The organism is Pseudomonas sp. SAR267, assembly GCF_052077595.1.
GTDB classification, from domain to species: domain Bacteria; phylum Pseudomonadota; class Gammaproteobacteria; order Pseudomonadales; family Pseudomonadaceae; genus Aquipseudomonas; species Aquipseudomonas vlassakiae.
This window is the reverse complement of the sequence record NZ_JBQIHU010000001.1, coordinates 885,610-942,416: the sequence shown is the minus strand read 5'-3', so window position 1 is coordinate 942,416 and position 56,807 is coordinate 885,610. Positions and strand designations below refer to the sequence as shown.

General features: G+C 63.8%; 47 protein-coding genes (1 of these 47 running past the window's edge). 16 read left to right on the top strand and 31 right to left on the bottom strand.

All coding sequences use genetic code 11. The annotated features are described in order from the left end of the window. Window positions 1-38 precede the first annotated feature (38 nt). From ACTORR_RS04760 to ACTORR_RS04725, 8 genes are all read right to left on the bottom strand, one after another. On the bottom strand, window positions 39-833 hold the full coding sequence (locus ACTORR_RS04760; protein WP_054886288.1) for an endonuclease/exonuclease/phosphatase family protein: 795 nt from the start codon (window positions 831-833) through the stop codon (window positions 39-41). Between the two features lie 159 nt (window positions 834-992). Next, complete coding sequence (gene glgX / locus ACTORR_RS04755; RefSeq protein ID WP_313365018.1) at window positions 993-3,146, bottom strand: glycogen debranching protein GlgX; 2,154 nt, start codon at window positions 3,144-3,146, stop codon at window positions 993-995. Between the two features lie 91 nt (window positions 3,147-3,237). Beyond that, the gene (locus tag ACTORR_RS04750; RefSeq protein ID WP_371263256.1) at window positions 3,238-3,504 is read right to left on the bottom strand and encodes a DUF2934 domain-containing protein; all 267 of its coding nucleotides are present in this window, start codon (window positions 3,502-3,504) and stop codon (window positions 3,238-3,240) included. Between the two features lie 17 nt (window positions 3,505-3,521). After that, the gene (locus ACTORR_RS04745; protein ID WP_441343563.1) at window positions 3,522-6,296 is read right to left on the bottom strand and encodes a malto-oligosyltrehalose synthase; all 2,775 of its coding nucleotides are present in this window, start codon (window positions 6,294-6,296) and stop codon (window positions 3,522-3,524) included. Beyond that, window positions 6,293-8,362, bottom strand: coding sequence for a 4-alpha-glucanotransferase (gene malQ / locus ACTORR_RS04740; protein ID WP_441343562.1), 2,070 nt, complete (start codon window positions 8,360-8,362; stop codon window positions 6,293-6,295). The genes ACTORR_RS04745 and malQ overlap by 4 nt, the downstream gene beginning before the upstream one ends. Beyond that, window positions 8,359-10,101, bottom strand: a complete 1,743-nt coding sequence (gene treZ, locus ACTORR_RS04735) for a malto-oligosyltrehalose trehalohydrolase (protein WP_441343561.1) — start codon at window positions 10,099-10,101, stop codon at window positions 8,359-8,361. The genes malQ and treZ overlap by 4 nt, the downstream gene beginning before the upstream one ends. Window positions 10,102-10,114: 13 nt before the next feature. Further along, window positions 10,115-11,674 carry a glycogen synthase GlgA gene (glgA, locus tag ACTORR_RS04730; protein WP_176507503.1) on the bottom strand — a complete coding sequence of 520 codons (1,560 nt, stop codon included), beginning with the start codon at window positions 11,672-11,674 and terminating at the stop codon, window positions 10,115-10,117. A 521-nt stretch (window positions 11,675-12,195) separates the two neighbouring features. After that, entirely contained in the window at window positions 12,196-12,366 is a 171-nt protein-coding gene (locus ACTORR_RS04725) for a DUF6026 family protein (protein WP_219824750.1), read from the bottom strand. Between the two features lie 203 nt (window positions 12,367-12,569). Between ACTORR_RS04725 and gnd the strand changes: the two genes are divergently transcribed. The 5 genes from gnd (at window position 12,570) to ACTORR_RS04700 (ending at window position 18,029) form a co-directional block, all read left to right on the top strand. After that, a complete protein-coding gene (gnd, locus tag ACTORR_RS04720; protein ID WP_099815390.1) occupies window positions 12,570-13,550 on the top strand; it encodes a phosphogluconate dehydrogenase (NAD(+)-dependent, decarboxylating) in 981 nt (326 codons plus the stop codon). After that, a complete protein-coding gene (zwf, locus tag ACTORR_RS04715; RefSeq protein WP_099815391.1) occupies window positions 13,550-15,055 on the top strand; it encodes a glucose-6-phosphate dehydrogenase in 1,506 nt (501 codons plus the stop codon). Before gnd ends, zwf begins: the two co-directional genes overlap by 1 nt. A 144-nt stretch (window positions 15,056-15,199) precedes the next feature. Then, window positions 15,200-16,996, top strand: a complete 1,797-nt coding sequence (locus ACTORR_RS04710) for a glycoside hydrolase family 15 protein (protein WP_054886297.1) — start codon at window positions 15,200-15,202, stop codon at window positions 16,994-16,996. A gap of 56 nt (window positions 16,997-17,052) precedes the next feature. After that, on the top strand, window positions 17,053-17,409 hold the full coding sequence (locus ACTORR_RS04705) for a VOC family protein (protein WP_054886298.1): 357 nt from the start codon (window positions 17,053-17,055) through the stop codon (window positions 17,407-17,409). Then, on the top strand, window positions 17,409-18,029 hold the full coding sequence (locus ACTORR_RS04700) for a TetR/AcrR family transcriptional regulator (RefSeq protein WP_054886301.1): 621 nt from the start codon (window positions 17,409-17,411) through the stop codon (window positions 18,027-18,029). Before ACTORR_RS04705 ends, ACTORR_RS04700 begins: the two co-directional genes overlap by 1 nt. A 77-nt stretch (window positions 18,030-18,106) precedes the next feature. Here the strand turns inward: ACTORR_RS04700 and preA are convergent, their stop codons facing one another. The 3 genes from preA to hydA all read right to left on the bottom strand — a co-directional run bounded on the left by preA (window position 18,107) and on the right by hydA (window position 22,313). After that, on the bottom strand, window positions 18,107-19,381 hold the full coding sequence (preA, locus tag ACTORR_RS04695; protein ID WP_313365806.1) for an NAD-dependent dihydropyrimidine dehydrogenase subunit PreA: 1,275 nt from the start codon (window positions 19,379-19,381) through the stop codon (window positions 18,107-18,109). After that, entirely contained in the window at window positions 19,382-20,749 is a 1,368-nt protein-coding gene (locus ACTORR_RS04690) for an NAD(P)-dependent oxidoreductase (RefSeq protein WP_054887222.1), read from the bottom strand. A 124-nt stretch (window positions 20,750-20,873) separates the two neighbouring features. Then, window positions 20,874-22,313: a dihydropyrimidinase gene (gene hydA / locus ACTORR_RS04685; protein WP_054887221.1), complete on the bottom strand. Its 1,440-nt coding sequence runs from the start codon at window positions 22,311-22,313 to the stop codon at window positions 20,874-20,876. A gap of 618 nt (window positions 22,314-22,931) precedes the next feature. Between hydA and ACTORR_RS04680 the strand changes: the two genes are divergently transcribed. Both ACTORR_RS04680 and ACTORR_RS04675 read left to right on the top strand, forming a co-directional pair. Next, entirely contained in the window at window positions 22,932-24,431 is a 1,500-nt protein-coding gene (locus ACTORR_RS04680; RefSeq protein WP_054887220.1) for an NCS1 family nucleobase:cation symporter-1, read from the top strand. Window positions 24,432-24,442: 11 nt separating this feature from the next. Then, a complete protein-coding gene (locus tag ACTORR_RS04675; protein WP_054887219.1) occupies window positions 24,443-25,726 on the top strand; it encodes a Zn-dependent hydrolase in 1,284 nt (427 codons plus the stop codon). A gap of 39 nt (window positions 25,727-25,765) precedes the next feature. Here ACTORR_RS04675 and ACTORR_RS04670 read toward each other — a convergent pair whose 3' ends face one another. The 4 genes from ACTORR_RS04670 to ACTORR_RS04655 all read right to left on the bottom strand — a co-directional run bounded on the left by ACTORR_RS04670 (window position 25,766) and on the right by ACTORR_RS04655 (window position 29,572). After that, the gene (locus ACTORR_RS04670; RefSeq protein WP_054887218.1) at window positions 25,766-26,728 is read right to left on the bottom strand and encodes an MBL fold metallo-hydrolase; all 963 of its coding nucleotides are present in this window, start codon (window positions 26,726-26,728) and stop codon (window positions 25,766-25,768) included. A gap of 60 nt (window positions 26,729-26,788) precedes the next feature. Next, complete coding sequence (locus ACTORR_RS04665) at window positions 26,789-27,352, bottom strand: lipocalin family protein (RefSeq protein WP_099815396.1); 564 nt, start codon at window positions 27,350-27,352, stop codon at window positions 26,789-26,791. Window positions 27,353-27,695: 343 nt separating this feature from the next. Then, window positions 27,696-28,649 carry an IS110 family transposase gene (locus ACTORR_RS04660; RefSeq protein ID WP_212632438.1) on the bottom strand — a complete coding sequence of 318 codons (954 nt, stop codon included), beginning with the start codon at window positions 28,647-28,649 and terminating at the stop codon, window positions 27,696-27,698. 287 nt (window positions 28,650-28,936) lie between these two features. Further along, window positions 28,937-29,572 (bottom strand): dihydrofolate reductase family protein, encoded by a 636-nt coding sequence (locus ACTORR_RS04655; protein ID WP_313366067.1) that lies wholly within the window; start codon window positions 29,570-29,572, stop codon window positions 28,937-28,939. 161 nt (window positions 29,573-29,733) lie between these two features. Here ACTORR_RS04655 and ACTORR_RS04650 point away from each other — a divergent pair, with 161 nt between their 5' ends. The 3 genes from ACTORR_RS04650 to ACTORR_RS04640 all read left to right on the top strand — a co-directional run bounded on the left by ACTORR_RS04650 (window position 29,734) and on the right by ACTORR_RS04640 (window position 32,367). Beyond that, window positions 29,734-30,546, top strand: a complete 813-nt coding sequence (locus ACTORR_RS04650; RefSeq protein WP_054887235.1) for a crotonase/enoyl-CoA hydratase family protein — start codon at window positions 29,734-29,736, stop codon at window positions 30,544-30,546. 34 nt (window positions 30,547-30,580) lie between these two features. After that, window positions 30,581-31,411 carry an NAD(+) diphosphatase gene (gene nudC / locus ACTORR_RS04645; protein ID WP_099815398.1) on the top strand — a complete coding sequence of 277 codons (831 nt, stop codon included), beginning with the start codon at window positions 30,581-30,583 and terminating at the stop codon, window positions 31,409-31,411. A gap of 158 nt (window positions 31,412-31,569) precedes the next feature. Continuing rightward, complete coding sequence (locus ACTORR_RS04640) at window positions 31,570-32,367, top strand: RHS repeat-associated core domain-containing protein (RefSeq protein ID WP_313365508.1); 798 nt, start codon at window positions 31,570-31,572, stop codon at window positions 32,365-32,367. Window positions 32,368-32,373: 6 nt separating this feature from the next. Here the strand turns inward: ACTORR_RS04640 and ACTORR_RS04635 are convergent, their stop codons facing one another. The 5 genes from ACTORR_RS04635 to ACTORR_RS04615 all read right to left on the bottom strand — a co-directional run bounded on the left by ACTORR_RS04635 (window position 32,374) and on the right by ACTORR_RS04615 (window position 37,571). After that, window positions 32,374-33,153, bottom strand: a complete 780-nt coding sequence (locus ACTORR_RS04635; protein WP_313365507.1) for a TSUP family transporter — start codon at window positions 33,151-33,153, stop codon at window positions 32,374-32,376. A gap of 199 nt (window positions 33,154-33,352) precedes the next feature. Further along, complete coding sequence (locus ACTORR_RS04630) at window positions 33,353-34,183, bottom strand: alpha/beta fold hydrolase (protein ID WP_313365506.1); 831 nt, start codon at window positions 34,181-34,183, stop codon at window positions 33,353-33,355. Between the two features lie 192 nt (window positions 34,184-34,375). Then, on the bottom strand, window positions 34,376-35,728 hold the full coding sequence (locus ACTORR_RS04625) for a glutamine synthetase family protein (protein ID WP_313365505.1): 1,353 nt from the start codon (window positions 35,726-35,728) through the stop codon (window positions 34,376-34,378). A gap of 9 nt (window positions 35,729-35,737) precedes the next feature. Beyond that, window positions 35,738-36,289: a helix-turn-helix domain-containing protein gene (locus tag ACTORR_RS04620; protein ID WP_054887258.1), complete on the bottom strand. Its 552-nt coding sequence runs from the start codon at window positions 36,287-36,289 to the stop codon at window positions 35,738-35,740. Further along, window positions 36,282-37,571, bottom strand: coding sequence for an NAD(P)/FAD-dependent oxidoreductase (locus tag ACTORR_RS04615; RefSeq protein WP_313365504.1), 1,290 nt, complete (start codon window positions 37,569-37,571; stop codon window positions 36,282-36,284). Before ACTORR_RS04615 ends, ACTORR_RS04620 begins: the two co-directional genes overlap by 8 nt. A gap of 233 nt (window positions 37,572-37,804) precedes the next feature. Between ACTORR_RS04615 and ACTORR_RS04610 the strand changes: the two genes are divergently transcribed. From ACTORR_RS04610 to ACTORR_RS04600, 3 genes are all read left to right on the top strand, one after another. After that, window positions 37,805-38,692: a LysR substrate-binding domain-containing protein gene (locus ACTORR_RS04610; RefSeq protein WP_262110212.1), complete on the top strand. Its 888-nt coding sequence runs from the start codon at window positions 37,805-37,807 to the stop codon at window positions 38,690-38,692. A gap of 93 nt (window positions 38,693-38,785) precedes the next feature. Then, window positions 38,786-39,895: an agmatine deiminase gene (gene aguA, locus ACTORR_RS04605; RefSeq protein WP_313365503.1), complete on the top strand. Its 1,110-nt coding sequence runs from the start codon at window positions 38,786-38,788 to the stop codon at window positions 39,893-39,895. Beyond that, window positions 39,895-40,992 (top strand): extracellular solute-binding protein, encoded by a 1,098-nt coding sequence (locus ACTORR_RS04600; RefSeq protein ID WP_054886829.1) that lies wholly within the window; start codon window positions 39,895-39,897, stop codon window positions 40,990-40,992. The genes aguA and ACTORR_RS04600 overlap by 1 nt, the downstream gene beginning before the upstream one ends. A gap of 129 nt (window positions 40,993-41,121) precedes the next feature. On the opposite strand, the gene ACTORR_RS04595 is transcribed toward ACTORR_RS04600, so the two are convergent. The 8 genes from ACTORR_RS04595 to ACTORR_RS04560 form a co-directional block, all read right to left on the bottom strand. Then, complete coding sequence (locus ACTORR_RS04595; RefSeq protein WP_313365874.1) at window positions 41,122-43,080, bottom strand: DNA topoisomerase III; 1,959 nt, start codon at window positions 43,078-43,080, stop codon at window positions 41,122-41,124. Window positions 43,081-43,242: 162 nt separating this feature from the next. Beyond that, on the bottom strand, window positions 43,243-43,671 hold the full coding sequence (locus ACTORR_RS04590) for a GNAT family N-acetyltransferase (protein WP_054886827.1): 429 nt from the start codon (window positions 43,669-43,671) through the stop codon (window positions 43,243-43,245). Further along, complete coding sequence (locus tag ACTORR_RS04585; protein WP_054886826.1) at window positions 43,664-44,830, bottom strand: ribosomal protein uL16 3-hydroxylase; 1,167 nt, start codon at window positions 44,828-44,830, stop codon at window positions 43,664-43,666. Before ACTORR_RS04585 ends, ACTORR_RS04590 begins: the two co-directional genes overlap by 8 nt. Before the next feature lie 81 nt (window positions 44,831-44,911). Next, window positions 44,912-46,282 (bottom strand): adenylosuccinate lyase, encoded by a 1,371-nt coding sequence (gene purB, locus ACTORR_RS04580; protein ID WP_054886825.1) that lies wholly within the window; start codon window positions 46,280-46,282, stop codon window positions 44,912-44,914. A gap of 189 nt (window positions 46,283-46,471) precedes the next feature. Next, the gene (hflD, locus tag ACTORR_RS04575; RefSeq protein ID WP_313365973.1) at window positions 46,472-47,098 is read right to left on the bottom strand and encodes a high frequency lysogenization protein HflD; all 627 of its coding nucleotides are present in this window, start codon (window positions 47,096-47,098) and stop codon (window positions 46,472-46,474) included. Next, a complete protein-coding gene (gene mnmA, locus ACTORR_RS04570) occupies window positions 47,095-48,219 on the bottom strand; it encodes a tRNA 2-thiouridine(34) synthase MnmA (RefSeq protein WP_054886823.1) in 1,125 nt (374 codons plus the stop codon). Before mnmA ends, hflD begins: the two co-directional genes overlap by 4 nt. A gap of 59 nt (window positions 48,220-48,278) precedes the next feature. After that, on the bottom strand, window positions 48,279-48,719 hold the full coding sequence (locus ACTORR_RS04565) for an NUDIX hydrolase (RefSeq protein ID WP_313365972.1): 441 nt from the start codon (window positions 48,717-48,719) through the stop codon (window positions 48,279-48,281). 203 nt (window positions 48,720-48,922) lie between these two features. Next, window positions 48,923-51,148 (bottom strand): NADP-dependent isocitrate dehydrogenase, encoded by a 2,226-nt coding sequence (locus tag ACTORR_RS04560; RefSeq protein WP_054886821.1) that lies wholly within the window; start codon window positions 51,146-51,148, stop codon window positions 48,923-48,925. A 427-nt stretch (window positions 51,149-51,575) separates the two neighbouring features. On the opposite strand from ACTORR_RS04560, the gene icd reads away from it, so the two are divergent. After that, entirely contained in the window at window positions 51,576-52,832 is a 1,257-nt protein-coding gene (gene icd, locus ACTORR_RS04555) for an NADP-dependent isocitrate dehydrogenase (RefSeq protein WP_054886820.1), read from the top strand. Window positions 52,833-52,900: 68 nt separating this feature from the next. Here icd and cspD read toward each other — a convergent pair whose 3' ends face one another. Continuing rightward, window positions 52,901-53,155 carry a cold shock domain-containing protein CspD gene (gene cspD / locus ACTORR_RS04550; protein WP_054886819.1) on the bottom strand — a complete coding sequence of 85 codons (255 nt, stop codon included), beginning with the start codon at window positions 53,153-53,155 and terminating at the stop codon, window positions 52,901-52,903. Window positions 53,156-53,385: 230 nt separating this feature from the next. Here cspD and clpS point away from each other — a divergent pair, with 230 nt between their 5' ends. Continuing rightward, window positions 53,386-53,748, top strand: a complete 363-nt coding sequence (clpS, locus tag ACTORR_RS04545) for an ATP-dependent Clp protease adapter ClpS (protein ID WP_016488124.1) — start codon at window positions 53,386-53,388, stop codon at window positions 53,746-53,748. A gap of 30 nt (window positions 53,749-53,778) precedes the next feature. Beyond that, complete coding sequence (clpA, locus tag ACTORR_RS04540; protein ID WP_054886818.1) at window positions 53,779-56,049, top strand: ATP-dependent Clp protease ATP-binding subunit ClpA; 2,271 nt, start codon at window positions 53,779-53,781, stop codon at window positions 56,047-56,049. A gap of 182 nt (window positions 56,050-56,231) precedes the next feature. Here the strand turns inward: clpA and infA are convergent, their stop codons facing one another. Further along, on the bottom strand, window positions 56,232-56,450 hold the full coding sequence (gene infA, locus ACTORR_RS04535; protein WP_002553999.1) for a translation initiation factor IF-1: 219 nt from the start codon (window positions 56,448-56,450) through the stop codon (window positions 56,232-56,234). Window positions 56,451-56,550: 100 nt separating this feature from the next. Continuing rightward, a protein-coding gene (locus ACTORR_RS04530; RefSeq protein ID WP_054886817.1) for an arginyltransferase crosses the window boundary here: on the bottom strand, window positions 56,551-56,807 show its end. It continues 451 nt past the right edge of the window; 257 of the gene's 708 nt are visible here — the last part of the coding sequence; its start codon lies off the right edge, out of view; the stop codon is at window positions 56,551-56,553.

Here is a 56,807-nt window from a genome sequence, read left to right as displayed (position 1 = left end):
ATCGCTATTTCTGCTGCACTGGCTATGCCGAATCATTGTTACAGCCTGACCTCTACGGCCAGTGGCAAGTGGTCGGAGAGGTGCGTCCAAGGTTTGTGCCCCAGTATCTGCGGCGCATGGCTATCGGCATTGCGCAGGTAGATGCGATCCAGGCGCAGCAGGGGCAGGCGCGCCGGGTAGGTACGGGCGAGGTGGCCATGGTGGCGTTCGAAGGCCTCGTGCAGGTCGCGCTGCAGGCCAAGGGTGCGGTTGCCGTGGGACTTCCAGTCATTGAAATCACCGGCAATGATCACCGGTGCCTCGGCAGGCAAGGAATCAAGCAACTGACGCAGCAGCTTGAGCTGCTTCTGTCGATGGTTTTCCAGCAATGACAGGTGCACGCAGATGGCATGCACGTTGTGCTGGCCGGGGACGTCGAGGATGCAGTGCAGCAGGCCGCGCCGCTCGGGGCCGGTGATCGACACGTCGAGGTTGCGGTGCTCGATGATCGGGTACTTGGACAGCAGCGCATTGCCGTGGTGGCCGTCGGGGTAGACCGCGTTGCGGCCATAGGCGAAGTCGCTCCACATGCTGTCGGCAAGGAATTCGTACTGCGAGGTCTGCGGCCAGCCGGGGTAGCGCGCGGCATGGCGGTCGTGGCTGCCGAGCACTTCCTGGAGGAACACGACGTCGGCCTGGGTGCTGCGCACCGCCTCGCGCAGCTCAGGCAGGATGAAGCGCCGGTTGAAGGCGGTGAAGCCCTTGTGGGTGTTCACCGTCAGCACCCGCAGGCGTTTCACGGGAGGGGCCTGGCGGGTGCTGGCGAAACCTGGGTTGCCGGCTTCGAGGTTCACGGTGACTCCTTCATGCGGGTTGCGCACCTGTAGGAGCGGCCTTGTGTCGCGACAGGGCTGCGCAGCAGCCCCGGCAATTTCTGCTGCGCAGCTCAAATCCTGGGGCCGCTTCGCAGCCCTTTCGCGACACAAGGCCGCTCCTACAGCCGCCTGGTGGGTTCAGTCTTCCTCGCGCTGCAATGCCAACAGCAGCAACGACCGCCCCTTGACCTCAAAGGTACTGTCGAACTGCACATGCTGCGGCTTGCGCAGCTCCGGCCGGTCGGTGTCGATCAGGCAGCTCCAGTAGTCACCTTCCGGAACCGCCGGCAGCAAGAATGGCACCACATCGTGGTGCGCATTGACGATCAACAGCATGGTCGCCTCAGACCCAGGCCGGGCAATACCACTGACCTGCGCGCGACCATCGATCAGCATGCCCAGGCAACGGCCGTGCGGGTCTTCCCACTGCTCCACACTCATCTCGTTGCCATCGGGCGCCAGCCAGGTCACGTCCTTGACCCCGATCGCTTCGTTGTAATCGCCGACCAGGAAGCGCGAGCGGCGCAGCACCGGGTAGGCCAGGCGCAGGCGGGTCAGACGCTTGACGAAGGCCAGCAGTTGCTTGCCTTCGTCATCCAGGTCCCAGTTGACCCAGCCGATCTCGCTGTCCTGGCAATAGGCGTTGTTGTTGCCATGCTGGGTGCGGCTGAATTCATCACCGGCGACGATCATTGGCGTACCCTGGGCCAGTAGCAGCGTGGCGAAGAAGTTGCGCATCTGGCGCATGCGCAGAGCGTTGATTTCAGGGTCGTCGGTCGGGCCTTCGGCGCCACAGTTCCACGACAGGTTGTTGTCGGTGCCGTCCTGGTTGTTCTCGTCGTTGTCTTCGTTGTGCTTGCCGTTGTACGACACCAGGTCGCGCAGGGTGAAGCCATCGTGGGCGGTGATGAAGTTGACCGAGGAATACGGCCGCCGCCCGCGGTTGTTGAACAGGTCGCCTGAAGCGGTGATACGTGCGGCGAAATCGGCCAGCTGGCCTTCGTCGCCCTTCCAGAAGGCCCGTGCCGTGTCACGGAAGCGGTCGTTCCACTCGGCCCAGCCCGGCGCGAAATTGCCGACCTGATAGCCACCTGGGCCGCAGTCCCAGGGTTCGGCGATCAGCTTGACCTGGCTGAGCATCGGGTCCTGGCGGCAGGCGACAAGGAAGCCGTGACGCTCGCTGTAGCCGTCGTGATAGCGGCCAAGGATGGTCGCCAGGTCGAAGCGGAAGCCGTCTACATGCATTTCGCCCGCCCAGTAGCGCAGCGAGTCGGTGACCAGCTGCAGTACGCAGGGGTGGCTGAGGTCGAGGGTGTTGCCGGTGCCGGAATCGTTGATGTAGTAGCGCTTGTCGTCGGGCATCAGGCGGTAGTAAGAGGCGTTGTCGATGCCACGCATCGACAGGGTCGGGCCGCGTTCGTTGCCTTCGGCGGTGTGGTTGTAGACCACGTCGAGGATCACTTCCAGGCCTGCGTCATGCAGGTGCGCGACCATCTCCTTGAACTCGGCAATCTTGCCGCTGGCCAGGTAGCTCGGGTGCGGTGCGAAGAAGGCGATGCTGTTGTAGCCCCAGTAATTGTTCAGGCCCTTGTCCAGCAAATGCTGGTCGTTGACGAAGGCATGGATCGGCAGCAGCTCGATGCTCGACACGCCCAGGTCCTTGATGTGCTTGAGCAGTTCGTCGTTGGCAAGGCCGGCGAAGGTGCCACGCAGCTCTTCCGGCACGGCAGGGTGGCGCATGCTGATGCCGCGGGTGTGGGCTTCATAGATGATCGTGCGCTCCCAAGGGACCTGCACGCGCTGGTCGCGGCCCCAGGTGAAGGCCGGGTCGATGACCTTGCACTTGGGCACGAAAGGCGCACTGTCGCGTTCGTCGAACGACAGGTCGCCATCCGGGTGGCCAATGGTGTAACCGAACAGCGCCTCGGACCATTTCAGGCTGCCGACCAATTGCTTGGCATAGGGGTCGATCAGCAATTTGTTCGGGTTGAAGCGGTGGCCGTTTTCCGGCTCGTAGGGGCCGTATACGCGGTAACCGTAGATCAGTCCGGGATGCGCATCAGGCAAGTAGCCATGGTAGATCTCGTCGGTGTACTCGGGCAGCTCGATGCGCTCGAGCTCCTGCTCGCCGGTGGAGTCGAAGAGGCACAACTCGACCTTGGTGGCATTGGCCGAAAACAGGGCGAAATTGACCCCCAGGCCGTCCCAGGTCGCGCCGAGGGGGAAGGGCAGGCCTTCGCGGATGCGCGTTGGGGCGACGGAGCGGGTTTTCTTTGGGGTGCGCGGGCTCATGGCAATCCTCGATTGGCCGTTGTGGAGGGTATGTTGCGCAGTCCGGCAGTGGCCTCTTCGCGGCTTTAGCCGCGAAAGGGCCGGCACGGGCTTAACCAGCAGTAGGCTTTTTCACCGCGCGAGGCTTCTTGGCAGCCACCGGTTTGCTGGCCCCAGGCAACGCCGCAGCCTTGGGTTCAGCCGCTACCTTGGGCTTGGCCGGCGCCCGCTTGCGCGGTGTCGCCTTGGGGGCCAGCGCTTCGGCTTCGGCAAGCTTGCGTGCCATATCCCAGTGGCGTTCCTCCTGACCCTCCGGCTTACCCTCCGATTCCCAGATCTGATAAGCGAATTCACGTACTCGTTTTTCTTCGACACTCATCACGACGCTCCTGAATGCTATGCATGTTCGATCAACAAGTTGACTGGGAATTGCGCCAAGACCGCGCTCAACATCAGCTCCCTTGTAGGGCTGACAGCGGCGCCGCCGAAAAGTCCAGTCCAAGTGGCAGGCGACAAGGCAAACGGCAGGATCACTCGGGTATCGTCCCAGTTCTGTGCCGGGATCAACGGTGTAGTGGCGCCGCCGAGCAAGCCGCAGGCCAGGCGCGGGGCGACGACAATGGCGCGTTGGCCTTCACCCAGGCGGGCGAAGGCAATGACCTGATCGGCATGCCGGCCCTGCACCTGCAGCGGCAGGTAGGCCCCGCGTCGGAACAGCTCGGCGTGGGCCTGGCGGCAGTCCAGCACCCGGGCGATCAGCGCCTGCTTGATGCGGCCGTCACGCCAGTGCGCCAGCAGCTCGCCAGGCGCGCTGGTATCGTCCAGGGTGCGACGCCTGCAAGCGTAGTCCACGGCGCGGCGGTTATCCGGGTCGACCAGGCTGAAATCCCAGTATTCGTTGCCCTGGTACAAGTCGGGCACGCCCGGCACGGTCATGCGCAGCAGGCTCTGGACCAGGCCGTTGAGCGCGCCGGGGCAGGCGATCAGCTGTGCAGCATCGGCCAGTGACTGGCGCAACTGCTGGTTTTCCCGGCCCAGCAGCAAGCCGTCGACATAGGCGGCGCAGGCCGCTTCATAGGCTTCGTTGGGCGCGCTCCAGCTGCTGCGCAGCTTGGCTTCGCGCAGGGCCTTCTGCTGCCATTGGCGGATACGTTCGGCGTACTGGCGCAGTGCCTTGTCATCCTGCAGGTCAAGCGCGAGTGGCCAGCTACCCAGCAACGTCTGCCACAGCAACAGCTCGTCGCCGGGGCTGGGGGCCACGCCCTCATCCAGTTGCTCGCGCAGCGGCGCGGCCAGCTCGCGCCAGTGTTCCACGCGGCTGGCCAACCAGGGCCCACGCTCGCTCAGCACGGCCAGGCGAGCACGGCTGTCCTCGCCGCGCTTGTGGTCATGGGTGGCGGTGGCCAGCAGGTTGTCGGGGAAGTCGCGCAGGCGGCGCTGAGCCTCGTTATGGAAATGCTCGACGCCTGCGCTGAAGCGCTCGGCCTCGAAGCCGACATCGTTGCGCGACAGCAGCCGTGCCGAGCGGTAGAAGGCGGTGTCTTCCACAGCCTTGGCGGCACTGGGTGCGGTGAGCTGCTGGAAGCGCACGCAGGCATGGCGCAGGTGCTTGCGTGGGCGGCCCGGTGGCAGCTGGCGCCAGGGTTGGCCACCGAGCCATTGCTCGAGCTGGTCGAGCAACGGCCAGTCGGCTTCGCCAAGGTCCTGGCGGGCATTGGCCAGGGCCTGCTGGAAGAAGCGTTCGTCCTCGGCCGGGCGCCCGCAGGCATTGAAGTAGGTGCGATACACCGGGTAATGCGCAACCAGCGCTTGCAGCGCGCGGCGAATCGCGCCCAAGGTCAGGTCGCGGGTCATCAGGTCGTCACGGGCGACCTGCAACAACGCCTGGGCGACGGATTCGCAATCGCCGGCGAGGCTGGCATTGAGCACCAGATGGCGCGCCAGCCGCACTTCCTCGGGGAACGCGGGGCGCTCGCTGACCGTAGCCCACAACTCGGTCAGCGGCGCTTCACCGGCCGGGTCGTGTTGCAGCAGCGAGACCTGGTTCATGAACTCGTAGCCGGTGGTGCCGTCGGTCAGCCAGTCGCGGTGCAGGTGTTCGTCGGTGCCGAGGATCTTTTCCACGTAGATCGGGAAGTGTTCCAGCGCAGCCTGCAGCGGGCGCCTGGCGAGCAGGCTGTCGACCCGGCGGCGCAGCTTGCGGCAATAGCCGCGCGGGTCGGCCAGGCCGTCGATATGGTCGATGCGCAGGCCGTCCACCAGGCCGCGCTCGATCAGTTCGAACAGTTTGGCGTGGGTGGCTTCGAACACCGCGCTACGCTCCACCCGCAGGCCGCCCAGTTCGTTGATGTCGAAGAAGCGCCGCCAGTTGATGTCATCGGCGGCAGTGCGCCAGCTGGCGAGGCGGTAGGTCTGGCGTTCGAGCAACAGGTGCAGGCGCTTGAAGCCGTTTTCGCTGCGGCTGTCGAAGGCGATCAGGGCCGACTCCAGGTCCGCGCCTTCGCCCACCAGGCGCGCCAGTTCGGCGTGCAGTGGCAAGGCGTTCGCCACGGGTTCGGGGGATTCGCGCAAGGCGGTGAAATGCTCCGCCAGGGCCTTGAGTGCCGGCTCGGGGCTCTGTGCGAGGATCCAGCCGTAGTCCAGCGGGCAGATCGGGAAGCGATGCTGATAGTGGGCGATCTGCAGCACGCCGGACTGCGCGTCGAATTGCAGCGGGATGTCGCCGTTCTTCAGCGCCACGCCGTAGTCGCTGCCGAGAAACGGCAGCAGCAACTGCCCGGCCAGCAGCGGGTCGCTGGAGTGCCACTGAATGTCGAAGAACTCCGCGTAGGGGCTGCGCCGGCCCCAGGCCAGCAGGCTCTGCCACCACGGGTTGTCGGCGCCGCCCACGGCCATGTGGTTGGACACGGTATCGAGGATCAGCCCCATGCCATGCTGGCGCAGCGCAGCCACCAGCCGTTGCAACGCAGCCTCGCCACCCAGTTCGGGGTTGACGCAAGTCGGGTCGACCACGTCGTAACCGTGGCGCGAGCCGGCGCGGGCCTTGAGGATCGGCGAGGCGTACAGGTGGCTGATGCCCAGCCGGGCGAAGTACGGCACCAGTGGCACCGCGTCATCGAGGCTGAAGTCGCTGTGAAATTGCAGGCGTAGCGTCGCGGTCAGTGGTTTCATCGGTCACGCTCCCAGGCTTGTTCGCGGGCCTGGGCCAGCAGTTCAAGGCGCCGTGCGGCGTCTTCGTCGTCGAGTAGTTCGTGCACCGGAGCGGCGAAGCGCCGGCGCCAGTTGGGGTGGCCGCTGGTGGTGCCGGGCAGGTTGGGCTGCTCGTCACTGCCCAGCAGGTCTTCCAGTGGGATCAGCACCAACGGGGCGCGGGTGTGGCCGACGTAGCGGATGGCGGCATCGATCAGCGCGTCATTGTCCAATTGCGGGCCATAGTTGGCTTCCAGCGTGCGGCGCAGGCCTTCGCGTTCCTTTTGCCGATCGTGGCGCCAGTGCAGTTCGGTGGCGGCGTCGATGAGGTTCAGGCGCTGGCTCCAGTCGATGTCGCGGCTTTGCAGCCAGCCGGCCAGTGGCGCCAGGTCATGAGTACCGGTGGTGGCCAGGGCATCGTCCGGCCAGTCGAGGATCGGTTTGAAATGGCCGGGCTGGGTCTGTTCGAACGGCAGCACACGCATGCCCAGTATGGCCTTGGCCGCCAGTTGCTCGCGCAGGCCCTCGGGCACGGTGCCGAGGTCTTCACCCAGAATGATCGCCTGGTGGCGTACCGACTCCAGGGCCAGCAGGCGCAGCAGGTCTTGCACCGGGTATTCGAGGTAGGCGCCCTGGTCGGGCTCGCAGCCACGCGGGATCAGCCACAGCCGGCGCAGCCCCATCACATGGTCGATGCGCAGGCCGCCGGCATGGGCCAGGTTGGCGCGCAGCATCTCGATGAAGGCACGGTAGCCGTTGCGCTTGAGGCCTTCGGGAGAGAAGGCGCAAATGCCCCAGTCCTGGCCCGAGCGGTTGAGAATATCGGGTGGCGCGCCGACCTTGAGGTTGGCCAGCAGCTCGTCCTGGCGGCTCCAGGCCTGGCTGCCGGCGCCATCGGCACCGACGGCCAGGTCGGCGATCAGGCCGATGGCCATGCCATTGCTGCGTGCGGCGTGCTGGGCGCGTTGCAGGCTGCGTTCGGTCAACCACTGGCAGAACGCGTGGAATTCGATCTTGGCTGGATACGCGTTGGCAAAGGCTTCGACTTCCGGGTGGTACGGGTCGTGCCAGGCGCTGGGCCAGTTGCGCCAGTCGGCGCCCAGGCCATGCTCGACGGCATGCGCCTGCAGCACTTCGAAGCGGCAGTGGTGTTCCAAGGCCTGGCCACGGGCCTCACGGAAGCTGTCGAAGTCTTTGCGCAACGGGTGGTCGGCCTGGCTGAAGTCCAGGTACAGCGCTTCGAGTAGCCGCAGGCGGGCGTCGGCGGCGCGGGGCCAGTCGACCAGTGGGCGTTGTTCCAGGTCTTCGAGTACTTGTTCCAGGCCGCAGGCCTCGATCGCCATGCGCACGGCGCGCTCGCCCAGCAGCGCGGCGGGGCTGGCATATAAGGTATTGAGCAGCAGGCGGCTGGACGGCGAGTAGGGGCTGTAGTGTTGCTGGTCGATGGCTGACAGGGCATGGATGGGGCTGATCGCCAGGGCGTCGGCGCCGCGTTCGGCGGCACTGCGTGCCAGCTGCTCCAGCGCCAGGCAATCGCCATATCCGCCGTCGCCTGGGCGGCGCAGGCTGTAAAGCTGCACGGCCAGGCCCCAGCAGCGCGGCGGTGGTTCGCTGACGACGTCAGCCAAACTCCAGCAACGCGGCGGTGCCACGGCGACGGTGAAGCTGCGGTCGTTGACCTGCAGCAGGTGATAACCCACCGGCAAGCTGCCGGGCAGGTTGCCCTGGGCATCGAGGGTCAGGTACTGCAGGCGGTTGCTTTCCAGGGTGCAGCGCACGGCGCTGCCTGGCGGAAAATAGCGCCCCAGGGGCAGCGGTTGGTCAAGCTCGGCAGTGATCAGCGGGGGCAGGTGCTCGGCGTCTTCGGCGGCTTCCACTGCGCGCAGGCTGGCGAGGATGGCAGGCTCGTCGTCAGCAGCGTGGCCCAAGCCGTCGAGGACCTTGCGCAGGACCTCGTCGCTGACCTGCTGCGGCCGGTTGTTGGCGTCGATCCAGTCGCGGGCCAGCCCTACGCGGGCGGCCAGTCGGTGCAGGGCGGTTTCGCTCATGGGCGCTCCTGGCCAGGTGGAAGCAGGCTGACCACGCAGCTGTAGGCGGACAGCGCGGTATCGGGGTGGCGGGTGTCGCTGCTGTCGAACAGGCGCCATTGCGCGGCGGGCAGTTCAACGACCTGCGGCGTCGCGGCCAGGTTAAGGTCGATGCGCAGGATACGGCCATCGCCCAGGCGCCAGCGTGCGGTCAGGGCCTGATCACCCAGCACCACGGCGCCCAATGCACGGCTGCCGGGCAGGTGTGGGATGACATGGCGCTGGCGCACGTCGAGCAGCTGCTGATACAGGCCGTGCCAGCCCGCGAGGACCTGCTTGCTTTGCGGCCGCGATGCCTGGAAGGTCTGCTCGGCGTTGGGGTCGGGTATGTGTTCGCGTTGCTCGGGGTCGACAAACGCCTTGAAGTGGGCGAACTCGCCGCGCCGGCCCTCGCGCACGGCATCGGCCAGCTCGTCGTGGAAGTCGGTAAAGAACAGGAACGGCTGGCAACTGCCATCTTCATCGCCCATGAACAGCAGCGGAATCATCGGCGCCAGCAGCAACAGGCCGGTGGCGGCACGCAAGGCCGCTGGCGAGCACAGGCGAGTCAGGCGCTCGCCCAAAGCGCGATTGCCGATCTGGTCATGGTTCTGCAGGAACAACACGAACGAAGAGGGTTCCAGGTGCCCGCTGGGTTCGCCGCGGGGCGTACCGTGGCGGTTGGCCTGACCTTGGAAGACGAAGCCTTCGGACAGGCAGCGAGCCAGTTTTTCGATGGGTTTTTCCTGGTAATCGGCGTAGTAACCTTCGGTTTCCCCGGTCAACAGGACGTGCAAGGCATTGTGGCCATCGTCGTTCCACTGGGCATCGAAGCCCTGTTGCAGCAGCGAGGCCTGGTTGTGCTCGTTCTCCAGCACCAGCCACACATGCCGGCCCGGTTCCACCGCCGCGCGCACGCGTTGCGCCAGTTCCACCAGGAAGTCGGGCTGGTCGATGGCGTGCACCGCGTCCAGGCGCAGGCCATCGCAGCGGTAATCGCACAGCCACATCAGGGCGTTCTGGATGAAGTACTCGCGCACCTCTGGGCGGCGGAAATCGATGGCGTCGCCCCAGGGCGTCTGGCGGTCTTCCCTGAAGAACGGGCTGGCGTACTGGTGCAGGTAGTTGCCGTCCGGGCCGAAGTGGTTGTAGACCACATCGATCATCACCATCAGCCCGTGGCCATGGGCCTGATCGACCAGCGCGCACAGCTGCTCCGGGCTGCCATAGCTGTGCTGCGGCGCATAGGGCAATACACCGTCGTAGCCCCAGTTACGGTCACCGGGGAACTGCCCCAGGGGCATCAGCTCGATGGCGCTGATGCCCAGTTCGGCCAGCCTCGGCAGCCGCCGGGCGACCCCCTGGTAGCCCTCGAGCACGCCGACGTGCAGTTCCTGGATCACCGCTTCGTGCCAGGGCCGGCCCTGCCAGGGGTGCTGCCAGTCGAAGGCGCCGACATCCACGACCTGGCTCGGCCCGTGCACCCCTTCGGGTTGGTAGCGCGACGCCGGGTCAGGCACTTGCAGCTCGCCGTCGATACGATAGTGATAACGGTCAGCGGCCCGGCACGGGGCAACCCCGGTGTACCAGCCGCCGTCTTCGGGCAGCAGCTCGATCGCGGGCTGCTGTTCCAGTTCCAAGCTCACGCTGCGCGCATCGGGCGCCCACAGGGCGAAGCGCGCCGACGTGGCGTCCATCAGGTGTGCGCCATGTCTGTGCATCTTCTAACCCCGCTCAGTAGTGGCTCAGGTGGGCCTGCTTGACCAGGTCCTCATACAGGCGCGCGTAGGGTTCCACCGCCTGGCACCAGTTGAACGGCTGGGTCATCGACAGGCAGCGCATGGCATTGAGCAGGTCCTTCTTGCCGTAGGTATAGAAGGCACGGCTCAATGCTTCGCGGTAGCTGTCGACGGTCGATTCATCGAACAGGAAACCGGTAACGCCGTTCTCGATGGTGTCGGCCAGGCCGCCGGTGTTGCGTGCCACCGGCAGTGAACCGAAGCGCTGCGCGTACATCTGGCTCAGGCCGCAAGGCTCGTAGCGCGAAGGCATCAGCAGGAAGTCGCTGCCCGCGAACATGCGCCTGGCGTCGGTTTCGTTGAAACCGATGCGTACCCCGATGCGGCCAGGGTAGCGCAGGGCCAGCTCGCGCATGGCCTGTTCCTCTTCCGGCTCACCGCGGCCGATGATCGCAATCTGCCCGCCTTGCTCGACGATGTAGTCGGCAACGCCGAGGGTCAGGTCCAGGCCTTTCTGGTAGACCAGCCGCGAAACGACGGCAAACAGCGGCCCTTCGGAAGGTTGCAGCCCGAACAGCTTGCGCACGGCGTCGGTGTTGCGTGCCTTGCCTTCCCAGTCGTTGATGCTGAAGTTGTGCTCCAGGTGCTTGTCGGTGGCCGAGTCCCAGCTTTCGTCGATGCCATTGGGGATGCCGCCGAGCAGGCCTTGCTGGGCCTTGCTGGCCAGGAAGCCATCGAGCCCACAGCCGAATTCCGGGGTGGTGATCTCCTGGGCGTAGGTGGCGCTGACCGTGGTGATGTGGCTGGAGTAGGCAAGGCCGGCCTTGAGGAACGACAGCTTGCCGTAGAACTCCATGCCTTCTTGCTGCATGGCATGGTCGGGTATCGCCAGCTCCGGGCTGCAGCCGCGACTGTAGACGCCCTGATAGGCCAGGTTGTGAATGGTGAACAGGGTCGGTGTGTTCAGCCCGCGCCAGTGCATGTAGGCCGGTGCCAGGCCTGCGGGCCAGTCGTGGGCATGCACCACTTCTGGCTTCCAGTGGATCATGCCTTCGCCGGCGGCGATCTCCGCCGCGGCCAGGCCCAGGCGGGCGAAACGGATGTGGTTGTCCGGCCAGTCGCGACCGTTGTTGGCGCCGTAAGGGGTGCCGTCGCGCTGGTACAGCTCGGGGCAGATCAGCACATAGATGACCAAGCCGTCGGCCATGTCCATGCGGCCGATCTTGCAAGGCGGCAGGGCAGCGTGGCCGCCGAGCTCGCCGACGATGTGGATGGGATTGTCGCTTTCCACCACCTGCGGGTAACCCGGGATCAACACGCGGACATCATGCAAGTGCGCCAGGGCGCGTGGCAGTGCTGCGGAAACGTCGCCGAGGCCGCCGGTCTTGACCAGGTCGGCGATTTCCGAGGTGACGAACAGGATCTTGCGCTTGTTGGGGTTGTGCTGGCGTTGGGCGCCGGGTGCCGTGCCTGTCTTGGCGAAATCCGGGGTAAGCGGCTCGCGGTTGTCCGGTTTGAATGACTCTACGTGAGGCTCGACAGCGGCACTGATCATACTTCTCTCCGTCCCTAAGTGTTGGCAGGGTGCTGGCACCCTTGGTGTTATCTCGTGCGGTTCTCTCTGATTCGGCAATTGCGTGATGCTATCCATGCCCCGAAGCCGTGCGTGCAGGCACAACGCGATCGGCATTCCGGCCGAAGGCGCTTGGACTGGTTGGGGTAGGCGGGCCGTGCGAAGGAAGTCCTTTGCGATTGGCCTACTTAGTTGCTGACCCGCCACCATTTCCAAAAGTTCGACTTTTTTACGTCGCTCTTCCTCTGAGCAAATGGCGGGCCGAAACCTGAGTGTAGGAGAGCGGGCGATAAAAAGGTGACCCATTGGTCACTTCGGTTATGACCGAGATAGACGCAAACGTTGGCGAGTGTGACCGGATATGAACAGGGGTGTTCGAGGGTGGGGCAGAGCTGGCTCACGCGTGCGCCATCAGGTGACTTATCAACGTGTCGCGCACCAGAGTGGGGCGGGGTTGCAGCGCTGTGGGAGCGCGAAGCTCCCACCAGGAGAGAGGGGATGAATCAGAAACCGACGGTTTTGCCGTCGTCGCTACGTGCCTGTTCCAGCAGCATGTGCAATTGAGCGACCTGCTGGCGCAGCTGGTCACGTTCGTCCTTCAACTGGCGCAGCTCGTCGCGGCGCACGGAGACATAGAGGGTCTGGGTTGGAGTAGCAGGCATCAAGGTACCCATGGCACACCTCGCGGTTTTGGCTGGTGACAGTTAAAGCGTAGTCGCTTCACGCGGCGCGCATTCTGAATTCTTTCTCCGCCTAAGGGAACTTTTTTGTTTAACGTTGTCACGCCGTTCGTCGCTGAACCCTCAGGCGCCGTGCTGGACTAATCTGAAAAGTTGAACTGTGGTTGTCATTTATCTGGTAAGGGGAGCATCGGCTCATGCAATTGGGAATCGTCGGGCTGGGCCGCATGGGCGGCAATATTGCAAGGCGGCTGATGCGCGCCGGCCACCGCACCGTGGTCCATGACCGAAACCGTGAAGCCGTGGTCGGGCTGGAAGGCGAAGGCGCCCAAGGTGCCCACGACCTTGGCGCACTGGTGCAGAAACTCAAGGCGCCACGGGCGGTGTGGGTGATGCTGCCAGCCGGCGAGCCTACCGAGCAGACCATCGCCCAGCTGGCCGAGCTGCTGGAACCGGGCGATGCCATCATCGACGGGGGCAACACGTTCTATAAGGATGACATGCGCCGAGCGGCCGAACTTGGCAAGCGTGGGCTGCATTACCTGGATGTCGGCACCTCTGGCGGTGTGTGGGGCCTGGACCGCGGCTACTGCATGATGATCGGTGGCGAGAAGGCGGTGTTCGAGCGCCTTGAGCCGCTGTTCAGGGCACTGGCCCCGGGCGTCGGCGACATTCCGCGTACCCACGGCCGCAGCGGTGAGCACGAACGTGCCGAGCACGGCTATATTCATGCCGGCCCGCCTGGCGCAGGGCACTATGTGAAGATGGTGCACAACGGTATCGAGTACGGCCTGATGCAGGCCTATGCCGAAGGCTTCGACCTGCTGCGCAGCAAAGGCGGCACCGAGCTGCCGGAAGACCAGCGCTTCGACCTGAACGTGGCCGAGATCGCCGAAGTGTGGCGCCGTGGCAGCGTGGTCACCTCCTGGTTGCTTGACCTCACTGCCGATGCGCTGGTGGCCGACCCGACGCTTGCGCAGTTCAGTGGCTCGGTGTCCGACAGTGGCGAAGGCCGCTGGACCATCGACGCCGCCGTCGAACAGGCGGTGCCGGTACCGGTGCTGTCCAGTGCGCTGTTCGCCCGCTTCCGCTCGCGCCAGCAGCAGGGCACCTATGGCGACAAGATCCTGTCGGCCATGCGCCTGGGCTTCGGTGGCCACGTCGAGAAAAAAGACTGATGACCCAACAGACCATACCTGCTGCTCCGCCCTGCACGCTGTTCCTGTTTGGCGCCAACGGTGACCTGGTCAAGCGCCTGCTGATGCCGGCGCTCTACAACCTCAGCCGTGACGGTTTGCTGGACCGCAACCTGCGCATCGTCGGCGTCGACCACAACCCGGCCACGGCCGCCGAATTCGCCGAGCGCCTGCATGCCTTCATGCAGGCGCGCGACAAAGGCGGCGAGGGCGCTGCCAAGTGCCTCGACGAAAAGCTCTGGGCGCGGCTGGCCAAGCGCCTGGACTACCAGACCGGCGACTTCCTTGACCCGGCGACCTATGCGGCGTTGACCAAGCGCATCGAAAAAACCAGCCACGGCAATGCCATTTTCTATCTGGCCACTTCGCCACGTTTCTTCCCGGAGGTGGCTCAGCGCCTGGGCGACGCCGGGCTGCTCGACGAGTCGGCCGGTGGCTTCCGGCGTGTGGTGGTGGAGAAACCTTTCGGCACCGACCTGGCCAGTGCCGAGGCGCTCAATGCCTGCCTGTTGAACGTGATGAGCGAGCGGCAGATCTACCGTATCGACCATTACCTGGGCAAGGAAACGGTGCAGAACATTCTGGTCAGCCGCTTCTCCAATGGCCTGTTCGAGTCGTTCTGGAACAACCACTACATCGACCATGTGCAGATCACTGCCGCCGAGACAGTCGGTGTGGAAACCCGCGGCGCGTTCTATGACAACACCGGCGCGCTGCGCGACATGGTGCCCAACCACCTGTTCCAGCTGCTGGCAATGGTGGCCATGGAGCCACCGGCGGCGTTTGCCGCCGACGCGGTGCGAGGCGAGAAGGCCAAGGTGATCGGTGCCATCCGCCCCTGGTCGGCAAAAATGGCCCTGAAGAACTCGGTGCGTGGCCAGTACACGGCGGGCAAGCAGGGCCGCAAACAGCTGCCGGGCTATCGGCAGGAAAATAACGTCGCTGCCGACAGCCAGACCGAAACCTACGTGGCGCTCAAGGTGATGATCGACAACTGGCGCTGGGCCGGGGTGCCGTTCTACCTGCGCACTGGCAAGCGCATGAGCGTGCGCGACACCGAGATCGCCATCTGCTTCAAGCCCGCGCCCTACGCGCAGTTTCGCGAGTCGGAGCTGGAGCGGCCCAAGCCCAACTACCTGAAGATCCAGATCCAGCCCAACGAAGGCATGTGGTTCGACCTCCAGGCCAAGCGGCCGGGGCCGGAGCTGGTGATGGAGAACATCGAGCTGGGCTTTGCCTACAAGGACTTTTTCAAGATGACCCCGGCCACCGGTTATGAAACGCTGATCTACGACTGCCTGACCGGCGATCAGACCTTGTTCCAGCGGGCCGACAACATCGAGAACGGCTGGCGGGCGGTACAGCCATTTCTCGATGCCTGGGCCCAGGGCGGCGAGGTGCATGAGTACCCGGCAGGGCAGGACGGCCCCGAACAAGGCAATGAATTGCTGACCCGCGACAAGCGCGAGTGGCACAAACTGGGATGAAAGTGCTTTGTTGCCTGCCCGGGCCTCTTCCCGGGTAAACCCGCTCCCACAGGTACATCACTGGCTGCGAGGTAGTGATATCCCTGAGGGAGCGGGTTTACCCGCGAAGAGGCCCGGGCAGGCAAGCTTTGAAAAGGAGGTTTGATGCCCGCCCACATCGAAGACTACGCCCTGCTCGGCAACTGCCGCAGTGCCGCCCTGGTCAGCCGCGACGGCTCGATCGACTGGCTCTGCCTGCCGCGTTTCGACGCCCCGGCCGTGTTCGCTGCATTGCTGGGCAACGAAGAGAATGGCCGCTGGCGCCTGGCCCCCACCGACCCCATCGAACACAGCAGTCGCCAGTACCTGGGTGACACCCTGGTGCTGGAAACCACCTGGGTCACTGCCAGCGGCCGCGCCCGGGTGCTCGACTTCATGCCGCTGGGCGAAGTCAATTCGGTGGTGCGCATCGTCGAGGGCGTCACCGGTGAAACCCACTTCGAAATGGACCTGGTGCTGCGCTTCGACTACGGCCGCAGTGTGCCCTGGGTAGAAAAACTCGACCCGCTGACGCTAAGTGCGGTGGCCGGCCCCGACCGTCTGATCTTGAGCAGCAGCGTGGAGCCCCATGGCCTGGACCATCACACCGCCGCCCGTTTTCGCGTGGGTGCCGGCGAGCGGCAGGTCTTCAGCCTGCGTCATCAGTCTTCGCATTTGCCCGTGCAGCCCGACTGCGACATCGACCAGGCGCTGCAATACGCCCTCGCGCATTGGCAGGCATTCGCCGACCGTTGCCCTGAGGTCGGCCCCTACACCGGCCTGGTGCGCCGATCGCTGCTCACCCTCAAGGCCATGACCTATGCGCCCACCGGCGGTATCGTCGCAGCGGTCACCACCTCGCTGCCCGAGCGCATCGGCCACGAACGCAACTGGGACTACCGCTTCTGCTGGCTGCGCGACGCCACCATGACGTTGCTGGCGTTCATGAACCTTGGCTACTTCGATGAAGCCCAGGCCTGGCGTGAATGGTTGTTGCGCTCGGTGGCTGGCAACCCTGAACAGATGCAGATCATGTACGGTTTGGCTGGCGAGCGTGACCTGCAGGAATACACCTTGCCCTGGCTGGCTGGCTACGAGCACTCGCAGCCGGTAAGGGTGGGCAACGCGGCTGCCGAGCAGAGGCAGCTGGACATCTATGGCGAACTGGCCGATGCCATGGCCCAGGCGATCAAGGGCGGTTTGCCGCGTCACCCGCGCAGCGCAGCGATCTCCCGGCTGATCCTGCCCTATGTCGAGCGGATCTGGCGTGACCCGGACGAAGGCATCTGGGAAGTGCGCGGAGGCCGTCAGCATTTCGTCCATTCCAAGGTCATGGCCTGGGTCGCCTTCGACCGTGCCGCGGGGCTGGCCGACACCACCGAAGAAGGCCGCGAGCAGGGCCGTCACTATCGGCAGGTGGCCGACCAGATTCATCAGGAGGTCTGCGCCCGCGGGCTCGATGCCAGCGGCCAGCATTTCGTCCAGGCCTATGGCTCTACCGAGATGGACGCCAGCCTGTTGCAGATCGCCCTGACCGGCTTCCTGCCGGCCGAGGATCCGCGCTTTCAGCGCACCCTGGTGCAGATCGAGCAACGCCTGCTGAAGAACGGCCTGCTGTTGCGCTACGACAGCGACAGCTGCAGCGACGGGCTGACGCCAGGGGAGGGCACGTTCCTGGTGTGCTCGTTCTGGCTGGCCGATGTGTACGTGCTGCTGGGGCGCAAGGCCGAGGCCCAGGCGCTGTACGAAACGCTCACCGGGCTGTGCAACGACGTCGGCCTGCTGGCCGAGCAGTACGACCCTGCCGGCAAGCGCATGCTCGGCAACTTCCCCCAGGCGTTCAGCCACATCGGCATCATCAACACGGCGCTGAACCTGCACCGGGCACAAAGCCCGGCGCGTGATCGGGCACGATGTGACTAGGGGCGTCGTCAACTCCCGGAGTAGACTAGGGCAAACCCATTCTGCAAGGAGCACGCATGAGTGTTCGTGGCCACGATCGGCAGATCGACAACATCGAGTTCAACGTCAGCGACATCGCACGGAGCAAAGCTTTCTACGGTAGCGTGTTCGGCTGGCGCTTCACCGACTACGGGCCGACCTATACCGAGTTCAGCGATGGGCGCTTGACCGGAGGCTTCACCACTGGCGAAGCGGTGCGGCCGGGCGGGCCACTGATCATCCTTTATGCCGACGACCTGGAAGGCGCGCAACAGCGGGTCGAGGCCGCCGGATCGAAAATCAGCCGGGCTACCTTTGCCTTCCCGGGTGGTCGCCGTTTCCATTTCATCGACCCGGACGGATACGAGCTTGCTGTGTGGACGGCCCAAGCCTGATGGCCAACCACAAGATCGAAATCCGCCGTCGCAATATCGAGAAGATCCTCGTCGCCGCAGAAAAGGTGTTCGCCGAAAAGGGTTATGGCGCCACCTCGATGGGTGACATCGCCGAGCAGGCCGAGCTGCCGCGTTCCAACCTGCATTACTACTTCAGCACCAAGGATGAGTTGTTCCGCGCGGTGCTGCAGGACCTGCTGGATGTGTGGAAGCAGGACGCGCTGTGCTTCGAGAACTTCGAAGACCCGCGGGTGGTGCTGACCAGCTACATCCGCGCCAAGATGGGCCATTCGCGTTCACGGCCGCTGGGCTCGAAGATCTGGGCCGAGGAGATGCTGCATGGGGCGCCTGTACTGGGGGTGAACCTCGCTGAGAGCCTGGTGCCTTGGGCGAAGCTCAAGGAAGACAAGATTCGTCGGTGGGTGGCGGAGGGGCGCATCCTGCCGGTGGAGCCTTCGGCGCTGCTCTACATGATCTGGGCCTCGACCCAGCACTATGCCGACTTTGGCTATCAGGTGACGTTGCTGAACGAAGGTGAGCCATTGTCGGACCTGGCGTTCGAAAGCGCGGTGCAGACGGTGACCTGCGTGATCTTGCGCGGCATAGGCTTGGAACCGTGAGTGAGTGGGGCCGCTTTGCGGCCCTTCGCGGGCACGCCCGCGAAGGGCTGCGAAGCAGCCCCATCGATCTAGAGTACTCAGCTGGCCTCACGGTAGGGGTTGCGCGGATCCTGGGTCCAGTTCAGGTAAGGCTTGCCGGTATCCTGCGCCACCATCTCGATGCAGTTCTCCACCGGGCAGGTGATCTGGCACAGGTTGCAGCCCACGCATTCATCCTCGATCACGCTGTAGGCATGCGTCCCGTCAGCTTTCAAGGTGCTGGCAATCGCCTGGTGCGAGGTATCCTCGCAGGCGATGTGGCAGCGCCCGCAACCGATGCACGCCTGCTGGTCGATCTGCGCCACCGACTTGTAGTTGATGTCCAGGTACTTCCAGTCGGTGGTATGCCCCACGGCCTGCCCGCGGAAGGCTTGCAGGCTGCGGTGGCCGTGCTGGTCCATCCAGCGCGCAAGGCCATCTTTCATGTCTTCGACAATGCGGAAGCCATGCAGCATCGCCGCCGTGCACACTTGCACCGCACCGCTGCCCAGGGCGATGAACTCGGCGGCATCGCGCCAGTTGCCGATCCCGCCGATGCCGCAGATCGGCAAGCCGCGGGTTTCCGGGTCGCGGGCGATCTCGGCGACCATGTTCAGGGCGATCGGCTTGACCGCCGAGCCGCAGTAACCGCCGTGGGTGCTCTGGTCGCCGACGATGGGGTGGGCGACCATGCGGTCCAGGTCGACGCTGGTGATCGAGTTGATGGTGTTGATCAGCGACACGGCATCGGCGCCACCGCGGTGGGCGGCCCGGGCCGACTGGCGAATGTCGGTGATGTTCGGCGTGAGCTTGACGATCACCGGCAGCGAGCAGTGCATCTTGCACCAGCGGGTGACCATTTCGACGTATTCCGGCACCTGGCCGACCGCCGCGCCCATGCCGCGCTCAGGCATGCCGTGCGGGCAGCCGAAGTTCAGCTCGATGCCATCGGCGCCGGTGGCTTCCACCAGCGGCAGGATGAATTTCCACGACGCCTCCACGCACGGCACCATCAGCGACACGATCAGAGCGCGGTCGGGCCAGTCCTTCTTCACCTGGGTGATTTCCCGCAGGTTGATCTCCAGCGAGCGGTCGGTGATCAGTTCGATGTTGTTGATGCCCTGCACTTGGCGATTGGGCCCGTAGTGCGCCGAATACCGTGACGACACGTTGACCGCAGCCGGGTCCTCGCCCAGGGTCTTCCAGACCACGCCGCCCCAGCCGGCCTCGAAGGCGCGGACCACGTTGTAGGCCTTGTCGGTCGGCGGCGCGGAAGCCAGCCAGAAGGGGTTGGGCGCCTTGATGCCGGCGAATTCGATGGACAGATCGGCCATTTACGCTGCCTCCACGTTGAGCATGAGTTGGGCATGGATGGCTTCGGCGGCCAGCTTGCCGTGTTGCACGGCCTGGACGGTGAGGTCCTGGCCCAGGGCGGTGCAGTCGCCACCGGCGTACACGCCCGGGAGGCTGGTGCGCAGGTTTTCGTCGACGCGGATGCGTTCGCCGTCTCGCGCCAGTTGTGCGGCAACCGGGTCGCCGAGGCTGGCGTCGTCGAAGCGCTGGCCGATGGCTTTGAAGATGGCATCAGCAGCCAGTTCATAGGTCTCGCCCGTGTCGCGCAGGCGGCCGTCGGCCAGTTCGGTGCGCATGAAGCGCATGCCACGCACGCGGCCGTGGTCATCGAGCAGTACGCCGTCGGGGCGGGCCCAGGTGTGCAGGCGCACCTGGTTGGCCTTGGCGATGTCCTGCTCATGGCCGGTAGCGCCCATGTCGGGGTAACCGCGGCGGTACACCAGGTTGACGTCGCGGGCGCCCAGCCGGCTCATCTGCACGGCCATGTCGATGGCGGTGTTGCCGGCGCCGATCACCAGGCAGCGGTCGGCCAGCGGCAGTTGCGCCAGGTCGTCGGCCTGGCGCAGTTCGCGGATGTAGGCCGTGGCGGCGAGCAGGCCGGGGGCTTGTTCGTCATCCAGGCCAAGCTCGCGCACGGCGTTCAGGCCCAGGCCGAGGAACACCGCGTCGAACTGCTCGCGCAACTCGCCCAGGCCAAGGTTGGCGCCCAGGCGCTGGCCGTGGCGGATCTCGATACCACCGATGCCGAGCAGGAATTCCACTTCGCGCTGGGCATAATCGTCCACCAGTTTGTAGCGGGCGATGCCGTATTCGTTGAGGCCTCCGGCCTTTTCGCTGGCTTCGAACACCACTACGTCATGGCCGTGCATGGCCAGGCGGTGGGCGCACGACAGCCCGGCAGGGCCGGCGCCGACCACGGCAATGCGCTTGCCGGTAGCCGGCGAACGTTTGAACGGGTGCTCGCTGAACTGGGCATTGTCCAAGGCGTAGCGCTGCAACTGGCCGATCAGCACCGGGGCGCATTCTTGAGCATTGTTGCGCACGCAGGCTTGTTGGCAGAGGATCTCGGTGGGACACACGCGGGCGCAGCTGCCGCCGAGGATATTGGCCGACAGGATGCGCTCGGCGGCGCCTTGCAGGTTCTCGTCGCTGATGCGGTGGATGAACGACGGAATGTCGATTTCGCTCGGGCAGGCGTTAACGCAGGGGGCGTCGTAGCAGTACAGGCAGCGGGCGCTTTCGACGGCTGCCTGGCGGGCGGTGAGCGGCGGGGCCAGGTCGGTGAAGCGCTCGGCCAGCTGGTCGCTGCCGGCGCGCGGGCGCGGCAGATGGTTCAGGGCATCGATCACGGTTGTAGCCTCTCTTTTTTTATGGATGCAGACGAGCGGAATCGCGTTGGATTCGGGGGGGCTTTGCACCCCTTTCGCGACGCAAGGCCGCTCCCACAGGGGCTGCGCAGCAGCCCCGATGGCCTCAGCGCTGAACGGGGGTCGGGCGCTGTTGCTCGGCGCGTCGGCCCAGCACCTCGTACACCGAGGGATAGGCCGGGCGCTCCACGTAACGACCGGCGCCAGGCTCGGCGCGCAGGTCGCCATCGGCCCAGAGCACCTTGCCCTGGCTGATGGTGTGGCTGGGGATGCCGCGCACTGTGCGGCCTTCGAAAATGTTGAAGTCGACCCGCTGGTGGTGGGTCTGGGCGGAAATCGTGCGTGTGCCCTGCGGGTCCCACAGCACCAGGTCGGCGTCGGCGCCGACGCGGATGGCACCCTTGCGCGGGAACAGGTTGAAAATCTTCGCGGTGTTGGTCGAAGTCAGGGCGACGAACTCGTGCATCGACAGGCGCCCGCTGTTGACCCCGGCATCCCACAACACTGCCATGCGGTCCTCGATGCCGGCCGTGCCGTTGGGGATGCGGCTGAAGTCGTTGCGGCCCATGGCCTTCTGCTCGGCGCAGAAGCAGCAGTGGTCGGTGGCGGTGGTGTGCAGGTTGCCCGATTGCAGGCCACGCCACAGGGCCTCCTGATGCTCGCGTGGGCGGAATGGCGGGCTCATCACATAACCGGCGGCGGTTGCCCAGTCCGGGTTGCGGTAGACGCTGTCATCGATCAGCAGGTGGCCCGGCAGCACTTCACCGTACACCGGCTGGCCCTTGGCCCGCGCGTAGGTGATTTCGTCCAGCGCTTCACGGCTGGAGATGTGCACCACGTACAACGGCGTACCAATGGTTTCGGCAATGCGGATGGCGCGGCTGGCGGCTTCGCCTTCGACTTGCGAAGGGCGCGACAGCGGGTGCGCTTCCGGCCCGGTCAGGCCCTGGGCCAGCAGTTTTTGTTGCAGGTGGTAGACCAGCTCGCCGTTCTCGGCATGTACCGTGGGCACGGCGCCCAGTTGCAGGCAGCGCTCGAAACTGGCTACCAGCGTGTCGTCGGCCGCCATGATGGCGTTCTTGTAGGCCATGAAGTGCTTGAAACTGTTGACCCCGTGCTGGCTGACCAGCTCGCCCATTTCTTCGGCGACCTGTTCGCTCCACCAGGTGATGGCAACGTGGAAACCGTAGTCGCAGGCACTCTTCTGCGCCCAGCCGCGCCAGGTGTGGAAGGCCTCGAGCAGTGACTGCTGCGGGTTGGGGATGACGAAATCGATGATCGAGGTGGTGCCACCGGCCAGCCCGGCGGCGGTGCCGCTGAAGAAGTCCTCGCTAGCGACCGTGCCCATGAAGGGCAACTGCATGTGGGTGTGCGGGTCGATGCCGCCGGGCATCAGGTACTGGCCGCTGCCGTCGAGGATCTCGCAGTCGGCAGGGGCTTCGAGGCCTTTGCCGATGGCGCGGATCTGGCCGTCGACACACAGGACATCGGCGAGATAGCTCTCTTCATGGGTAACCACGGTGGCGCCACGGATCAACAGGGACATGCCGTCTTCCTCGCAGGCTGACCGGTCTGAGCCGGCTTTTGGAATTGTTATGCGCCAGTGGCTGAAGAAGGAGTTTTAATCCTGTCAGAACTGACAAGATTGGAATCTAGATGCAGTTTCAGGATTGTTCAAGAAAAAATTTTATCTGCTTATATCTGTATTATCTTATTGATAATAAAGGATAAATTTTTCAAATCCCCAAAATGGGGAGGCCTTTCACCATTTTGACGCACTTGACAAGAAGCCAAATTGGTCAAGATTTTCCATGCAAAATCAGCTGCTTGATTCCTGGCTTTGAGGCGCACGCCGCGCCGTTGAAAAAACAGGCTGCACCAGTTTGAAACCTGATGCAGGGGCCAGGGCCGGCCCAGGGTGGCGCAAGCGGCAGGCGAGGGAACCATCGTGCCCCCGCCTGCCGCGCAACAATGCTTTGCAGATCAGTTGATTACCTCCGGTCGGCGACGGCCGGCCGGGTTGGCGCAGGCCAACCCGGCACGCAATTTGAGTACGGCCACAACCGCCAGGCCGGACCGGAGGAGCATTACTGGTGGTGTGTGTACTCCGGCCATCGCGTTAGCCCGATGAGCGAACAACTAGAAGAAATCTGGAGAAGGCCCCATGCAACAGAGCAGATCGGAAGTGATCGAGCAGGCAGGCCTGTTCGAGCTGTCCGCAGGCAGTGACGTCCTCGACAGCCCGCGTTATAACCACGACATCGCGCCGACCAAGGTGCACCAGCGCACCTGGAACAAATGGCACATCACCGCACTGTGGGTGGGCATGTCCATCTGCGTGCCGACCTACACCCTCGGCGGCGTGCTCACGGCCTACTTCGGCCTGAGCGTGGGTGAGGCGCTGCTGGCGATTCTGCTGGCCAACCTCATCGTGCTGATCCCGCTGACCCTCAATGCCTTCCCAGGCACCAAGTACGGCATCCCGTTCCCGGTGCTGCTGCGCTCGTCGTTCGGCATCCTCGGCTCCAACGTACCGTGCCTGATCCGTGCGGTGGTGGCCTGTGGCTGGTTCGGCATCCAGACGATGTTCGGCGGTTTGGCCATCCACCTGTTCCTTGGCTCGATCTTCGACGGCTGGAAGGCGCTGGGCGGCACTGGCGAGGTAATCGGGTTCATGATCTTCTGGGCGTTGAACCTGTGGGTGGTGCTGCGCGGCGCCGAGTCGATCAAGTGGCTTGAAACACTGTCGGCACCGCTGTTGGTGGCGGTGGGTTTCGGCCTGCTGTTCTGGGCCTTGCCGCACATGTCGATGACTGAATTGCTGGCGCAGCCACCCAAGCGCCCGGAAGGTGCCAGCGTGGTCGGCTACTTCTGCGCCGGGCTGACCGCCATGGTCGGTTTCTGGGCCACGCTGTCACTGAACATTCCCGACTTCAGCCGCTACGCCAAGAGCCAGAAAGACCAGATCCTCGGGCAGATCTTCGGCCTGCCGCTGACCATGTTCCTGTTCGCCTCGCTGGGGGTGGTCATGACGGCAGCGTCCGCCTCGCTGGTGGGTGAGACGGTGTCCGACCCGGTCAGCCTGATCGGCAAGATTCATAGCCCTGGCTGGGTCGCGCTGGCCATGGCGCTGATCGTGGTCGCCACGCTGTCGACCAACACTGCCGCCAATATTGTCTCGCCGACCAACGACTTCCAGAACATCGCGCCGCGCCTGATCGGGCGCAGCCGCGCGGTGTGGCTGACCGGCTTCATCGGCCTGGCGCTGATGGGCCACGAGTTGCTGAAGAAGCTCGGCTGGATCGTTTCCGACCTGAGCCTGGAAAGCGTCTATTCCAACTGGTTGCTGGGTTACTCCAGCCTGCTCGGGCCGATCGCCGGGATCATGGTGGTGGACTACTTCCTGATCCGCCGCCAGCACCTGGACCTTGCCGGGCTGTACCGCGACGACGTGTACCCGGCATGGAACCGGGCGGGCTTCGCCGCCTTCGCCGTGCCGGTGGCGCTGACCGTGCTGGCCATCGGCAACAGCAGCTTCAGCTGGTTCTACGACTATGGCTGGTTCACCGGGTCGCTGCTGGGCGGGGCGCTGTACTACGCCCTGGGCGGCGTGGCGGTGCGCGGGCCTGCGATTGCGCCAGTACACACCAATAAAAATGCCTGAGGAGAAACACCATGAGCCAATCCCAGCATGTTCTGAAATCAACCGAGCGCCACGTCGACAGTGCACGTCTGTGGCAGTCGCTGATGGACCTTGCCCGCCTCGGCGCCACACCCAAGGGCGGCGTGTGCCGGCTGGCGCTCACCGACCTCGACCGCCAGGCTCGCGACCTGTTCGTGCAATGGACCGAGGCTGCCGGTTGCAGCGTCAGTGTCGATGCGGTGGGCAACATCTTCGCCCGTCGCCCAGGGCGCAACCCCAAGCTGCCACCGGTGATGACCGGCAGCCATATCGACACCCAGCCAACCGGCGGCAAGTTCGATGGTTGTTTTGGTGTGATGGCCGGGCTGGAGGTGCTGCGCACCCTCAACGACCTGGGCATCGAGACCGAGGCACCGCTGGAAGTGGTGGTGTGGACCAACGAGGAGGGCTCGCGCTTTGCGCCTTGCATGATGGGCTCGGGTGTGTTCGCCGGCAAATTCACCTTGGAAGAAACCCTGGCCAAGCGCGACGCCCAAGGCGTTTCCGTCGGCGAAGCGCTGGACGCCATCGGCTATGCCGGCCAGCGTGCAGTGCTTGGCCACCCGGTGGGTGCCTACTTCGAAGCCCATATCGAACAGGGGCCGATCCTCGAGGACCAGGCCAAGACCATCGGTGTGGTGCTCGGCGCCCTGGGCCAGAAGTGGTTCGACCTGACCCTGCGCGGCGTCGAGGCCCATGCCGGGCCGACGCCGATGCACCTGCGCAAGGACGCCCTGGTGGGCGCCGCAGCCGTGGTCGAAGCGGTCAACCGCACCGCCCACGCGCATCAGCCTCACGCCTGCGGCACAGTCGGGTGCCTGCAGGCCTACCCCGGCTCGCGCAACGTGATCCCTGGCGAGGTGCGCATGACCTTGGACTTCCGTCACCTGGAGGGCGACCAGCTGCAAGCGATGATTGCCGATGTGCGCACGGTGATCGAGGCGACCTGTGCCAAGCATGGCTTGAGCCATGAACTGGTCCCCACGGCGGACTTCCCGGCGCTGTACTTCGACCGCGGTTGCGTCGATGCCGTACGCCAGTCGGCGCAGGCCCTGGGCTTGCCGCACATGGACATCGTCAGCGGGGCAGGGCATGACGCGATCTTCCTGGCCGAGCTTGGGCCGGCGGGGATGATCTTCGTGCCTTGCGAGAATGGCATCAGCCACAACGAGATCGAGAACGCCACGCCAGAGGACCTGGCGGCAGGATGTGCCGTGCTGCTGCGGGCCATGCTGGCGGCGTCGGAGGCGATCGCCAGCGGGCGCCTGGCGGCATAGCAATGCACTGAAAGGGGCCGCTTTGCGGCCCCGGCGATCTCAAGACTGAACGGCGACCAGGCACCCATCACGGTCGACATGGTAACGCTGCAGGTCCTGAGCCAAGGTCAGGTGCCCACTGTAGTGAGCCAACGCCTCATCCCGCACATCACCAATGCACGGGCTGCGCTTCGGATCCCCCTGGTACCGCGCACTGAAATGCGTCAGTACCAGATTGCGCACCCCTGCCGCTTCAGCGAACTGCGCCACCGCCGCCGCCGTACTATGCCCGAACGCGTTGCCACTGCGCTCGACGATGGGCTGGGTATAGGTCGCCTCATGCACCAGTACATCCGCGTCCTTGGCGACCTCGGCGAGCAATGCCGGGTTGTCGTTGTCGCCACAGACGATCACCCGCCGCGGCGGCCGAGAGGCTTTCAGGTAGTCACGCGGTTCGAGCCGCTGCCCGTCAAGCTCGACCATCAGTCCCTTGGCCAGATCGCCCCACAACGGCCCACGCGGGACCCCTTCAGCCACCAACCGCTGAATGTCCAGGCGTGGTTCAGGGTTCAGTTCGGTGAACACGAAGCCCACGCTCGGCACCCGGTGCGACAGCTGCACGGTACTGACCTGGATGTGTTCGCTCTGCCACTGCCCCAGCCCCTCGACCGGCAACAAGCGCAGTTCGAACGGCAGGTGGGTTTCGCTGGCCGCCAGGCTCAGTCGCACCCAGTCCTGCAAAGCGGCGGGCAAGATCAGGTCCAGGGGTTCGCTGCGCCCGCCCATTGCGGCACTGGCCAACAGCCCCGGCAGGCCGAAACAATGGTCGCCATGCACATGGGTAATGAAGATGCCGCGCAGGTCGCGTACCGAGAGCGAACTGTGCAGCAGCTGGTGCTGCGTGCCTTCGCCGCAATCGACCAGGTACCAGTGTCTGCCGCTGGCTTCGATGACGGCGGTGGCGCTGACGTTGCGGGCTTTGGTGGGCACCCCGGAGGAGGTGCCCAGAAACTGCAGGTCCAATGCTTTGCTCCATGCTTGGGGGAGCCACACCTTAGACGGATTGCTGCAGGGCGTCGATGCTCAAGGCTCGGCGGGGGTGTCCTGCCGCCAGATCAGCTTGCTGGTGTCATAACCCTGCTTCTGGGCAATCGTCAGCAGCTGGTCACGCGTCTGGTCGGTAATTGCCGGCGTGCGCGACAGCAGCCACAGGTATTCGCGGTTGGGGTGGCCAACCAGTGCCACGCGGTAGTCCTTGTCGTGGTACAGCACCCAGTATTCACCCTTGGTCAGCCCCGGCGCCAGGCGGCTGAACCAGTTATCGAAGCGCACCCAGAGCTTGTCGGTCCGGCCCGGCACCTGGGCTTCGGCAATACCACGGGCTTCGTTCAAGGTGCCGTCTTTTTCCTTGCAGCGGTTGGTCACGTCGATACGGCCATCTTCGCGCAAGCCGTAATGGGCTTCGGACTGCACACAGTTGCGCTGGAAGAACATCGGCAGACGTGCAAGCTCGTACCAGGTGCCCTGGTAGCGTTGCAGGTCGACCTGTTCGGTGGACGGCGGGGTGTGGTGATCGTCGTTGGAACCGACGCAGCCCATCAGGGCCACGGTCATGCAGGAAAGCATCAGGGCCGTGCGCATCGCCATGGCAAATCTCCTGTCAGCGGGTGTGAGTGTTGCTTATGGTTGGATGCGGGCGAGGTGTAAAAGTTGTATTGGTTGTTCCTGGCTTAAGTTATTTGGCGCCTGTGAGATCGAGCGCCGCCCGCGCGGCGCATCGCGGGCAAGTCGGATCGCCGCACCGCCGCTCCCACATCTGTTTCGGGCCAGTTACTCCTGTACCGCCAACAGGATCCGCCTTGGTGCATGACTGGAGACAAGTGGAGCGACATCAGCGCCCACTCAGATGCATCGCCATACCAACAAGGCGGTCCCTGTTGGCTTCACAGGAGAGACTGGCCCGAAACAGATGTGGGAGATTCTATGGTTTTCAGCAAGCCAGTTTCCCACCTTTGGTGACGTATTCGTCCTGATTTTTCATCAGGGCGAATGCCACCCGCGCGAGCTTTCTAGCCAGGATTACCAGAGCTTGAGTTGTTGCTTTACCAGATTTCCGGTGCTGTTCATAAAGCCCTTTCCAAGCGGCCGATCTGCTGGCTGCCATCGCAGCGTTATGCAATAGGCGACGAATTTCTGAGCAACCTCGCTTGGTGAGACGACGCCGTCCATTTTTCTGTCCAGAATCACTAACCCGTAAATCCATTCCCAAAAAGGCGATGTACGAGTCGCTACTTTTGAATTCGCCCCTCATAAAAGCCATCACCAATGCTGCGGCGGTGAGAAAACCAATGCCCTCTACTGCCTGACAGCGAGCGACTTGCTCCTGCAGCCCAGCTTCTCGCAACACTTCCTTGATCTTCTGTTGGATCAACTTGTCCAGCCGATCTATTGATTTCACAAAGGTTTCGAAGGCGGCTTGCAAGAGGCTTTCGTTAGCCCAGCTCTGGGTCATCGCAGTGCGAGCAGTCACCAGGGCGGCTCTGCGTCGCAGAAGGCTTTGAAGCTTGCCGTAGACCGCTGGAGGGGGGCTCCAAGGGCGAAGGTCCTCGCCTTCATTTTTCAGAAAACGGGACAGCAATCGAGCATCGGAAGGGTCAGTTTTAACCCGGCCTCCAACGCTTTTTCGGTAGTTGCTCAGTTGAAAGCCATCAATGACATAAACCTCGAAACCCAGGCTATGGGCCTGCTCAACCAAGTCCAGGTGGTAGACATTGGTCGCCTCAACAGCAATTGCAGTATTGAGGGGCTGCTGTTTCAGCCAGCGTTTGATTTCGGGTTTGGAGTTTTTCAGTCTGATAATTTCATCGCGATCATCGTGGTGGATAACCAGCTCAGCTTTCGCGACATCCGCACCCACGATTAACTTACCTGCCTGCATTGCCATGGGCGGCTCCTCACGTTATGGTTTTTCGGCTTGAAGGGGTTTCACCAAGAGGCGCTGGCTTGCTTCTATCGTCGCTTGCAAACGATGCATTCTTTATCGGCGCTTTGGTGGAAGGGGTGGGGCGATGTCTCCCACGGTCTGTACTGCTGCTAACAGTCAGAATCGGGCATTTAGTCCCACCACCCCTTCAAGTCTAACCATACAAGCGGGCTTGCCCGCGATGCGCCGCGCGGGCGGCGCTCGATCTCACAGGCGCTACAAATCTGTCGGCAGGCACCTGTCAGCCCTCACCCATTCTCCGGCGGTAAATCAAACGATCCCGTCTCGACTTCGCCCTTACGCACATAGCGGGCAATGATCACGCCCTTCGGCGTTACCTGCGAATGTTTCAGGGTGAAAACCCCAGGCGCCGCATTATCACTGAACAACCGCTTGCCATGCCCCAGCAACACAGGGTGAATGAGCAACTGAAGCTCATCGACCAGCCCGGCGGCGAGCAGTTGCTGCACCAGATTGGCACTGCCCTGGGTCAGCAGATCAGCGCCGTGCTGCTGCTTCAGGGCTCGCACCGCTGACACAATATCCGCGCCCAGCGCATGGCTGTTATGCCATTCGAGACTGTCGGGATCATGGGTGGCGACATGCTTGGCCACGCTGTTGAACAGCTTGGCGATGGAGAAGTCCTCGGTATCGTCTTTCACCTTCGGCCAGTAGCCGGCAAAGATGTCATAGGTGCGCCGCCCCAGCAGCAATTCGAACCGTTGGCTGAACAACGCCTGCATGGCCTGGCCAAACACTTCCTCGGCATGGGGCACGAGCCAACCGCCAAAGGTGAAACCACCGCTGGTGTCTTCCTGAGGGCCACCGGGGGCCTGCATGACCCCGTCGAGGCTGACGAAGGCGGCTACGATAAGTTTGCGCATGGGGCTCTCCTGAAAGGCTTGCCGATGTGATGATTCACCCTATGGTCGAACGGCGCGCGGCGATTTCGACAGGGCATGCAGTCCCGTTTTTGGCACAAGCACGGTCACCTGCCTGGGTTACCATCCATGCCGTGAATCCTTTCCCCACAGGAGTGCCGCCCGTGACCGAATACACCGCGCTCAAGGTCGAACTGACCGACAACATCGCCCATGTGCAGATCAACCGCCCGGAAAAGATCAACGCCATGAACGCGGCCTTCTGGACGGAAATCGTCGATGTCTTCCAGTGGATCGACGACACCGAGGCCGTGCGCGCAGTGGTGATCAGCGGTGCCGGCAAGCACTTTTCCGCCGGTATCGACCTGATGATGCTGGCGTCGCTGGCCGGGCAGATGGGCAAGGATGTTGGCCGCAACGCACGCTTCCTGCGCAAGACCATCCAGCGCCTGCAGGCCTCCTTCAATGCCGTGGACAACTGCCGCAAGCCGGTGCTGGCGGCGGTCCAGGGCTACTGCATTGGCGGCGCAATCGACCTGATCTCGGCCTGCGACATGCGCTATTGCAGCCGCGATGCGCAATTCTCGATCAAGGAAATCGACATGGGCATGGCCGCCGATGTCGGCACCTTGCAACGTTTGCCACGTATCATCGGCGACGGCATCATGCGTGAGCTGGCCTTCACCGGGCGCAATGTAGAGGCTGACGAGGCGCTGCGCATCGGCCTGGTCAACCGGGTCTATGATGATCAGGCCGCGTTGCTCGACGGGGTCTTTGCCATCGCCCGCGAGATTGCCGCAAAATCGCCGATCGCCGTGGCCGGCACCAAGGAGATGCTCAGCTACATGCGTGACCATCGCATCGACGATGGCCTGGACTACATCGCCACCTGGAACGCCGCGATGCTGCAGTCCGAAGACCTGCGCGTGGCCGTGGCGGCGCACATGAGCAAACAGAAACCGACGTTCGCCGACTGACCGGGCCGGGGGACGCAGCAAAGGAACCCCCGACATGTCAGCTCGCTGGACTACCGCAGTACTCGACCCACAGATCACCGGGGGGCTGGCCGTGGCCCGCAGCCCGGAAGGGTTCCTGGTGGACGCCAACGGCGCGCTGTTCCCCCGCGACTGGCTCAAGCGGCAGGACCTGGAGGTGCTGTGCGAGCACGGTATCGGCCATTTCGATGGCGAGCCGGTATTCCTGCTGGAGCTGCGCAGCGCGACCGAAGTACCGGGTTGCAGTTGGCGTGGCCTGCGCGCGTTCATGCTGGAAGGCGACTTCGACACCTACAAGGTGCTGGGCTATGCCGCGCAGATCGGCACCTGGGCCCGCGAGCACCGCTTCTGCGGCAGTTGCGGCCAGGCGATGACGCAGATCCGCTGGGAGCGGGCGATGTACTGCCAGCCCTGCGACCTGCGCAGCTATCCGCGCATCTCGCCGAGCATGATCGTACTGGTGACCCGTGGCGACGAGATCCTGTTGGCCCGTTCGCCGCGCTTCGTCACAGGCGTGTACAGCACCCTGGCGGGCTTTGCCGAACCGGGCGAATCCGCCGAAGACTGCCTGGTACGAGAGGTGCGCGAAGAGGTGGCGGTGGAGGTGCGCAACATCCAGTACATCGGCAGCCAGTGCTGGCCGTTCCCGCACTCGATGATGCTGGGCTTCCATGCCGAATACGCCGGGGGCGAGATTGTCATGCAGCCGGACGAGATCGAGGACGCCAAGTGGTTCAGCGTGCACGACTTACCGCCACTGCCGGCCGGGCGGTCCATCGCCCGATACTTGATCGACCTTTACGTGGCGCGCCGCGTAGGCCTGCCCGAACCAGTGCTGCCACGCTAGGTTTGTGGTTATCAAGGGGACTGTCATTTCTGATAGTTGCTGAGCCCGAATTGAACTTTACAATGGCAGGGGCCGTTAACCTGAAGGGGAAATGCCTACGTTGATCTCAGTTTAGTCCCCGGCAGCAGAGTTGTGGCGGCGATTTCAAGGAGAGTCTTATGCATTACGGTGGTCGCGCCAAATTACCTGTCTCTCGCGCCTATACGCCTTATGGTTATAACCGTACTGCCACAACTGAATCGCTACTGGGATTCAACGCGCAGTTGCGAGACTCCTTTACAGGCTTTTACATGCTGGGTAATGGCTATAGAGCTCTCAGTTGTGCATTGCAAAGGTTTCTTTCGCCCGACATCTTGAGCCCATTTGATAGGGGTGGAATAAATACTTATGCTTATTGCGCTAGTGATCCTGTTAATCGTGTTGATCCATCAGGGCGCATGAGCTGGCTTAAGGCATTATTCCAAAAATCGATAACTTTTGAGGACGATTATCAAGTTTTGTTCCCGGGTCGGAAGGGGGTCTCATCAACCACATTTCATAAGGAAGTTTTTAAGACTGGTAACGCGGGGTTTGTAACGCATGGCCACGCTGACGGCAGCCCGCGGCTTATGAATGAACATGGGAATATGGTATCTGCCAGAAAAGTAGCAATGAAGGAAATTGCTCCTAGACTGAAGGGGTTGAAATCTTATCGAGCCGATCCAAATAAGCCAATTTATCTGATTGCTTGCAAGTCAGGGGCGAGCGGTGCAGCACAGGAAGTCGCTAATGCGTTGAATAGACCAGTGATTGGATACCGTCACAATGTGCTGACGCCTGACGATTGGTTTATGAACACGCAAGCAGAAAATCATCCCTGGTTAGGGCTTTTCGAGCTACCTCCAGTACCGTACGTTCGAAGAACCGCCACCCCGATAACTTTCAATCCCGTTGGCCGAATACGCCGTAAGGAATAGGTGGGGTCATACCAACCCGAACCAGTGCTGCCACGCCAGGCGCACGGTCAGCGCCAGCACCACGGTGATGAACACCGGGCGGATGAACTTGCTGCCGCCGCTGATCGCCGTGCGTGCGCCGAAGAAGGCGCCGACCATCACCGACAGGCCCATGCACAGGCCAACGATGTAATCCACCTGCCCGGAAATGATGAACACGGTCAGCGCCGCGATGTTGCTGACGAAGTTCATGCTGCGCGCCACGCCGCTGGCGCGGACCAAGTCGATGGGGTAGAGCAGCAGCGTGCTGACGGTCCAGAACGCACCGGTGCCGGGGCCGGCCACACCGTCGTAGAAACCGAGGGTGAAGCCTTGGGGGAACTGCCATTTCTTCTTGATCGGCGCATCGGCATCCAGCGGTGCCTTGGGCGTGCCGCCGAACAGCAGGTAGATGCCACAGGCGAAGACGATCACCGGCAGCATCTTGTTCAGCCACTCGGCTGGCATGTAGTGGGCCACCACTGCACCGATCGAGGCGCCAACCAAGGTCGCGAGCAGGGCGGGGCGCCATTGCGCCGGGTGGAACAGCTTGCGCTTGTAGTAGGTGAAGCCGGCGGTGGCCGAGCCGAAGGTCGAGCTGAGCTTGTTGGTGCCGAGAACCAGGTGTGGCGGCATGCCGGCGGTGAGTAGCGCCGGAGTGGTCAGCAGGCCGCCGCCACCGGCGATGGCATCGATGAAACCGGCGACGAAGGCGACCAGGGCGAGGATCAGTAAGGTGAGCGGTTCTACGGTGAGTTCGAAGGGCATGGGGGCTGACTGGCAGAGGGCAGGGCGTGCGGCAAATGGCCGCGCTAGAAGGGGACATGGTAATCCTGGGCGCAAACGGTTGCCAGTGCCGGCCCTTTCGCGGGTGAACCCGCTCCCACAGGTATTGCACAGGTCTTGAAGTTGACGCAAACCTGTGGGAACGGGCTTGCCCGCGAAGAGGCCGGTACTGCAAACCCTATCAGTTCTGGATGAACGCCAGCAGATCCGCATTGATCACATCGGCATGGGTAGTCGGCATGCCATGCGGGTACCCCTTGTAGGTCTTCAAGGTGCCATTGGGCAGCAACTTGGCTGACCGCGGCCCGGAATTCTCGTAGGGCACGATCTGGTCATCATCCCCATGCATCACCAGCACCGGCTGCTTGATACCCTTGAGATCCTCGGTGAAATCGGTCTGCGAGAACGCCACGATGCCGTCGTAATGCGCCTTGGCGCTTCCGATCATGCCCTGGCGCCACCAGTTGCCGATGACGCCTTCCGACGCTTGCACACCCGGTCGGTTGTAGCCATAGAACGGACCCGTCGGAACATCCCGGTAGAACTGTGCACGGTTGCTGGCGACCTGGGCCTGGAAGTTGTCGAACACCGACTTGGGCAGGCCGCCAGGATTGGCCGGCGTCTGCACCATCAACGGTGGCACGGCGGCGATCAGCACGGCCTTGGCCACCGGGTCACCAGGATACCGGGCCATGTAGCGCACCACTTCGCCGCCACCGGTGGAATGGCCCACATGTACCGCGCCCTGGATGCCCAGGTGGTCGACCACGGCTGCGACATCGTCGGCATAGTGGTCCATGTCGTGGCCGTCCCATACCTGGCTGGAGCGCCCGTGGCCGCGGCGGTCGTGGGCGACCACGCGAAAGCCCTTGGCCAGGAAGAACAGCATCTGTGCGTCCCAGTCATCAGCGCTGAGCGGCCAGCCATGGTGGAAGTGGATGACCTGCGCATCGCGCGGTCCCCAGTCCTTGTAGAAAATCTGAACGCCATCCTTCGTGGTTACGTAGCTCATGGTCGTGTCTCCTCAGTGCACGAACCGAAGTGAGCTATTGAGAATAGGAGGGATTGCGCACGGCATTGAAGTTTGTAGTGGCAGTACCGGCCTTTTCGCGGGCACGCCCGCTCCCACAGGTATCGCACAGGCATTGAGGCTAGCGCAGGACCTGTGGGAGCGGGCGTGCCCGCGAAGAGGCCATCACCGATGTCACATGAACCAGCGGTACTCCCGCGCACTGACTTCCTGCATGAACGCCAGATGGTCCTGGCGCTTGTTCTCGCAGTACACCATCACGAACTCTTCCCCCAGCCCTTCGTTCACTGCCGGGTGACTGCGCATGGCCGCGACCGCGCCGAGCATGTCCTTGGGGAAATCGATGCCGCTGCTGCGATCTTCGTTCAGCGGCGCAATCGGCTCCTGCGCGGCATCCAGCCCATGCTCCATGCCACACAGGATCGCCGCCAGCACCAGGTACGGGTTGGCATCCGCCCCCGCCAGCCGGTGCTCGATACGCAGATTGCGCGCATCCGATTCGGGAATGCGAATGCACGCATCGCGGTCCTCGAACCCCCAGCTCGCACGGCTGGCGGCATTGACCATGGCGCTATAGCGGCGAAATGCATTGTGGTTGGCCGCGAAGATCGGCATGCAATGCGGCAGCAGCGCCAGGCAGCCGGCCACCGCGTGGCGTAGCGGGCGCTGCTGGTCGGCGGCCAGCAGGTTGTTGCCGGCCTGGTCGTACAGGCTCACATGCACGTGCATGCCGCTGCCAGGCGCCTGCAGGTAGGGCTTGCTCATGAACGAGGCGCGCAGCCCGTGCTTGAGCGCGACGCCGCGGGTGCTGCGGCAGAACAGGGCGGCCCAGTCGGCCGCCTGCAGGCCGTCGTCGCAGTGGCCGAAGTTGATCTCGAACTGGCCGGGGCCCAGTTCGGCGGTGATCACGTTGGCGTCCACGCCCTGCGCCTGGGCAGTGTCGACCATGTCATGCAGCACGTCGCTGAAGCGCGACAGCCGTTCGATGTGCATGTTGGGTTGGTCGTCCGGGTCATCGCTGAGCGGGTCGCGGGGGAACTGCGGCAGCCCTTGCTTGAGCGCCCGGTCGAACAGGTAGAACTCCAGTTCGAACGCCACCACCGGGCGGATGCCACGTCGCTCGAGGCGCTGCAGCACGCGGGCGAGGACTTCGCGGGGTTCGAACTCGATAGGCGCGGCAGTACCGTCGGAGCTGATCAGCATCTGCCCCAGTGGCTCGCGCTCCCAGGTCACCGGCTTGAGCGTGCCGGGGATCAGGCGGCGGATGGCATCCGGGTCGCCGTCGTTGAAGCAGTAGTCGCCGATCGGGAACAGCCCGCCTTGTACGCCCAGCAGTACGCAATTCTGCGGCAGTTTCAGCGGGCTGCCGGCGGCGACCTTTTCCAGCATGTCGATCGGGTAGCGCTTGCCGTAGAAGTGCCCAGGGATGTCAAGGCTGAGCAGGTCGACATGGCTGACGTCGGGGTGGCGGGCACGGAACGCGCGGACTTCACTGAGCAGATCGGGAAAGCCTGTTGTTAGGGTCATGCTGTGCTCTCATCGGAATACCCAGAGGACGCGGGTCGTCTGGTCGGTCAGGTTGGCGTAGCGAAAGTGGCGGTTGGGCGGCAGCTGGAAGCTGTCGTTGGGCGCCAGGGTCACGGCTTGTTCGTCATCGGCAAGCCAGAGGGTCAGTTCGCCCTCGAGGACGAAACCACCTTGCTCGGAGCTGTCGTCCAGGTGCCCCTCGCCACTGCTGGCGCCGGGCGCCAGGTGGCTTTCGAGCATGGCAAAACGGCCGTTGAGGGTCGGTGAGACCAGCACGTCGCTGATGCCTTCGGCGTAGTAGATGGTGCGCCGCTCGCCGGGGCGGGTGACCCAGTCCAGCGCGGGTGGCTGGCTGGCCTGGTAGAAGTAGGTGGTCGGCACCTGCAGGGCTTCGCTGATGGCCGTAAGGTCGGCCACGGTCGGCTGCGACAGGCCCCGTTCGACCTGGGACAGAAAGCCCAGCGAGCGTTTGACCTTGCCCGCCAGCTCATCGAGGGTCAGCCCGCGGTGCTTGCGCAAGTCGCGAATCAGCAGGGCCAGGCCCTGGGCGTCTTCAGACATGATCGCGCATCCTGTACCAGGCCTTGGCCGCTGCCTCCAGCGGTGCGGCCAGCAGGTCACCGCCCGGGAAGCGGCCGTTGTCGATGCCCTGGTACAACGCCAGCAGGTCATCGTCGCCGAGAATGGCGTCGCTGACCGCCCGCGCGGCGGCCAGGGTCGGCAGCACGCCGTGGCCAGAGAAGCCTTGCAGCCAATAGCGCAGGCCCTCGCGACCGACGTCCGGGGTGCGCTGGATGCTGCAGTCGATGTGGCCGCCCCAGGCATAATCGATGGCCACCCCGGCCAGTTGCGGGAACACCCTTTCCAGGTAGGGGCGCGTGGCGCTGGCGACGTCCTTTGGAATGCCGCCCAGGTAGGTGCAGCCACCGCCGAACAGCAGGCGGTGATCGGGGGTGAGGCGGAAGTAGTCGGGTACGAACTGGTTGTCGATCACGCAGCTGTTGCGCGGCAGCAGCGAGCGGGCGAACTCGGCATCCAGCGGCGCGGTGGCCACCTGGTACGAGCCGACCGGCAGCAGCCGGCGCGACAGGCCACGGTCGAGGCGGTCGATGTAGGCGTTGCAGGCCAGTACCAGCACCCCGCAACGTACCTCGCCATGCTCGGTGCGGGCCACGTAGCCGTTGGCGCTGGGCTGATAGCCGAGCACCTGGCTCTGCTCGAAGATGCGCCCGCCATGGGCTTCGATCGTGGCGGACAGGCCCTGGGCCAGTTTCAGCGGGTTGAGGTGCGCGCCCTTGGCGTCATACAGCGCCGCCTGATAGCGCGGGCTGTCGATCCATTGCGCCAGCTCGTCGCGGCCGATCAGGCGCAGGGCGTCGTAGCCCCATTTGTGCTCGGCGTCGTGCAGGGCTTCTTCGAGCATCTTTATCCGGCGGGGCAACACGGCGGTCCACAGGCTACCGAGCCGGTAATCGATGTCGAAGCCATGGCGCTGGGGCAGCTCGCGCATCTCGTCGGCGGCCCAGCACATGCTGTCCCACAGGCGCCGGGTGCGTTCCACGCCCAGCGCTTTCTCCAGGGGCGGCATATCGCACGACCAGCCCAGCAGCGCCTGGCCTCCGTTGCGACCGGAAGCGGCCCAGGCCACTCGGCTGGCTTCCAGCATCGTCACGCGCTTGCCGGCCAAGGTCAGGCGCAGCGCGGTGTGCAGGCCGCTGAAACCGGCGCCGATGATCAGCACATCGCTGTCGTGCGAGCCTTGCAGGGTAGGGCGCAGGGGGATGCTGGCGGGGTAGGTCTGGGCGTAGTAGCTGGCGACGTGCTGGGCGGATTGCTTGAACATGCCTTGGCCTCGTGAAATTTATTGTGGTTATTTTCATGAAAATCTAGCAGGTAATTTTCATGGCGCCACACCGTTCGTCTTTGAATCTTCGTTGCATATATGATTCTGGGGCCGCTGCGCAGCCCTTTCGCGACACAAGGCCGCTCCTACAGACGAGCGCGGATTCCTGTAGGAGCGGCCTTGTGTCGCGAAAGGGCTGCAAAGCAGCCCCCGAGGCCCTGACAGGAAAAACAATGCGCCGCCTGCCTTCCCTGACTGCCCTGCGCACTTTCGAATGCGCCGCCCGCCATGGCCACTTCGGCCGTGCCGCCGCCGAGCTGTGCGTTACCGACAGCGCCGTCAGCCACCAGATTCGCCAGCTCGAAGAGCAGCTCGGCGTCGCCCTGTTCGAGCGCGTCGGCCGCCAGGTGCGCCCCAGTGCCGAAGCCGAACGCCTGCTGCATCACCTGCAACAGGCCTTCGAGCTGATCGGCAAGGCCTGTGACGAGCTGCGCGACCCGGCCTCGCAAGCGGTGCTGCGGATCGCGGTGACGGCGGAGCTGGCGCAAAAGTGGCTGGTCGCGCGCCTGGCCGATTTCAGCAGCCGTTACCCGCACATCACCCTGCACCTGCACGATCAGCCGATCGATGCCGGCGCCCCGGCGCTGGACGTCGACCTGGCCATCACCTACGGCACCAGCGCCCTGGACGCCAGCACCCACTTCGTCCGGCCGCTGCCACTGCTGCAGTTCTTCCCCGTCTGCAGCCCGGGCCTGTTCAACCAGGGCGGGCTCAAGCGCCCGCGTGACCTGGTGCGCCACTGCCTGTTGCACGATGACCAGGACGGTCGCACCTGGACCACCTGGCTGGCCACTCACGCCGATGACGCCTTGCCCACCCGTCAGCTGTACTTCCCCCATGCCGCGCTGGCGCTGGAGGCTGCGCTGCTGGGGCAGGGCGTGGCGATGGGCGACAACCTGACCTGCCAGGCCGACCTGCAGAGCGGCCGGTTGGTGCGCCCGTTCAGTGCCAGCGTGACGGCCCAGGGGCAATACGCGCTGGTGTGCGAACGGCTGCGCCTTGAGCGGGCACCGGTGGCTGACTTCATCGAATGGTTCATCGAACAGCTGGGCGATAGCTGAATTGAATTCAGCTATCGCTGAGTTTTCGTCGTTGGATGCCGCAAGCGGGGCGGCGTAGCGTGCAGCCATCACCCACCGATACGAGGTTGACCCATGGCACGTTCGCTCACCACCACCCCCAAGGCCGATGGCTTCCGCCTGCCCGGCGAATTCGAGCGCAAGGCGGGTTGCTGGCTCGGCTGGCCAGAGCGCCCGGATGTCTGGCGCAATGGCGCCAAGCCTGCGCAGAAGGTCTGGGTCGAGATCGTCACGGCAATCGCCTCCAGCGAGCCGGTCACGGTCTGCGCCTCCGCTGGCCAGTACGTCAATGCCCGGCGCCTGCTGCCACCGCAGGTCCGGGTAGTGGAAATGACCTGCAACGACACCTGGTTCCGTGACAGCGGTGCTTGCTTCGTGGTCAATGACAACAGTGGTGAAGTGCGTGGCGTCGACTTCGAGTTCAACGCCTATGGCGGGCTCGATGGCGGCCTCTACTACCCGTGGGACAAGGACGACCAGATCGCCCAGAAAATCCTCGAGATCGAAGGCCTGGACCGCTATCGCGCGCCGCTGATCGCCGAGCTTGGCGGCATCCAGAGCGACGGCCAGGGCAGCCTGCTGACCACCGAGCAATGCCTGCTGAACCGCAACCGCAACGCCCACCTGGGCAAGGCCGAGGTGACCCGTCGCCTTGAAGACTACCTAGGGGCCGAGCAGGTGATCTGGCTGCCGCGTGGCTGCAAGTTCGACGAGACCGATGGCCACGTCGACGACCTGGCCTGCTTTGTGCGCCCCGGTGAAGTGGTGCTGCAATGGACCGATAACCGTGACGACCCGCAGTGGGAAATCTACCAGGAGGCCTACGACATCCTGCGCAGCACCCGCGATACCCGTGGCCGTGAACTGAAGGTGCACAAGCTGCCGCAACCCGACGTGCTGCAATGGACGGCCGAAGAGGCCGCAGGGCTGGACCAGGTCGAAGGCACTCACCTGCGCGAGGCCGGCACCCAGATTTGTGCTTCGTACATCAACTACTACGCGGGCAACTCGGCCATCGTCGTGCCGCTGTTTGGCGATCGCAATGACGCAATTGCCCAGGCGACACTGGCCGAGTTGTTCCCCGAGCACCGCATTATCGGTATCGAGAACTCCCGCGAGATCCTGCTCGGTGGCGGCAACGTCGCCTGCATCACCATGCCGCAATACGCTGGAGGCCGCCGCTGATGAAGCCGAGCGCACTCACCCTTGCGCTCGCCCTGGGCTGCGCCGCCTCGGCGGCCCAGGCTGCCGACGCACAACAGCCGACCGTGAACCTGTACATCTGGGGCGAGTACCTTGCCCCCGATACCTTGACCCGGTTCGAAAAGGAAACCGGCATTCGTGTGGTGGCCGACCACTTCGACTCGCTGGAAACCGCCGAGACCAAGCTGCTGACCGGTGGCAGTGGCTACGACGTGGTGCTCACCGCCGGCCAGCACCTGAGCCGGGCCATTGCCAGCGGCGCCCTGCAGCCGCTGGACAAAGCCCAGCTACCGCACCTGGCCGGGGTGGGTGAAGAGTTCCGCCAGCACATGGCCTTGTTCGACCCGGGTAACCGCTATGCCGGGACCTATGCCTGGGGCACCACCGGGGTGGGCTACCAGCAGCAGGCGGTGAAGGCACGCATGGGCGATGCACCGCTGGACAGCTGGGCGATGCTGTTCGACCCGCAGGTGGTGGCGAAATTCGCCGACTGCGGGGTGAGTCTGCTCAACGACCCCAACGAAGTGTTCGCCGCAGTGATGCGCTACATGGGCCTGGACATCAACCAGCAGCGCCTTGAGGACCTGAAGGCGGCGGAGGTGCAACTGCGCAAGGTGCGCCCGTACATTCGCTACTTCGACAACGACCGCAACATCAACGACCTGGCCAATGGCGAAACCTGCGTGGCGATGTCGTGGAACGGCAACGTGGCCATCGCCGAAGGGCAGGCGCAGCAGGCGGGCAAGGCGTTTGTGCTGGACTACAGCATTCCGAAGGAGGGCACGTTGATCTGGCTGGATGCGCTGGTGGTGCCCAAGGATGCGCCGCACCCGGATGCCGCGTGGAAACTGGTGGATTACCTGATGCGGCCGGATGTGATCGCGCCGATTACCGACACCATTCACTACGCCAACGCGATTACGGCGGCGGATGGGCTGGTGGACGCGCAGATCCGCAATGCGCCGGGGACCTATCCGTCGGCTGAGGTGCGGGCGCGGTTGTATGGCAAGAATGATAATGGCAAGGCGTTCAACCGCGAGTTGACCCGGGCATTCAGCCGGCTGAAGAGTGGGACTTAGAATTTGTGGTGGCTGTACCGGCCTCTTCGCGGCTAAAGCCGCTCCCACAGGGATAGCACCGCCTTCGGCATCTATGCAGTACCTGTGGGAGCGGCTTTAGCCGCGAAGGAGGCCGGCACAAGCGCTGCATCAGCCAGAGGCCTTGCGCCGTGGCTGCCGCGGCTTGCTGGCAGCTGGTTTGCCATCAGACGCCTTGCCTTTACTGGTAGTGCGCCGCTTCTTCTTCCAAGGCGCCGCCTTGCCCACCGCCGGCCCGGTAATGGTCATGCGCATCCCGCGGCAACGCTCCACCAGCTTGCCCATCCACGCCGACTGCCGGGTGACGAACTCTTCAAGGCTCATCTCGCCGCTCTGCACCATGTCCAGTGCCTGTTCCCAGATGGCCGTGGTACCAGGGTCGGCAATGGCGCGGGGCACGGCGTCAATCAGGCTGAACGCGGCAGGGGTGGCAGACAGTGCCTTGCCGTTCTTCACCAGATAACCACGGTCGAGCAAGCCCTGGATGATGCTGGCACGGGTGGCTTCGGTGCCGATGCCGGTGGTTTCCTTAAGCTTCTGTTTCAGCCGTGGGTCGTCCACCAGCTTGGCGACGTTCTTCATCGCCTTGATCAGGTCGCCTTCGGTAAACGGTTTCGGTGGCTGGGTCCACAGGTCCTTCAGTTGCACATCATGCACGTTGCAGTCCTGGCCTTCGCGCAGGGCCGGCAGCACCTGGGCTGGCTGGGCCTCGCGGCCCCTGGCCGGGGTCAGCGCTTCGGGGAGGGCGCGGCGCCAGCCGGGTTGGACGATCTGCTTGCCGACGGCGCGCAGGGCATGGCCGGCGCAGTCGAACTCGACCTGGGTGCGATCGTACTCGTGGTTGGGTAGAAACTGCGCCAGGTAGCGGGCACGAATCAGGGTATAGACAGCCTTGTGCTTGGCCGGCAGGCGTGCCGGGTCGCTGGCGGCTGCCGTGGGGATGATGCCGTGGTGGGCGCTGACCTTGGCGTCGTTCCAGGCGCGGGAGCGGCGCTGTGGCTCAAGGTGGGCTTGCAGCGGCGCCAGGCTGGCGTCCGCCCGCTGCAGCGCCGCGAGGATGGCTGGCGCCTCGCTGTGCTGGCTGACGGGCAGGTAGCCGCAGTCGCTGCGCGGGTAGGTGATCAGCTTGTGGGTTTCGTACAGCGCCTGGGCGATGTCGAGGGTTTCCTGGGCGCCGAGGCCGAACTTTTTCGAGCACAGCTCCTGCAGGGTGCCCAGGTCGAAGGGCAGCGGTGCGGCCTCGCGCACGCGCTCGGTGGCGACTTTCAATACCCGCGCCGTACCGGCATCTTGCATGTCGCCAGCAGCCTGTCGGGCGAGCGCCTGGTTCAGGCAGCGGCCCTGGTCGTCGCAGGTGTCTTCCGGTGCGCGCCACTGGGCGTTGAAAGACCGGCCGGCACTTTCCAGCTGGACATCGATGGCCCAGAACGGCACGGGCACGAAATCAGCGATGCTGCGGTCGCGGTCGACCACCAGGCGCAGGGTAGGGGTTTGCACCCGCCCCACTGGCAGCACGCCCTGGTAGCCGGATTGGCGGCCGAGCAGGGTGAACAGCCGGCTCATGTTCATGCCGATCAGCCAGTCGGCGCGGGAGCGGCCCAGGGCCGAATGGTAGAGGTTGAAGGTTTGCTGGCCGGGCAGCAGGCGCGCCAGGGCCTTGCGGATCGAAGCGTCGTCCAGGGCCGACAGCCACAGGCGCTGGATCGGGCCGCGGTAGCGGCAGTGCTCGACCAGCTCGCGGGCAATCATTTCACCTTCGCGGTCGGCGTCGGTGGCGATCACCAGTTCGCGGGCTTCGCCGAGCAGGCGCTTGACCGCCTTGAACTGGCTGGCGGTCTTGGGCTTGACCAGCATCTTCCACTTTGCCGGGATGATCGGCAGGTCGGCCAGGTTCCAGCGCTTGTAGCGGTCGTCGTAGCTGTCGGGCGGGGCGGTTTCCAGCAGGTGGCCGATGCACCAGGTCACGCAGACGTCGGTGCCCTGCCAGCAGCCGTCGGCCTTGCGGTTGGCGCCGAGCACCTTGGCGATGTCTTTGGCCTGGGAGGGTTTTTCGCAGAGGAACAGGCGCATGGCCGGGAACGCTTCATCGGGGAATGATGGGCACTAGGATGCGCAAGCAGGGGCGCGGAGGCAAGTTTTATCTGGATGGATGTACAGGTTTTTGTGAGGGGGAGTGTCTTTACCTGTGCTGGCCTCTTCGCGGGCATGCCCGCGAAGAGGCCAGTGCAGGTTTCAGGCGCGCGAGTCGCGTACCATGTCCACGTGCGGAATGCCGGCTTCGAGGAACTCCTCGCTGACTACGCGAAAGCCCAGGCGCTCGTAGAACGGCGTGGCATGCACCTGTGCACTGAGCATCTGCTGCTTCAGGTCACGGTTCTGCGCTTCGACGATCACTGCATTCATCAGTGCATCGCCGACCTTCAACCCACGCCAGTCCTTGAGCACCGAGACCCGGCCAATGGTGCCGTCAGGCAGCAGGCGAGCCGTGCCGATCGGATAGTCGCCTTCCAGCGCCAGGAAGTGTGCGGCGCCCGGATCGTCCGAATCCCACTCCAGCTCTGGTGGTACATGCTGCTCGGCAATGAACACGGCTTCGCGGATACGGCGGATATCAGCGTTATCCTTGTGCCAGTCGGCAAGGCGCACACGAATCTTATTCATTGGCGAATCCCAGGCTTCCTTGTTTGATCAGCTGCTGGACCAGCATAAGGCCATCTTCATCCTGCAACCACTGCTCAAGGTTGTCGATGTGTAGCGCATCGGCCGAGCACACCAGCTTCAGCAGCTCGCGCAGCTTGGCCGGCAGTGGGCAGCTACGGCCGCTGGCGAACAGCATCAGGTCGTCGCCGAGTTCGGACCAGGCCAGCCGCGCGCTCGGGTTGCGGATCAGGATGGCGCCGTCTTCCAGGGCTTCGATCAGCTCGTCTTCGTCCATTTCTTCACCGACCACCTGTTCCGGGTAGCGCGGCTCGGTCATGAACTGGCCGAACCAGGTCAGCAGCAGGTCCTTGTCGTTGGTGTGCTTGTCGATCAACGCCTTGAGGCGGTCGAGGGCATCGTGCTGGATCTGGTGCGGGTCGCTGGCAGGTTGCGCGTCGGCGTCGCTGTAGCGCTCTTCGTCCGGCAGGAACTGGCCGAGGAAATCGGTGAAGTGGGTCAGCACTTCGGCGGCGCTTGGGGCGCGGAAGCCGACCGAGTAGGTCAGGCAGTTGTCCACGGCGACGCCGTAGTGGGCCAGGCGCGGCGGCAGGTAGAGCATGTCGCCCGGCTCCAGCGTCCATTCGCCGCTCTGTTCGAATTCGGCCAGGATGCGCAGGTCGGCGTGCTCAAGCAGCGGGCTGTCGCTGTTGCACATCTGGCCGATTTTCCAGTTACGCTCGCCATGGCCCTGGAGCAGGAACACGTCGTAATTGTCGAAGTGCGGGCCGACACTGCCCCCTGGGGTGGCGAAGCTGATCATCACGTCATCGATACGCCAGCTCGGCAGGAAGCGGAAGTGCTCGAGCAGCTCGGCGACTTCCGGGACGAACTGGTCGACGGCCTGCACCAGCAGGGTCCAGTCCTTCTCTGGCAGTTCGGCAAAGGTGTCTTCGCTGAACGGCCCGCGGCGCAGCTCCCACGGGTGGGCGCCGTGTTCGAGGACGATGCGCGACTCGACTTCCTCTTCCAGGGCCAGGCCGGCCAGCTCGTCGGGGTCGATCGGGCTTTCGAAGTCCGGGAAGGCCTGGCGTACCAGCAGCGGCTTCTTCTGCCAGTAGTCGCGCATGAATTCGCGGGCCGAGATGCCGCCGAGCAGCTGCAGTGGAGTATCAGGATTCATGTTCAACCTATTGAAAAAACGTAATTTTCGTCCGCGAATAAAAACGCCCGGCCAGGCCGGGCGTTGAACGCGACGGTCAGCTTAGATGCGTTTGGCCTGGGCTGCCGCGTTACCGATGTAGGTAGCGGGGGTGAGCAGCTTCAGTTCGGCCTTGGCGTCGGCCGGCATATCGAGGCCGTCGATGAAGGTCAGCAGCGCTTCTGGCGTGATGCCCTTGCCACGGGTCAGTTCCTTGAGCTTCTCGTAGGGGTTCTCGATGTTGAAGCGGCGCATCACGGTCTGGATCGGCTCGGCGAGGACTTCCCAGCAGGCGTCCAGGTCGGCGGCGATGCGGGCTTGGTTGACTTCCAGCTTGCCGATGCCTTTCAGGCTGGCTTCGTAGGCGATGACGCTGTGAGCGAAGCCCACGCCCAGGTTGCGCAGCACGGTGGAGTCGGTCAGGTCACGCTGCCAGCGCGAGATCGGCAGCTTGCTGGCCAGGTGCTGGAACAGTGCGTTGGCTATCCCTAAGTTGCCTTCGGAGTTTTCGAAGTCGATCGGGTTGACCTTGTGCGGCATGGTCGACGAGCCGATTTCGCCAGCCACGGTCTTCTGCTTGAAGTAGCCCAGCGAGATGTAGCCCCAGACGTCGCGGTCGAAGTCGATGAGGATGGTGTTGAAGCGAGCGATCGCGTCGAACAGCTCGGCGATGTAGTCGTGCGGCTCGATCTGGGTGGTGTACGGGTTGAACTGCAGGCCCAGCTCGTCTTCGATGAAGGCGCGGGCGTTCTGTTCCCAGTCGATCTGCGAGTAAGCCGACAGGTGGGCATTGTAGTTGCCCACGGCGCCGTTGATCTTGCCCAGCAGCGGCACGGCGGCAACCTGGGCGATCTGGCGCTCCAGGCGGTACACGACGTTGGCCAGCTCTTTGCCCAGGGTGGTCGGCGAAGCCGGCTGGCCGTGGGTGCGCGAGAGCATCGGCACGTCGGCATGGGCATGGGCCAGGGCGCGGATGGCGTCGGCGATCTGGCGCATCAGCGGCAGCAGCACATCGTCACGGCCGGCGCGCAGCATCAGGGCGTGGGACAGGTTGTTGATGTCCTCGCTGGTGCAGGCGAAGTGGATGAACTCGCTGACCTTGGCCAGCTCAGGCAGCTTGGCGGCCTGCTCCTTGAGGAGGTATTCGATCGCCTTGACGTCGTGGTTGGTGGTGCGCTCGATTTCCTTGACGCGTTCGGCGTGCTCGAGCTTGAAGTCGGTGGCCAGGCTGTCCAGCAGGGCGTTGGCTTCGGCGGAGAACGCCGGCACTTCGCCGATCTGCGGGTGGGCGGCCAGGCGCTGCAGCCAGCGCACTTCGACCAGGGCGCGGAAACGGATCAGCCCGAATTCGCTGAAAATGGGGCGCAAGGCCTGGGTTTTGCCGGCGTAACGGCCGTCTACAGGGGAAACCGCAGTGAGCGAAGAAAGCTGCATGGGGTGTTCTCGGACAGTCAGGCTTTTGGAAGGGCGCATATCATACATGAAAAATCCCTGTAGGAGCGGCCTTGCGTCGCGAAAGGGCTGCGCAGCAGCCCCGGCAATCTATGCTGGGGCGGCGATTCTGGGGCTGCTGCGCAGCCCTTTCGCGACGCAAGGCCGCTCCTACAGGTCCGGCGTTTTTCTTCAGGACGGTGTGCGCATCATGTCGTACAGTTCGTTGAGCAGCTTGCGCCGGCTGAACACCAACTGCCAGCGATGCCCGCCCAGCTGGCGCCACAGGCGTGCGGCGCGGATGCCGGCGAGCAGCAGGGCGCGGATCTTCGAGGCGTTGCTGGCCTGCTGCAGGAAGCGCATGTCGCCGTGCACCTGGATGCGCTGGCGCAAGGTGCTCAGGGTGTCCTGGTACAACGCGCCGCTGGACGCGATGACATTTTCATGGGCCAGGCCGAAATGGTCGGCCTGCGACTGGATTTGCGGCAGGCGGTTGCCGATGGTTTCGAGCAGGTCGCCGCGCTTGTTCAGCTGGCGCTCAAGGCCCAGCATCGACAGTGCGTAGCGCAGCGGTTCGCGTTGCAGGCTGCTGGGGTCGCGCTCGAGGGCGCCGACCAGGGCGCGGTAACCGTCGCGCAGGTTGAGGTCGTCGCCGCCGAACACCTCCAGGGTGTCCTTGGGGGCGCGCACCAGCAGGCTGCCCAGCATGCAGCCGATGTTGGCTTCGCTGGCCTGGCCGGTGCGGGCGATGCGGTCGACCAGCACGGCGGCCTGGAACACGCCGCCCAGGGCAATCAGCTGCTCCTGCAGATTGCTCATGCGCGCGGGCTCCACGGCTCGGCGGTCTCGATCACGCCGCCACCCAGGCACACATCGCCGTCATAGAACACCACCGACTGGCCCGGGGTCACGGCGCGCTGCGGCTCGTCGAACACGGCGCGGTAGCCGGTTGCGGTCAGCTCCAGCGTGCATTGCTGGTCGCTCTGGCGGTAGCGCACCTTGGCGGTCAGCCGGCGCGGGCTGCTCAGGTCGACCGGGTTGACCCAGAAGATTTCCGATGCAAGCAGGGCGCGGGAGAACAGCCACGGGTGCTCGTTGCCCTGGCCGACCACCAGCACATTGCGGGTCAGGTCCTTGTGCAACACGTACCACGGCTCGTCACCGGCGTCCTTCAGGCCGCCTATGCCCAAGCCTTGGCGCTGGCCGATGGTGTGGTACATCAGGCCGTGGTGGCGACCGATCACTTCACCTTCGGTGGTTTCGATGTTGCCGGGCTGGGCTGGCAGGTACTGCTTGAGGAAGTCGCTGAAGCGGCGCTCGCCGATGAAGCAGATGCCGGTGGAATCCTTTTTCTTGGCGGTGGCCAGGCCGTGTTTTTCGGCGATGGCGCGCACCTCGGGCTTTTCCAGCTCGCCGACCGGGAACAGTGTACGGGCGATTTCCTTGCCGCCAACTGCATGCAGGAAGTAGCTCTGGTCCTTGTTCGGGTCCAGGCCTTTGAGCAGTTCGGTGAGCGCGCCGGAGTCGCGGCGGCGCACATAGTGGCCGGTGGCGATCAGGTCGGCACCCAGCGACAGGGCATAATCAAGGAACGCCTTGAACTTGATTTCGCGGTTGCAGAGGATGTCCGGGTTGGGCGTGCGGCCGGCCTTGTATTCCTCAAGGAAGTGCTCGAACACGTTGTCCCAGTATTCGGCGGCGAAGTTGGCGGTGTGCAGCTTGATGCCGATGCGGTCGCACACGGCCTGGGCGTCGGCCAGGTCTTCACGGGCGGTGCAGTATTCGGTGCCGTCGTCTTCTTCCCAGTTCTTCATGAACAGCCCTTCCACCTGGTAGCCCTGTTCCATGAGCAGAAGGGCAGAGACGGATGAGTCCACGCCGCCGGACATGCCGACGATGACGCGGGTCTTGGCGGGGTCTTTGAGTGCTGGGCTGGTCATGGGTACCGGTGTGTATCAAGGGGGAAAAACGCCGATTCTAGCAAAACCGGCGCGGCGCGTCAGTCACGCAGCAAGTCGAGGCTGTGCAGCGGGCCGGCGAGGTAGTCGTCGAGACAGCGCGGGACGAGTTCGCTGCGCCAGCGAGCGGGGTCGGCCAGCAGTTCTTCGCGGGTCAGCCACACGGCGCGGACAATGTCGCTGTCCAGGGCAAGGTCCTGGTGGTGGCGCACGGGGCGGGCGGCGAAGCAGATGCGCTGGTAGGTCACGCCATTGCTCGGGGCGGTGTAGAGGTAGATGCCGACCACGCCGGTGAGCTCGACTTCCCAGGCGGTTTCTTCCAGGGTTTCGCGCAGGGCGGCCTGGGGCAGGGTCTCGTTGGGTTCGAGGTGGCCGGCGGGTTGGTTGAAGACGTGCTGGCCGGCTTTGAATTCTTCGACGAAGAGGAATTTGCCTTCGTGTTCGACGATGGTGGCGACGGTGATGTGCGGTTGCCAGGTCATATGCGGTGTCCTTTCAGAATGTCGGGGCCGCGTTGCGGTCCATCGCAGGCAAGCCAGCTCCCACAGGTACGGTGCAAGGCCTGGGTCATTCACACTCCCTGTGGGAGCTGGCTTGCCTGCGGTGGGCTGCGCAGCAGCCCCGGGGCCAGAAAGCACAAACCCCGGTGCGTGGCCGGGGTTTGTGCGGTTACCTCAAGCGAACCTTACAGGGCGGCAATGGCGCTGTTCAGGGTCTGGCTTGGGCGCATCACCTTGGCGGTCAGCTCGGCATCCGGGGCGTAGTAGCCACCGATGTCGGCCGGCTTGCCCTGAACGGCGTTGAGCTCGGCGACAATGGTCTCCTCGTTCTCGGTCAGGGTCTTGGCCAGTGGGGCGAAGCGCGCCTGCAGAGCGGCGTCATCGCTCTGTGCAGCCAGCGCCTGGGCCCAGTACAGGGTCAGGTAGAAGTGGCTGCCGCGGTTGTCGATACCACCGACTTTGCGCGAAGGCGACTTGTTGGTGTCGAGGAACTTGCCGGTTGCCTGATCCAGGGTGTTGGCCAGGACCTTGGCGCGCGGGTTGTCGTAGGTGTTGCCCAGGTGCTCCAGGGAAGCGGCCAGGGCCAGGAATTCACCCAGCGAGTCCCAACGCAGGAAGTTCTCTTCCACCAGCTGCTGCACGTGCTTCGGAGCCGAACCGCCGGCGCCGGTTTCGAACAGGCCACCGCCGTTCATCAGCGGCACGATCGACAGCATCTTGGCGCTGGTGCCCAGTTCCATGATCGGGAACAGGTCGGTCAGGTAGTCGCGCAGCACGTTGCCGGTCACCGAGATGGTGTCCTTGCCTTCGCGGATGCGGGCCAGGGAAAACTTGATAGCGTCGACCGGCGCCAGGACACGGATGTCCAGGCCAGTGGTGTCGTGGTCCTTCAGGTACTTCTGTACCTTCTCGATCATCACGCCGTCGTGGGCGCGGGCCGGGTCCAGCCAGAACACCGCCGGGGTGTTGCTCAGGCGGGCACGGTTGACGGCCAGCTTGACCCAGTCCTGGATCGGCGCGTCTTTGGTCTGGCACATGCGGAAGATGTCACCGGCTTCAACGTTCTGCTCCAGAACGACGTTGCCTTTGCCATCGACCACGCGTACTACGCCGTCGGCCTGAATCTGGAAGGTCTTGTCGTGGGAGCCGTACTCTTCGGCCTTCTGCGCCATCAGGCCGACGTTCGGCACGCTGCCCATGGTGGTCGGGTCGAAGGCGCCGTTGGCCTTGCAGTCTTCGATGGTGGCCTGGTAGATGCCGGCGTAGCAACGATCCGGGATGATCGCCTTGGCATCCTGCAGTTCACCGGCGCTGTTCCACATCTTGCCCGAGTCGCGGATCATCGCTGGCATCGAGGCGTCGACGATGACGTCGCTCGGCACGTGCAGGTTGGTGATGCCCTTGTCGGAGTTGACCATGGCCAGGGCTGGACGCTCGGCGTACAGGGCCTGGATGTCGGCTTCGATCTCGGCCTGCTTGTCGGCTGGCAGGTCCTTGATGCGGGCGTACAGGTCGCCGATGCCGTTGTTGGCGTTGAAGCCTACTTCAGCCAGGGCTGCTGCGTGCTTGGCCAGTACCTGGTCGTAGAACGCTTCGACGATGACGCCGAACATGATCGGGTCGGAAACCTTCATCATGGTGGCTTTCAGGTGCACCGACAGCAGTACGCCGGAGGCCTTGGCATCGGCGATCTGCTCAGTGATGAAGGCTTTCAGGGCCTTGCGGCTCATGGTGGCGCAGTCGACGATTTCGGCGGCTTTGACGGCAGTCTTGGCTTTCAGCACGGTGGTGCTGCCATCTTTGCCGACCAGCTCGATGCGCAGGTTGTCGTCTGCCTCGATCAGTGCGGCTTTTTCGCTGCCGTAGAAGTCGCCGTTGTTCATGTGGGCAACGTGCGACTTCGAGTCGGCGGCCCAGGCGCCCATCTTGTGCGGGTGCTTGCGAGCGTAGTTCTTGACCGAAAGCGGGGCGCGGCGGTCGGAGTTGCCTTCGCGCAGCACTGGGTTCACGGCCGAACCCTTGATGCGGTCGTAGCGTGCGCGGGATTCTTTCTCGGCCTCGGTGGATGGCTCGTCGGCGTAGTCAGGGATGTTGAAGCCCTTGCCCTGCAGTTCCTTGATCGCGGCCTTGAGCTGCGGTACCGAGGCGCTGATGTTCGGCAGCTTGATGATGTTGGCTTCAGGAGTGGTAGCCAGCTGACCCAGTTCCGCCAGGTGATCGCCTACTTGCTTCTCTGCGCCCAGTTGCTCCGGGAAGGCGGCAAGGATACGGCCAGCCAGGGAGATGTCGCGAGTTTCGACGGCGATGTCAGCGGAAGCGGTGAAGGCTTCGATGATCGGCAGCAGCGAGTAGGTGGCGAGGGCGGGGGCTTCGTCGGTGAAGGTATAGATGATCTTGGAACGGGTGGGCATGCGGGTTAACTCTCTGTGTGCTGAGCGTGCTCGAGTCTCGTGGTGCGCAGGGTAGGCGCATCGCCCTGGCAACGCCATGAGCGGAAAGTCGAGAGGCTGCGAGCGGTGATGGTGGATGCATCAGTCGAGCGTCAATGCTGAGCTGCGGTAACAGTCCAGACTTTTCTGGCCAGGCTTGATGGCCATTCCTGGCCAAGGGCGGTCCGCATTTTCCTGGGATTCGCCCCGATGACCCTTCGGTCGCGGCGGAGTATACCAAACCATTCGGGCTAATCAGCAAGGCGAAGTGACATCGGTGCCATTTATAAGACCAAAGACGTAGGGGCAATGTGGCGTGATGACGCACCGCTTGCAGGTCGACGGATGTGGTTTAGGCTCATTGGATCGCATGATGTCCAATCACACCCGACAGCGGAGTAGTGCAAGCATGGGATACCAGAAAATCAAGGTTCCGACCGACGGCACCAAGATCACCGTCAATGCCGACCATTCGCTCAACGTGCCCGACAACCCGATCATTCCTTATATCGAAGGTGACGGGATTGGCGTCGATGTCTCGCCAGTGATGATCAAGGTGGTCGATGCCGCCGTGCAGAAAGCCTACGGCGGCAAGCGCAAGATCGCCTGGATGGAGGTGTATGCCGGCGAGAAGGCCACCCAGGTGTACGACCAGGATACCTGGCTGCCGCAGGAGACCCTGGATGCGGTGAAGGACTACGTTGTCTCGATCAAGGGGCCGCTGACTACGCCGGTCGGCGGTGGTATCCGGTCGCTCAACGTGGCTTTGCGCCAGCAGCTCGACCTCTACGTGTGCCTGCGCCCGGTGCTGTGGTTCCAGGGCGTGCCAAGCCCGGTGAAAAAGCCAGGCGATGTCGACATGGTGATCTTCCGAGAAAACTCCGAAGACATCTATGCCGGCATCGAGTGGAAGGCCGGCTCGCCTGAAGCGAACAAGGTGATCAAGTTCCTCAAGGAGGAAATGGGTGTCACCAAGATCCGTTTCGACCAGGACTGCGGCATTGGCGTCAAGCCGGTCTCGCGCGAGGGCACCAAGCGCCTGGTACGCAAGGCCCTGCAATATGTGGTGGACAATGATCGCGAATCGCTGACCCTGGTGCACAAGGGCAACATCATGAAGTTCACCGAGGGCGCCTTCAAGGATTGGGGCTACGAGGTGGCCCGCGACGAGTTTGGTGCCGAACTGCTCGACGGCGGCCCTTGGATGAAGTTCAAGAACCCCAGGAGCGGCCGTGAAGTGATCGTCAAGGACGCCATCGCCGACGCCATGCTCCAGCAGATCCTGCTGCGCCCTGCCGAGTACGACGTGATCGCCACCCTCAACCTGAACGGTGACTACCTGTCCGATGCCCTGGCGGCGGAAGTGGGTGGCATCGGCATCGCGCCGGGCGCCAACCTGTCCGACACCGTGGCCATGTTCGAGGCTACCCATGGTACCGCCCCGAAATATGCCGGGCAGGACAAGGTCAATCCGGGCTCGGTCATCCTGTCGGCGGAGATGATGCTGCGGCACATGGGCTGGACTGAGGCGGCCGACCTGATCATCAAGGGCACCAATGGTGCGATTGCTGCCAAGACCGTGACCTACGACTTCGAGCGCTTGATGGAAGGTGCCACGCTGGTGAGTAGCTCAGGTTTTGGCGATGAAATGATCAAGCATATGTGAGGCCATGAAAAACCGGCCGCTTCTGTAAAGGAGCGGCCGGTTGTTCGTGTGTCGGCAGAGAGCAGGGATCAGGCTTGGACGGTAGTTGAGGGCTGGGATGCTCCTGTAGAGACGCTGGTGGCGGCGCTGGCGATCTTGATCGCATGCAGGCCCTTGGGGCCTTGGTGGATCTCGAACGTTACGGCTTGCCCAGCTTTGAGCGTTTTGTAACCTTCCATCTCGATCGCCGAATAGTGGGCGAACAAATCGTCGGTTTTCCCGTCTTCATTGATGAATCCGTAGCCCTTGGCATTGTTGAACCACTTGACTTTACCGCTTGCCATCCCTATGTCCCTCTGCAAAGGACTCCATCACTGGAGTATCATCCACTTCATCCGCATACGAACCTTGCGAAAAATCTGGTTGACTGCGCGGATCTTTATCGACCACGGTGGGTTCTTATTGGTTGTAACACCGTTTTGCCGTTAGTCAAGGTCAGGTGGCGCGTGCGCCAGCGGCCGCCAATGCAGTCAACCCACAACCTTAACCTGACGCTCATGATGAAATTCTTTCCATGCATGCACCCAGTGAGATTCGACTAACATTCAATCAGGATCGCCCGCAAACGAATGAGGACGACGGCTCAGGGCTTGCGGTACAGGAAGCCAAGCCGATCCTGCAGGCGCCACCGATGTACAAGGTGGTTTTATTCAACGATGACTACACGCCGATGGATTTCGTCGTCGAAGTGCTCGAAACGTTCTTCAGTCTGAACCGCGAGCTGGCGACCAAGATCATGCTGACCGTCCACACCGAAGGGCGGGCAGTGTGCGGATTGTTTACCCGTGACATCGCCGAAACGAAGGCCATGCAGGTCAACCAATACGCCAGGGAAAGCCAGCATCCGCTACTCTGTGAAATCGAGAAGGACGGTTAATCGCCGACCACTTGGGTATGAGGTGAAGCTATGTTAAACCGCGAGCTCGAAGTCACCCTCAATCTTGCCTTCAAGGAGGCCCGTTCGAAGCGTCATGAGTTCATGACCGTCGAACATCTGCTGCTGGCACTCCTTGACAATGAGGCTGCCGCGACCGTTCTGCGCGCCTGTGGCGCGAATCTCGACAAACTCAAGCACGACCTGCAAGAGTTCATCGATTCCACTACCCCGCTGATCCCCGTCAACGATGAAGACCGCGAAACCCAGCCGACCCTGGGCTTCCAGCGGGTGCTGCAGCGTGCCGTGTTCCACGTGCAGAGTTCCGGCAAGCGCGAAGTGACCGGCGCCAATGTGCTGGTGGCGATCTTCAGCGAACAGGAAAGCCAGGCCGTGTTCCTGCTGAAACAGCAGAGCGTGGCCCGTATCGATGTGGTCAACTACATCGCCCACGGCATCTCCAAAGTGCCGGGCCATGGCTCGCATTCCGAAAGCGACCAGGACATGCAGGACGAAGAGGGTGGCGAAACCTCCTCTTCGAGCAACCCGCTGGACGCCTACGCCAGCAACCTGAACGAACTGGCCCGTGCCGGCCGGATCGACCCGCTGGTGGGTCGCGAGCAGGAAGTCGAGCGTGTGGCGCAGATTCTGGCCCGGCGGCGCAAGAACAACCCGCTGCTGGTCGGTGAGGCGGGCGTCGGCAAGACTGCCATCGCCGAAGGCCTGGCCAAACGCATCGTCGACGGCCAGGTGCCGGACCTGCTGGCGCAGAGCGTGGTCTATTCGCTGGACCTTGGCGCGCTGCTGGCGGGTACCAAATACCGCGGTGATTTCGAAAAACGCTTCAAGGCCCTGCTCGGTGAGTTGAAAAAGCGCCCGCAAGCGATTCTGTTCATCGATGAAATCCACACCATCATCGGTGCCGGTGCGGCGTCAGGCGGGGTGATGGATGCCTCCAACCTGCTCAAGCCGCTGCTGTCGTCGGGTGAGATTCGTTGCATCGGTTCGACCACCTTCCAGGAGTTCCGCGGCATCTTCGAGAAGGACCGTGCCCTGGCGCGGCGCTTCCAGAAGGTCGATGTCAGCGAGCCGTCGGTGGAGGACACCGTCGGCATCCTGCGTGGCCTGAAAGGCCGGTTCGAGAGCCACCACAACATCGAGTACAGCGATGAAGCCCTGCGCGCCGCCGCCGAGCTGGCCTCGCGCTATATCAACGATCGCCACATGCCGGACAAGGCCATTGACGTGATCGATGAAGCGGGCGCCTATCAGCGCCTGCAGCCTGAAGCCAGCCGGGTCAAGCGTATCGATGTGCCGCAGGTCGAGGACATCGTCGCCAAGATCGCGCGGATTCCGCCGAAGCACGTCACCAGTTCCGACAAGGAGTTGCTGCGTAACCTCGAACGCGACCTGAAGCTGACCGTGTTCGGTCAGGACCAGGCCATCGACTCGCTGGCCACCGCCATCAAGCTGTCCCGGGCCGGCCTCAAGTCGCCGGACAAGCCGGTGGGTTCGTTCCTGTTCGCCGGCCCCACCGGTGTGGGCAAGACCGAAGCGGCGCGGCAGCTGGCCAAGGCGCTGGGCGTCGAGCTGGTGCGCTTCGACATGTCCGAGTACATGGAGCGTCACACCGTGTCGCGCCTGATCGGTGCGCCGCCTGGCTACGTTGGTTTCGACCAGGGTGGCCTGCTGACCGAAGCCATCACCAAGCAACCGCACTGCGTGCTGCTGCTCGACGAAATCGAGAAGGCCCACCCGGAAGTCTTCAACCTGCTGCTGCAGGTGATGGACCACGGTACCCTGACCGACAACAACGGGCGCAAGGCCGACTTCCGTAACGTGATCCTGATCATGACCACCAACGCCGGTGCCGAAACCGCCGCGCGGGCCTCGATCGGCTTCACCCATCAGGACCATGCGTCCGATGCCATGGAAGTCATCCGCAAGAGCTTCACGCCGGAGTTCCGCAACCGCCTGGACACCATCATCCAGTTTGGCCGCCTGAGCACCGAGACGATCAAGAGCATCGTCGACAAGTTCCTCATCGAGTTGCAGGCGCAGTTGGAAGACAAGCGGGTGCTGCTGGAAGTCAGCGATGCCGCCCGCGGCTGGCTGGCTGCTTCCGGCTACGACGTGCAGATGGGAGCACGGCCGATGGCGCGGCTTATCCAGGACAAGATCAAGCGGCCGCTGGCCGAAGAGATCCTGTTTGGTGAGCTGGCCGAGCACGGTGGCGTGGTGCACGTCGACCTGCGCGATGGCGAACTGGTGTTCGACTTCGAGACTACGGCTGAGGTGGCCTGACGGAGGGGCGGGGCTGTACCTGTGGGAGCGGCTTCAGCCGCGAACACCGGCGCAGCCGGTGCCATCCATCGGGTTGGGCTCTTCGCGGGTGAACCGCTGCCACAGGGCTGCGAAGTAGCCCCATACAATCTGGCAGGCACAAAAAAGCCCGGCACATGGCCGGGCTTTTTCATGGCTGGAGCTTAGCGCGCACGGTAAGTGATGCGGCCCTTGCTCAGGTCGTAAGGCGTCAGTTCGACGCGGACCTTGTCGCCAGTGAGAATGCGGATGTAGTTCTTGCGCATCTTTCCGGAGATGTGCGCGGTTACGACGTGCCCGTTTTCCAACTCCACGCGGAACATGGTGTTGGGCAGGGTGTCGACGACAGTACCTTCCATTTCGAAGCTGTCTTCTTTCGACATGCAGTAGAGCCCTCGGATCCAGTGTTGGCCCGACGCATACCGCACCGGGCAAAAAAGTGGCGTGGATTATGCCCGAAAACTGTGTGTCAAGCCAATGCTTTCAGTTGAGGGTGACCCAGCGCTGGTTTATCAACAACTCGATAGGCCGATACTGCGTCTTGTAGTTCATTTTCTTGCAGTTCTTGATCCAGTAACCCAGGTACACCGCTTCCAGATCCTGGCGCAAGGCTTCGGTGATCTGCCAGAGGATGGCAAAGCGCCCGAGGCTGCGGCGTTCTTCTTCCGGCTCGTAGAACGTGTAGACCGCCGACAGGCCATTGGGCAGCAGGTCACAGACGGCCACTGCCAGCAGGCGGC

Excerpts from the sequence above, each read along its gene's own strand:
- glgX (WP_313365018.1), bottom strand. The coding sequence starts at position 3,146 with ATGAGCCCGCGCACCCCAAAGAAAACCCGCTCCGTCGCCCCAACGCGC.
- ACTORR_RS04750 (WP_371263256.1), bottom strand. The coding sequence starts at position 3,504 with ATGAGTGTCGAAGAAAAACGAGTACGTGAATTCGCTTATCAGATCTGG.
- ACTORR_RS04745 (WP_441343563.1), bottom strand. The coding sequence starts at position 6,296 with ATGAAACCACTGACCGCGACGCTACGCCTGCAATTTCACAGCGACTTC.
- malQ (WP_441343562.1), bottom strand. The coding sequence starts at position 8,362 with ATGAGCGAAACCGCCCTGCACCGACTGGCCGCCCGCGTAGGGCTGGCC.
- treZ (WP_441343561.1), bottom strand. The coding sequence starts at position 10,101 with ATGCACAGACATGGCGCACACCTGATGGACGCCACGTCGGCGCGCTTC.
- glgA (WP_176507503.1), bottom strand. The coding sequence starts at position 11,674 with ATGATCAGTGCCGCTGTCGAGCCTCACGTAGAGTCATTCAAACCGGAC.
- ACTORR_RS04725 (WP_219824750.1), bottom strand. The coding sequence starts at position 12,366 with ATGGGTACCTTGATGCCTGCTACTCCAACCCAGACCCTCTATGTCTCC.
- gnd (WP_099815390.1), top strand. The coding sequence starts at position 12,570 with ATGCAATTGGGAATCGTCGGGCTGGGCCGCATGGGCGGCAATATTGCA.
- zwf (WP_099815391.1), top strand. The coding sequence starts at position 13,550 with ATGACCCAACAGACCATACCTGCTGCTCCGCCCTGCACGCTGTTCCTG.
- ACTORR_RS04710 (WP_054886297.1), top strand. The coding sequence starts at position 15,200 with ATGCCCGCCCACATCGAAGACTACGCCCTGCTCGGCAACTGCCGCAGT.
- ACTORR_RS04705 (WP_054886298.1), top strand. The coding sequence starts at position 17,053 with ATGAGTGTTCGTGGCCACGATCGGCAGATCGACAACATCGAGTTCAAC.
- ACTORR_RS04700 (WP_054886301.1), top strand. The coding sequence starts at position 17,409 with ATGGCCAACCACAAGATCGAAATCCGCCGTCGCAATATCGAGAAGATC.
- preA (WP_313365806.1), bottom strand. The coding sequence starts at position 19,381 with ATGGCCGATCTGTCCATCGAATTCGCCGGCATCAAGGCGCCCAACCCC.
- hydA (WP_054887221.1), bottom strand. The coding sequence starts at position 22,313 with ATGTCCCTGTTGATCCGTGGCGCCACCGTGGTTACCCATGAAGAGAGC.
- ACTORR_RS04680 (WP_054887220.1), top strand. The coding sequence starts at position 22,932 with ATGCAACAGAGCAGATCGGAAGTGATCGAGCAGGCAGGCCTGTTCGAG.
- ACTORR_RS04675 (WP_054887219.1), top strand. The coding sequence starts at position 24,443 with ATGAGCCAATCCCAGCATGTTCTGAAATCAACCGAGCGCCACGTCGAC.
- ACTORR_RS04665 (WP_099815396.1), bottom strand. The coding sequence starts at position 27,352 with ATGGCGATGCGCACGGCCCTGATGCTTTCCTGCATGACCGTGGCCCTG.
- ACTORR_RS04660 (WP_212632438.1), bottom strand. The coding sequence starts at position 28,649 with ATGGCAATGCAGGCAGGTAAGTTAATCGTGGGTGCGGATGTCGCGAAA.
- ACTORR_RS04655 (WP_313366067.1), bottom strand. The coding sequence starts at position 29,572 with ATGCGCAAACTTATCGTAGCCGCCTTCGTCAGCCTCGACGGGGTCATG.
- nudC (WP_099815398.1), top strand. The coding sequence starts at position 30,581 with ATGTCAGCTCGCTGGACTACCGCAGTACTCGACCCACAGATCACCGGG.
- ACTORR_RS04640 (WP_313365508.1), top strand. The coding sequence starts at position 31,570 with ATGCATTACGGTGGTCGCGCCAAATTACCTGTCTCTCGCGCCTATACG.
- ACTORR_RS04635 (WP_313365507.1), bottom strand. The coding sequence starts at position 33,153 with ATGCCCTTCGAACTCACCGTAGAACCGCTCACCTTACTGATCCTCGCC.
- ACTORR_RS04630 (WP_313365506.1), bottom strand. The coding sequence starts at position 34,183 with ATGAGCTACGTAACCACGAAGGATGGCGTTCAGATTTTCTACAAGGAC.
- ACTORR_RS04625 (WP_313365505.1), bottom strand. The coding sequence starts at position 35,728 with ATGACCCTAACAACAGGCTTTCCCGATCTGCTCAGTGAAGTCCGCGCG.
- ACTORR_RS04620 (WP_054887258.1), bottom strand. The coding sequence starts at position 36,289 with ATGTCTGAAGACGCCCAGGGCCTGGCCCTGCTGATTCGCGACTTGCGC.
- ACTORR_RS04615 (WP_313365504.1), bottom strand. The coding sequence starts at position 37,571 with ATGTTCAAGCAATCCGCCCAGCACGTCGCCAGCTACTACGCCCAGACC.
- ACTORR_RS04610 (WP_262110212.1), top strand. The coding sequence starts at position 37,805 with ATGCGCCGCCTGCCTTCCCTGACTGCCCTGCGCACTTTCGAATGCGCC.
- aguA (WP_313365503.1), top strand. The coding sequence starts at position 38,786 with ATGGCACGTTCGCTCACCACCACCCCCAAGGCCGATGGCTTCCGCCTG.
- ACTORR_RS04600 (WP_054886829.1), top strand. The coding sequence starts at position 39,895 with ATGAAGCCGAGCGCACTCACCCTTGCGCTCGCCCTGGGCTGCGCCGCC.
- ACTORR_RS04595 (WP_313365874.1), bottom strand. The coding sequence starts at position 43,080 with ATGCGCCTGTTCCTCTGCGAAAAACCCTCCCAGGCCAAAGACATCGCC.
- ACTORR_RS04590 (WP_054886827.1), bottom strand. The coding sequence starts at position 43,671 with ATGAATAAGATTCGTGTGCGCCTTGCCGACTGGCACAAGGATAACGCT.
- ACTORR_RS04585 (WP_054886826.1), bottom strand. The coding sequence starts at position 44,830 with ATGAATCCTGATACTCCACTGCAGCTGCTCGGCGGCATCTCGGCCCGC.
- purB (WP_054886825.1), bottom strand. The coding sequence starts at position 46,282 with ATGCAGCTTTCTTCGCTCACTGCGGTTTCCCCTGTAGACGGCCGTTAC.
- hflD (WP_313365973.1), bottom strand. The coding sequence starts at position 47,098 with ATGAGCAATCTGCAGGAGCAGCTGATTGCCCTGGGCGGCGTGTTCCAG.
- mnmA (WP_054886823.1), bottom strand. The coding sequence starts at position 48,219 with ATGACCAGCCCAGCACTCAAAGACCCCGCCAAGACCCGCGTCATCGTC.
- ACTORR_RS04565 (WP_313365972.1), bottom strand. The coding sequence starts at position 48,719 with ATGACCTGGCAACCGCACATCACCGTCGCCACCATCGTCGAACACGAA.
- ACTORR_RS04560 (WP_054886821.1), bottom strand. The coding sequence starts at position 51,148 with ATGCCCACCCGTTCCAAGATCATCTATACCTTCACCGACGAAGCCCCC.
- icd (WP_054886820.1), top strand. The coding sequence starts at position 51,576 with ATGGGATACCAGAAAATCAAGGTTCCGACCGACGGCACCAAGATCACC.
- cspD (WP_054886819.1), bottom strand. The coding sequence starts at position 53,155 with ATGGCAAGCGGTAAAGTCAAGTGGTTCAACAATGCCAAGGGCTACGGA.
- clpS (WP_016488124.1), top strand. The coding sequence starts at position 53,386 with ATGCATGCACCCAGTGAGATTCGACTAACATTCAATCAGGATCGCCCG.
- clpA (WP_054886818.1), top strand. The coding sequence starts at position 53,779 with ATGTTAAACCGCGAGCTCGAAGTCACCCTCAATCTTGCCTTCAAGGAG.
- infA (WP_002553999.1), bottom strand. The coding sequence starts at position 56,450 with ATGTCGAAAGAAGACAGCTTCGAAATGGAAGGTACTGTCGTCGACACC.